45 protein-coding genes and 1 pseudogene (2 of these 46 cut by a window edge) are annotated in these 57,671 nt (G+C 31.0%); 7 read left to right on the top strand and 39 right to left on the bottom strand.

Translation table 11 applies throughout. The annotated features are described in order from the left end of the window. The 3 genes in view from CPAL_RS06915 to CPAL_RS06905 are tightly spaced (at most 50 nt apart) and all read right to left on the bottom strand, a layout consistent with a single transcriptional unit that may run on beyond the window. A protein-coding gene (locus tag CPAL_RS06915; RefSeq protein WP_061858281.1) for a GNAT family N-acetyltransferase crosses the window boundary here: on the bottom strand, nucleotides 1–281 show its 5' portion. It extends 163 nt beyond the left edge of the window; the window shows 281 of its 444 coding nt (coding positions 1–281); it begins with the start codon at nucleotides 279–281; its stop codon lies beyond the left edge, outside the window. A 46-nt stretch (nucleotides 282–327) separates the two neighbouring features. After that, nucleotides 328–1,125 carry an SDR family NAD(P)-dependent oxidoreductase gene (locus CPAL_RS06910; RefSeq protein WP_420535963.1) on the bottom strand — a complete coding sequence of 266 codons (798 nt, stop codon included), beginning with the start codon at nucleotides 1,123–1,125 and terminating at the stop codon, nucleotides 328–330. 50 nt (nucleotides 1,126–1,175) lie between these two features. Next, nucleotides 1,176–3,455 (bottom strand): ATP-dependent Clp protease ATP-binding subunit, encoded by a 2,280-nt coding sequence (locus CPAL_RS06905; RefSeq protein ID WP_106024314.1) that lies wholly within the window; start codon nucleotides 3,453–3,455, stop codon nucleotides 1,176–1,178. A gap of 202 nt (nucleotides 3,456–3,657) precedes the next feature. Between CPAL_RS06905 and CPAL_RS06900 the strand changes: the two genes are divergently transcribed. Beyond that, nucleotides 3,658–5,004 (top strand): aminotransferase class V-fold PLP-dependent enzyme, encoded by a 1,347-nt coding sequence (locus tag CPAL_RS06900; protein ID WP_061858278.1) that lies wholly within the window; start codon nucleotides 3,658–3,660, stop codon nucleotides 5,002–5,004. A gap of 143 nt (nucleotides 5,005–5,147) precedes the next feature. On the opposite strand, the gene CPAL_RS06895 is transcribed toward CPAL_RS06900, so the two are convergent. The 3 genes from CPAL_RS06895 to CPAL_RS06885 form a co-directional block, all read right to left on the bottom strand. Further along, nucleotides 5,148–5,618: a sporulation membrane protein YtrI gene (locus CPAL_RS06895; protein WP_207644350.1), complete on the bottom strand. Its 471-nt coding sequence runs from the start codon at nucleotides 5,616–5,618 to the stop codon at nucleotides 5,148–5,150. Beyond that, nucleotides 5,606–5,944, bottom strand: a complete 339-nt coding sequence (locus tag CPAL_RS06890; protein ID WP_061858277.1) for a YtrH family sporulation protein — start codon at nucleotides 5,942–5,944, stop codon at nucleotides 5,606–5,608. The genes CPAL_RS06895 and CPAL_RS06890 overlap by 13 nt, the downstream gene beginning before the upstream one ends. Nucleotides 5,945–6,006: 62 nt before the next feature. Further along, a complete protein-coding gene (locus CPAL_RS06885) occupies nucleotides 6,007–11,019 on the bottom strand; it encodes an ATP-binding protein (protein WP_106024313.1) in 5,013 nt (1,670 codons plus the stop codon). 232 nt (nucleotides 11,020–11,251) lie between these two features. Here CPAL_RS06885 and CPAL_RS06880 point away from each other — a divergent pair, with 232 nt between their 5' ends. Further along, nucleotides 11,252–12,106, top strand: a complete 855-nt coding sequence (locus CPAL_RS06880) for an SDR family oxidoreductase (RefSeq protein ID WP_106024312.1) — start codon at nucleotides 11,252–11,254, stop codon at nucleotides 12,104–12,106. A gap of 97 nt (nucleotides 12,107–12,203) precedes the next feature. Here CPAL_RS06880 and CPAL_RS06875 read toward each other — a convergent pair whose 3' ends face one another. Continuing rightward, the gene (locus tag CPAL_RS06875) at nucleotides 12,204–13,541 is read right to left on the bottom strand and encodes an FMN-binding glutamate synthase family protein (protein WP_106024311.1); all 1,338 of its coding nucleotides are present in this window, start codon (nucleotides 13,539–13,541) and stop codon (nucleotides 12,204–12,206) included. Between the two features lie 154 nt (nucleotides 13,542–13,695). Between CPAL_RS06875 and CPAL_RS06870 the strand changes: the two genes are divergently transcribed. Further along, entirely contained in the window at nucleotides 13,696–13,863 is a 168-nt protein-coding gene (locus tag CPAL_RS06870) for a CDIF630_02480 family spore surface protein (protein WP_082787859.1), read from the top strand. 31 nt (nucleotides 13,864–13,894) lie between these two features. Beyond that, nucleotides 13,895–14,062: a CDIF630_02480 family spore surface protein gene (locus tag CPAL_RS06865; RefSeq protein ID WP_082787858.1), complete on the top strand. Its 168-nt coding sequence runs from the start codon at nucleotides 13,895–13,897 to the stop codon at nucleotides 14,060–14,062. 117 nt (nucleotides 14,063–14,179) lie between these two features. Here CPAL_RS06865 and nifJ read toward each other — a convergent pair whose 3' ends face one another. The 6 genes and pseudogenes from nifJ to CPAL_RS06835 all read right to left on the bottom strand — a co-directional run bounded on the left by nifJ (nucleotide 14,180) and on the right by CPAL_RS06835 (nucleotide 22,575). Then, entirely contained in the window at nucleotides 14,180–17,719 is a 3,540-nt protein-coding gene (gene nifJ / locus CPAL_RS06860) for a pyruvate:ferredoxin (flavodoxin) oxidoreductase (protein ID WP_061858273.1), read from the bottom strand. A gap of 101 nt (nucleotides 17,720–17,820) precedes the next feature. Next, a complete protein-coding gene (locus tag CPAL_RS06855; protein WP_106024310.1) occupies nucleotides 17,821–18,954 on the bottom strand; it encodes a GerAB/ArcD/ProY family transporter in 1,134 nt (377 codons plus the stop codon). A gap of 274 nt (nucleotides 18,955–19,228) precedes the next feature. Then, nucleotides 19,229–20,083 carry a patatin-like phospholipase family protein gene (locus CPAL_RS06850; RefSeq protein ID WP_106024309.1) on the bottom strand — a complete coding sequence of 285 codons (855 nt, stop codon included), beginning with the start codon at nucleotides 20,081–20,083 and terminating at the stop codon, nucleotides 19,229–19,231. A gap of 160 nt (nucleotides 20,084–20,243) precedes the next feature. Then, nucleotides 20,244–20,642 (bottom strand): hypothetical protein, encoded by a 399-nt coding sequence (locus CPAL_RS06845; protein WP_061858270.1) that lies wholly within the window; start codon nucleotides 20,640–20,642, stop codon nucleotides 20,244–20,246. Nucleotides 20,643–21,074: 432 nt separating this feature from the next. Continuing rightward, a pseudogene (locus tag CPAL_RS06840) lies at nucleotides 21,075–21,749 on the bottom strand (manganese catalase family protein). A 154-nt stretch (nucleotides 21,750–21,903) separates the two neighbouring features. Continuing rightward, nucleotides 21,904–22,575, bottom strand: coding sequence for a hypothetical protein (locus CPAL_RS06835; RefSeq protein WP_061858268.1), 672 nt, complete (start codon nucleotides 22,573–22,575; stop codon nucleotides 21,904–21,906). Nucleotides 22,576–22,763: 188 nt separating this feature from the next. Between CPAL_RS06835 and CPAL_RS06830 the strand changes: the two genes are divergently transcribed. Then, nucleotides 22,764–24,158, top strand: a complete 1,395-nt coding sequence (locus tag CPAL_RS06830; RefSeq protein WP_061858267.1) for an MATE family efflux transporter — start codon at nucleotides 22,764–22,766, stop codon at nucleotides 24,156–24,158. Between the two features lie 218 nt (nucleotides 24,159–24,376). On the opposite strand, the gene CPAL_RS06825 is transcribed toward CPAL_RS06830, so the two are convergent. The 17 genes from CPAL_RS06825 to pxpB all read right to left on the bottom strand — a co-directional run bounded on the left by CPAL_RS06825 (nucleotide 24,377) and on the right by pxpB (nucleotide 43,045). Continuing rightward, on the bottom strand, nucleotides 24,377–25,015 hold the full coding sequence (locus CPAL_RS06825) for a phosphatase PAP2 family protein (RefSeq protein WP_061858266.1): 639 nt from the start codon (nucleotides 25,013–25,015) through the stop codon (nucleotides 24,377–24,379). 434 nt (nucleotides 25,016–25,449) lie between these two features. Beyond that, entirely contained in the window at nucleotides 25,450–26,823 is a 1,374-nt protein-coding gene (locus CPAL_RS06820; protein ID WP_061858265.1) for a GntP family permease, read from the bottom strand. Nucleotides 26,824–27,087: 264 nt separating this feature from the next. Beyond that, on the bottom strand, nucleotides 27,088–28,806 hold the full coding sequence (ilvD, locus tag CPAL_RS06815) for a dihydroxy-acid dehydratase (protein WP_061858264.1): 1,719 nt from the start codon (nucleotides 28,804–28,806) through the stop codon (nucleotides 27,088–27,090). Nucleotides 28,807–29,060: 254 nt separating this feature from the next. Further along, nucleotides 29,061–29,759: a FadR/GntR family transcriptional regulator gene (locus tag CPAL_RS06810; RefSeq protein WP_061858263.1), complete on the bottom strand. Its 699-nt coding sequence runs from the start codon at nucleotides 29,757–29,759 to the stop codon at nucleotides 29,061–29,063. Nucleotides 29,760–29,915: 156 nt separating this feature from the next. Further along, complete coding sequence (locus tag CPAL_RS06805; RefSeq protein WP_061858262.1) at nucleotides 29,916–30,938, bottom strand: sugar kinase; 1,023 nt, start codon at nucleotides 30,936–30,938, stop codon at nucleotides 29,916–29,918. Between the two features lie 12 nt (nucleotides 30,939–30,950). Next, entirely contained in the window at nucleotides 30,951–31,604 is a 654-nt protein-coding gene (locus CPAL_RS06800) for a bifunctional 2-keto-4-hydroxyglutarate aldolase/2-keto-3-deoxy-6-phosphogluconate aldolase (protein WP_061858261.1), read from the bottom strand. A 243-nt stretch (nucleotides 31,605–31,847) separates the two neighbouring features. Next, on the bottom strand, nucleotides 31,848–32,606 hold the full coding sequence (locus tag CPAL_RS06795) for an IclR family transcriptional regulator (RefSeq protein ID WP_061858260.1): 759 nt from the start codon (nucleotides 32,604–32,606) through the stop codon (nucleotides 31,848–31,850). Between the two features lie 155 nt (nucleotides 32,607–32,761). Beyond that, the gene (locus tag CPAL_RS06790; RefSeq protein WP_061858334.1) at nucleotides 32,762–32,974 is read right to left on the bottom strand and encodes a (2Fe-2S)-binding protein; all 213 of its coding nucleotides are present in this window, start codon (nucleotides 32,972–32,974) and stop codon (nucleotides 32,762–32,764) included. A gap of 152 nt (nucleotides 32,975–33,126) precedes the next feature. Then, nucleotides 33,127–34,506: a citrate/2-methylcitrate synthase gene (locus tag CPAL_RS06785; protein ID WP_082787857.1), complete on the bottom strand. Its 1,380-nt coding sequence runs from the start codon at nucleotides 34,504–34,506 to the stop codon at nucleotides 33,127–33,129. Between the two features lie 445 nt (nucleotides 34,507–34,951). After that, complete coding sequence (locus CPAL_RS06780; protein ID WP_106024308.1) at nucleotides 34,952–35,821, bottom strand: DMT family transporter; 870 nt, start codon at nucleotides 35,819–35,821, stop codon at nucleotides 34,952–34,954. Nucleotides 35,822–35,937: 116 nt separating this feature from the next. After that, nucleotides 35,938–37,122, bottom strand: a complete 1,185-nt coding sequence (locus CPAL_RS06775) for a nucleotidyl transferase AbiEii/AbiGii toxin family protein (RefSeq protein WP_061858258.1) — start codon at nucleotides 37,120–37,122, stop codon at nucleotides 35,938–35,940. Nucleotides 37,123–37,340: 218 nt separating this feature from the next. Next, complete coding sequence (locus CPAL_RS06770; protein ID WP_061858257.1) at nucleotides 37,341–38,684, bottom strand: acetyl-CoA carboxylase biotin carboxylase subunit; 1,344 nt, start codon at nucleotides 38,682–38,684, stop codon at nucleotides 37,341–37,343. 23 nt (nucleotides 38,685–38,707) lie between these two features. Continuing rightward, nucleotides 38,708–39,178 (bottom strand): acetyl-CoA carboxylase biotin carboxyl carrier protein, encoded by a 471-nt coding sequence (gene accB, locus CPAL_RS06765; protein ID WP_061858256.1) that lies wholly within the window; start codon nucleotides 39,176–39,178, stop codon nucleotides 38,708–38,710. Nucleotides 39,179–39,296: 118 nt separating this feature from the next. After that, a complete protein-coding gene (locus CPAL_RS06760; protein ID WP_061858255.1) occupies nucleotides 39,297–40,496 on the bottom strand; it encodes an NRAMP family divalent metal transporter in 1,200 nt (399 codons plus the stop codon). Nucleotides 40,497–40,516: 20 nt separating this feature from the next. After that, nucleotides 40,517–41,281 (bottom strand): 5-oxoprolinase subunit PxpA, encoded by a 765-nt coding sequence (gene pxpA / locus CPAL_RS06755; RefSeq protein ID WP_061858254.1) that lies wholly within the window; start codon nucleotides 41,279–41,281, stop codon nucleotides 40,517–40,519. Between the two features lie 4 nt (nucleotides 41,282–41,285). Continuing rightward, nucleotides 41,286–42,299 (bottom strand): 5-oxoprolinase subunit C family protein, encoded by a 1,014-nt coding sequence (locus tag CPAL_RS06750; RefSeq protein WP_061858253.1) that lies wholly within the window; start codon nucleotides 42,297–42,299, stop codon nucleotides 41,286–41,288. Then, entirely contained in the window at nucleotides 42,290–43,045 is a 756-nt protein-coding gene (gene pxpB / locus CPAL_RS06745; protein ID WP_106024307.1) for a 5-oxoprolinase subunit PxpB, read from the bottom strand. Before pxpB ends, CPAL_RS06750 begins: the two co-directional genes overlap by 10 nt. A gap of 604 nt (nucleotides 43,046–43,649) precedes the next feature. On the opposite strand from pxpB, the gene CPAL_RS06740 reads away from it, so the two are divergent. Beyond that, entirely contained in the window at nucleotides 43,650–43,874 is a 225-nt protein-coding gene (locus tag CPAL_RS06740; protein WP_061858251.1) for a hypothetical protein, read from the top strand. Between the two features lie 143 nt (nucleotides 43,875–44,017). On the opposite strand, the gene CPAL_RS14180 is transcribed toward CPAL_RS06740, so the two are convergent. The 8 genes from CPAL_RS14180 to CPAL_RS06705 form a co-directional block, all read right to left on the bottom strand. Next, nucleotides 44,018–44,140, bottom strand: coding sequence for a hypothetical protein (locus CPAL_RS14180; RefSeq protein WP_278320563.1), 123 nt, complete (start codon nucleotides 44,138–44,140; stop codon nucleotides 44,018–44,020). Between the two features lie 62 nt (nucleotides 44,141–44,202). After that, nucleotides 44,203–45,282, bottom strand: a complete 1,080-nt coding sequence (locus tag CPAL_RS06735; protein ID WP_106024306.1) for a methyl-accepting chemotaxis protein — start codon at nucleotides 45,280–45,282, stop codon at nucleotides 44,203–44,205. Nucleotides 45,283–45,334: 52 nt separating this feature from the next. Next, nucleotides 45,335–46,300 carry a 4-hydroxythreonine-4-phosphate dehydrogenase PdxA gene (gene pdxA, locus CPAL_RS06730; RefSeq protein ID WP_106024305.1) on the bottom strand — a complete coding sequence of 322 codons (966 nt, stop codon included), beginning with the start codon at nucleotides 46,298–46,300 and terminating at the stop codon, nucleotides 45,335–45,337. Continuing rightward, entirely contained in the window at nucleotides 46,301–47,515 is a 1,215-nt protein-coding gene (locus tag CPAL_RS06725) for a four-carbon acid sugar kinase family protein (protein ID WP_165815355.1), read from the bottom strand. A 109-nt stretch (nucleotides 47,516–47,624) separates the two neighbouring features. Then, nucleotides 47,625–48,590, bottom strand: coding sequence for a 2-keto-3-deoxygluconate permease (locus CPAL_RS06720; protein ID WP_415875705.1), 966 nt, complete (start codon nucleotides 48,588–48,590; stop codon nucleotides 47,625–47,627). Between the two features lie 136 nt (nucleotides 48,591–48,726). Beyond that, nucleotides 48,727–49,890, bottom strand: coding sequence for a UxaA family hydrolase (locus CPAL_RS06715; protein ID WP_106024302.1), 1,164 nt, complete (start codon nucleotides 49,888–49,890; stop codon nucleotides 48,727–48,729). Then, entirely contained in the window at nucleotides 49,890–50,195 is a 306-nt protein-coding gene (locus CPAL_RS06710) for a UxaA family hydrolase (protein WP_341458844.1), read from the bottom strand. The genes CPAL_RS06715 and CPAL_RS06710 overlap by 1 nt, the downstream gene beginning before the upstream one ends. Nucleotides 50,196–50,349: 154 nt before the next feature. Next, entirely contained in the window at nucleotides 50,350–52,251 is a 1,902-nt protein-coding gene (locus CPAL_RS06705; protein WP_106024301.1) for a sigma 54-interacting transcriptional regulator, read from the bottom strand. A gap of 704 nt (nucleotides 52,252–52,955) precedes the next feature. Here CPAL_RS06705 and CPAL_RS06700 point away from each other — a divergent pair. Then, entirely contained in the window at nucleotides 52,956–53,726 is a 771-nt protein-coding gene (locus tag CPAL_RS06700) for a TSUP family transporter (RefSeq protein ID WP_106024300.1), read from the top strand. A 59-nt stretch (nucleotides 53,727–53,785) separates the two neighbouring features. On the opposite strand, the gene CPAL_RS06695 is transcribed toward CPAL_RS06700, so the two are convergent. Then, on the bottom strand, nucleotides 53,786–57,671 hold the 3' portion of the coding sequence (locus tag CPAL_RS06695) for a diguanylate cyclase (protein ID WP_165815356.1). It continues 1,442 nt past the right edge of the window; the window shows 3,886 of its 5,328 coding nt (coding positions 1,443–5,328); the start codon falls outside the window, past its right edge — the gene reads right to left on this strand; the stop codon is at nucleotides 53,786–53,788.

Raw genomic sequence — 57,671 nt, 5'->3', positions numbered from 1 at the left:
CTAAGTAATTCCTTTCCAAGACCTAATCCTCTATACTCCTTTTTTACTATAACTCTTCCTAGAGCCATTTCCTGAAATGATACTCCAGGAGGCAAAATTCTAAGATATGCAGCTATCTCACCATTTTCTTCTGCAAACAAATGAAAACACTTAGTATCCTTACCATCAATCTCTGGATAAGGGCAATTCTGTTCTACTACAAATACATTTGTTCTTTCCTTTAATATGTTATATAACTCATTTAAAGTAAGTTCATCAAACTTTTTTATATGCCATTTCACCTTTGTTTTTCCCCCTGTTTATTTTATAACCTAATACCATTTTTATTTAATTTCCTTTAAAGCTTTCTGTAAGCCCCTGTTGAACTTTTCTAACCACCTTTGCAGAAATATTTCCAGGTAATAATTTAGATATAAATACAGCTGCTTTATTTTTAGCTCCAGGAATTATAAGTTTTTTATTCTTCTTTAATCCATCATAGGCAACTTGTGCTACGATTTTAGCATCCATAGCTATACCAAGATCAGCTTTCCCAGCTCTTCTGGAAAATTCAGTCTTCGTGGCACCAGGACACACCGTAGTTACATTTATACCATAATCCTTTAATTCATTTGTAATAGCCTCTGAAAAAGATAAAACATAAGCCTTTGTTGCATAATATACTGCAATATATGGTCCTGGTTGGTATGAGCCTGTAGAAGCTATATTTAGTATTTTACCTTCTTTTCTTTCTATCATCTTTCTTGAGAATAACTTAGTTAATACAGTTAAAGCAGCTATGTTTAAATTAATCATTTCTATATCTCTTTTTAAATCTATCTCATGAAATAATCCATTAGCCCCAGCTCCTGCATTATTCACCAAAATATCAATATCTATATTTGAACTTTCAACTTCCTCAAATATTTCTTCAGCAGCACCTATTAAAGCCAAATTCTTTTGAATAGTTTTTACTTTTACATTGAATCTTTCTATTATTTCTTTAGCTAAGTTATTTAATCTTTCTATATTTCTAGCTACAATCACAAGATTATATCCATTCTCTGCAAATATTTTACTTAGTTCATATCCTATACCACTAGAAGCACCAGTAATTAATACCGTTTTGCTTTTATGTGTATTCATCAATCTCATCCTTTAATAAAATGCTCTCTTAACATATGACCACAGTTCTATTATTCTAGTCTAATTTTTCCTTCTTCTATTAGCACTTTAATGTTATCTCCATCTTTAAATTTCTTTTGAAGGTATTGTTCTGCAATTTCATCTTCAATATATCTTTGAATAACTCTTCTTAATGGCCTAGCACCATACTTCTTATCATATCCTTCTTCTAATATGAAATCTTTAACCTCATCAGATATCTCTAATGTTATATTTTTCTCTTTAACTTCATCTTTTACTTCTTTAAGCATTAGATCAATTATCTTATAAAGTTCTTCCTTAGTTAAAGATTTAAATACTATTGTATCGTCTACTCTATTCAGGAATTCTGGCCTAAAGACTTCCTTTAAAGCTTCTTTTACCCTACTTTCTAAAGCAGTATATCCATCTTTACCAAATCCAATACCGTCAGATTTAAAGTGAGTTCCTGCATTTGATGTCATTATTATAACTGTATTTTCAAAAGATACAGTTCTTCCTTGACTGTCTGTTAATCTTCCATCTTCAAGAATTTGAAGAAGCATATTAAACACATCTGGATGAGCCTTTTCAATTTCATCTAACAGAATTACAGAGTAAGGTCTCCTTCTTACTCTTTCAGTTAACTGGCCTCCCTCATCATATCCTACGTATCCTGGAGGAGCTCCTATTAATTTAGAAACAGTATGTTTTTCCATATATTCAGACATATCTATTCTAATCAATGCCTCTTCACTTCCAAAAAGCTCACAAGCAAGAGCCTTGACAAGTTCTGTCTTTCCTACCCCAGTAGGTCCTACAAATATAAATGAAGATGGTTTTTTCTTCTTTCTAAAGCCAAGCCTATTTCTACGTATTGCCCTAGATAGGCTGACTATAGCTTCGTGTTGTCCTATAACTCTTTTATGAAGTCTCTCCTCTAAATTTAGAAGTTTTTCTCCCTCTTCTTCCGTTATCCTTTGAACAGGAATCTTGGTCCACGCTTCTATTACAAAAGCAATATCCTCAACTGTAAGTTTTACATTCTTACATGACTTTTCAATTTCATCTATTCTATTTTGAATTCTACATTCTTCAACTTTATATTCTGCTGCTTTTGCATAATCATCCTTGTCTGCAGCTTCCTGCTTTTTAGCCTGAACCTCCTTTAATTCTTCTTCCAAAGCTTTTAGTTCTACAAGCCCCTTATTCTTTAGATTAGCTCTAGAACTTGCCTCATCAATTACATCTATGGCTTTATCAGGAAGAAATCTATCATTTATATATTTCTCTGATAATTTTGCAGCAGCTTCAATAACTTCATCAGATATTTGAACTTCATGGTACTCCTCATAATAATTTTTGATACCTTTTAGTATTTCTATGGTTTCCTCTACTGTAGGCTCCTCAACTAAAACAGGTTGAAATCTTCTCTCTAGAGCAGAGTCTTTTTCTATATGCTTTCTATATTCTTCTAAGGTAGTTGCTCCTATTACCTGTATTTCTCCTCTTGCAAGAGCAGGTTTTAAGATATTAGCTGCATTCATAGCTCCCCCTTGAGCCTCTCCTGCTCCAATTATGTTGTGTACTTCATCTATTACTAGAATTATATTTCCATTCTTTTTAGCTTCATCTATTATAGACTTCATTCTTCCCTCAAATTGGCCTCTGAATTGAGTACCTGCCACAACTGCTGTTAAATCAAGAAGATATATTTCAGTATCCAATAATTTTGGAGGTACCTCTTTTTCTGCAATTCTTACAGCTAATCCTTCTGCAATAGCTGTTTTACCTACTCCTGGTTCTCCTATCAATATAGGATTATTTTTAGTTCTTCTATTAAGGATTTGTATAACCCTATCAATCTCTCTATTTCTTCCAATAACTCTATCTACCTTTTTATCTTTAGCTTTCTTAGTTAGATTTGTACCATACATATCTAAGTATTTTCTCTTTTTTCTAAATGGACTGTTTTTAGTTTTAACATTTGACTTTTCTTCCGTCTTAAAATTGTCTTCCTTTAGCGGATCCTCTTTTTCTTCTCTTTCTTCGTCATTACCTATTGGGAAAATTCCATTTAAAAAATTAGTAAAAAAATTACTGTCTCCTAATTCATCAATATTTGAATCTTGAAGCATATTATTAACTTGTTCAGCTAAATTTTCTACATCCTCTGGATTTACACCAACTTGCTTCATAAGTTGATCCATAATAGGAATACCCATCTTCTTTGCGCACTCCAGACATACTCCTACCATTTTAGATTTTCCATCTTCAATTTTGGCTGTAAATATAGTAGCTATATTTTTTTTACAAATTGAACACATCTGCATATAAATCATCTCCGTATTTCTTTATATTAGTCAGCGTTTTTTATAATTACAGTATATCATATCTTATACAATATGTATTATCAACTTATTTACAAAAAGAAATTACTAAAATTTATGTTGCTAGTATTTCATATATTTATAACACCTTTTTACTATTATATTAATAAACTATTACTAAGATTAATATTTGGGGTGTGATTATATGAATTCTACCTTGTATAGAAATTTAGTAGTAGGCACAAATACTAGAGTTCCATTGATTAACGGAAAATATGGTCAAGCCATAAATTTTGATAATGCGGCTACAACACCTGCCCTTATTACTGTAGTACAAGAAATCTTAAGATTTCTTCCTCTATACTCATCTGTTCATAGGGGTTTTGGATATAAATCTCAGTTATCTACTAAATTATATGAAGATAGTAGAAACATTGTTGCAAAGTTTGTGTCTGCTGATCCAAAATATAATACAGTAATATTTGTAAAAAATACCACTGAAGCAATAAATAAATTATCTAATATATTATATAAAAAATATAAAGATTATATAGTTTTATCTACGGATATGGAACATCACTCTAATGACTTGCCATGGCGAAAATATAATATAGACTATGTTACTGTTGATGAATGTGGAAGACTTTCTCTTAAAGATTTAAAAGAAAAATTAGAAATGTATAGCGGAAAAGTTGCATTGGTTACCCTTACTGGAGCCTCAAATATTACTGGATATAAAAATCCAATTCATGAAGTTGCAAAACTTGCTCATAGATATGGAGCCAAAGTTTTAGTGGATGGAGCTCAATTAGTTCCTCATTCTCCAGTTGATATGAAACCTATGAATTCTGAAGAACACATAGATTATTTAGCTTTTTCTGCCCATAAAATGTATGCTCCTTTTGGAATAGGAGTTTTAATAGGACCTAAAGAAGACTTTAAAGATGTTCCCCCTGATTATCCAGGTGGAGGAACTGTAGACATTGTAACTCATGATTATATAAAATGGTTTGATACTCCTCATAAAGATGAATCTGGCTCTCCTAACGTAGTTGGGGTAGTAGCTCTCGCATCTGCTATTGAGACTTTATCTTATCTTGGCATGGAGAATATAGAAAAGTATGAAAATACCTTAACCCGATATGCTCTCAAAGCTATGAGTAAAATCCCTCATATAAAAATTTACTGTGATGGTACAAATCTTAATGATCGTATAGGAACTATAGCTTTTAACATAGAAGGCATTAACCACGAAATAGTAGCAAAGATTCTATCTTATGAAGGAGGAATAGCTGTTAGAAATGGATGTTTTTGCGCGCAGCCATATGTTCAAAAGCTTTTAAAAATGTCTAAAAAGCAGATTGAAGAAAGAATTAGAACAGGAAGTCATGAACCTGGAATGGTAAGAATAAGCTTTGGAATGTACAACACTAAACGTGAAATCGATGTATTAATATCCCTTCTTAATAAAATAGTAACTAATAGAAAAAGATATATTGAAAAATATAAAAACATAACTTCTGAACTTTATTTTAAGCCGGAAAACTCGTAATAATAAACACTGTTAGATGTTAGAAGTTAGATTCAATTTAAAAAATCTCTGGCCTTCTAACATTTAACTTTTAAACAGCTATTTAATCCTTCCCCGCAGCCTTTTTAAAGACCTCTAACCTAAAAAATACCTTAGCGTTTTTATTATATTACTCTGACTTCTATCCAAAATTTTATTTCTTGAGATATTATAATTTTTTCTATCTTTAACTGATATTCCTTTCCATCTAGTTTCATAATTCTCTTATCAAGCATCTGGCATAATATATCCCCATCTATCTTATCAACATCCTTTCCTATAATTCCATCAAATTTTTCTTTTATATGTTTTTGAAGAGCTATCTTCACTATATCATCTTGTTCATTTTCTGGAAAACTTAGTTCAACATTTATTTCCTTTACTAATGGCTTCTTTTTATCTATAGCCTCCTCAAGCTTTTCAAGTCTTGCCTTCTCTTCATCTATTGTAGTTTTTAAATACTTAATTTCTTTTATATAGCTATCTATTCTATAGCTTACAAGAAGATTTATAAATACAACTCCTAAAATAACTCCTAAAAATAATCCTAATGAAAAAAAAGTAAAATATTTTGATTTATCTTCTACTTTAGCCATAGTTCACCGCACTTTTGAATTAATTTAATAAATCTTAATCCTAAATTGGCTCCTATTAAAGCTGCCAATATGTATACAATCTGCTTACATAATGAACCAAACTCTCTTTTGAAAATTCCTTCTTCAAATAATTCAAAGGATGAAAAGGTCCCCCCAAGTGCTGTAGCTACTGCCCATATTTTTATAGAATTTGCTAAGTCTATCATTGTCTTTAAAGGAGGGTGGTTATTTATTAGGGCTCCAAAACCTGCAAAGGAGCTTGCACCAAAAATCACTCCAAAAGCTATTAAAAAACTATATATAATATTTGATATAAAAAGAAACATCCTTGGCACCTTCTTAATATAGAAATACTATTCTATATAATTTATGCCATGGATGTCTTTAATTATGAATATATATCCGAAAACTCAATCATTATTCTCTCTATATTATTAGACTCTCCCTTCTCAAAATTGGATGTGTCTATATCCTTATCCGAAATTCTGCAAGGCAGTTCAATTATAAATTCACTTCCATTTCCCAAACTGCTGTTTAGGGATATAGTTCCATTATGCATTTCTACTAAAGCTTTCACTATCGATAATCCGATTCCACTTCCTTCTCTATTTCTAGAAAGGGACTTATCTACTTGATTAAACCTTTCAAAAATTGCTTCCTGCTTTTCTTCTGGAATTCCTATTCCATCATCTTTTACAGAAATTACTATATTATCTTCTTTCTCATACATAGTTACCTTTATATGTCCACCTTTATTGGTGAATTTTATAGCATTAGACAATAAATTTAAAATTATCCTTTCTATTTTATCTGGGTCACAAGCTATTATTTTTTCTTCTACAAATGTATCAAATATAAGCTCAATTCCTTTGCTCTCGATATACTCAGCTACAGATAAGGTAATAGATTCGACTACATTAACTATATCCGCATTAACTAGATCAACTTGAAAATACCCCGAATCAATCTTTGTAATGTCTATCAAGTTATTGATTAATCTAACGAGTCTATAGCAGTTCTGTTTTATGATACCCATATACTTTTCTATTTTGTCACCATTTTTTAAAGGTAAGTTTTCCTTTAAAAGCACATCCATCATTTGATGTCCTCCAAAAATTACATTTAGAGGGGTTCTAAGCTCATGAGATAGATTTGCAAAAAATTCTGTTCTCATCTCTTCGTATTTAATGCTCTCATTTAATGACTTTGTTCTTTCCTCTACTGTTTTCTCAAGTCCTTTATTTAACTCATTTATTTTTTCATACATATATGCATTTTGTATTGAGATTGCTCCTTGAAGAGCTAAAAGGTTTACTATAGTTAATTTTTCCTCACTGAAAACCCTAGATGCAAGTCTATTATCTAAATAGATTATTCCTATGAGTTCTCCTTTTTTTATTATAGGAGCACAAAGTAGTGATTTAACTTTGTTTCTAGAAATATAAGAATCTTGAGCGAACATTTCTTCATTATAAGCATTCTTTAAAACTACACTTTGTTTTGTAGAAGCCACATAATTGACAACATGTCTAGGAACCATATGATATTTATCCATACTAACAGGTTTTGAGAACAGTGAATTTATTTTATCTACACTTCCCTCTATGTGCACTAACAATTCTTCATTTTTATTTAAAATTAGACATCCCCATATTGCTCCTGTAGTTTCTATTAAAATTTTCATTAGTTTTTTCAGTAAATTTTCCAAAACAATTTCACTTGATATAGCCTGTGATGCTCTTATAGCCGCCATCATATCATAAGAATTTTTTATACCTGATTCATAAAATGTACTTTCTTTCTCATCATATTCTCTATTTTCATTATATACAAATGGCCATTTGTCATCTAACTTTTGAAAAAACTCTCCATACTTTTCTTCTAATTGCCTTAATTTCATTATTGCTCCCCACTTTTTATAAAAATCATAGGAAGAAATAATATAGCTTTTGTATAAATTTTTGCTTCCTTTTGACTTATAATGCTCTCCTGCCAACTCGTTAGCCAGAGCAGCATTATGAAACAACTGATTTTCTATAGACACTTTAATTGCCTTATCATAAAATGCTTCTGCTTTATCATACTTAGATTCAATCCTATATGTCTCTGCTTGGACAATTAAATAGTAACTAAGATAATTGGTTGGACAATTTTGGGCCCACTTTTTTATAATCCTATTATATTCTTTTAGTTTTTTAATATAATATTTTTTATTTTCAAAATTCTCTTTATCTATAACTGCGGATATAGTAAGTGCAGCATAAAAATAATAGAATACTTGTATTAATGTTCCTTTTAACACTTTTGCTTCTTTATCTCCTAAGTATATATACCTTGCTGCTTCGTAATAATTTCTATGAATATAATTTAATACTATAGCATAAGTATATCTTCCATTTAAAACTTCTTTATCATTTAGCAATGAATCATTATATGGTTTACAATTCATTACATGGCAGGTTTCTCCCATTAAATCTTCTATAATATTTTTAATAAGAAAAATTTGGCGGTTTATTTGATTTCTAGACTTATTTGTTGTCTTTATATATTTTTTAATAGTTTCGTATAAATGCCCTAATTCATCTCCTTTTATATAAGAAATGGCTACTATATTACTAGCAGTACATACACTTAATAAAATTTCTCCAGATTCTATACAAGTATTATAAGCTTTTTCCAAATATTCTAATACGGTTTCAAATTTCTCCGTCCAAGGTAAAATAAAACCACTAAAGCCCATAAGAGAATTGCTGAGAGCATGCTTATCATTCTTACAGGCTTCCAAGTCCATCAATCCAAATTTAAGACTTTTCTTATATCTTCCAATCAAACTCAAAAAAATGCCATATCCTATATTTGTAAAATATCTATTTTTTAAACTTCCATATTTTAATACAATATTAGTTTCCTTCAGTACAGTTAAGAAAAATAACTTTTTATTACTTAAAAAAGTAGCAATTCTTATATTAGATAACAATTTTTTTATTTCTACTTGATTTATACATCTTTTATCTATTAAATCTTTTTTAAATATACTGTATATATTTTTCCCTTTTAAATTCCAATAAACCTTAACTGCCTCAATAAATATTTTAAACCAGTGTATTCTTTTAGGGATCTTAACTCCAAATAATCTTAATCCTTCTATTCCTGTTTCTACCGCCTCTTTATATTTGCCAAAATAAATATCTACATGTATTTTCATGTTATAAACTCTAGCTATTTCCATATTTGTTTTAGCATGTTCTAAAATTACCTTTATTAATCTATCTGCTCTTTGAACGTTTCTATTCATATACTCACTTTCTGCAAGCTCTGAACTTATATCATATGCTAAGCTATAGTTAGTAATCCAACTATCTTCTTTAAGCAACTTATATCCTATTCTAAAATACTTCAACGCAACTTCATGAGCTGCAGATTTTTTAGCTTTTTTTCCTGCAATAAGATTAAGTTTTATTAAGTTGTGAATATCCTCCTTTTTTATTATTAATTTAAAAGCTCTATTAAGTTGACTTACAATCTGAAAAATTCTCTTCTCATCTCCACTATTTTGCAAAGTAGTACCTATCATATAATGATATTGCATTTTTATCTCTTTATTTATATGGTTATAAATCTGTCTATGTATTTGATTATGAGCAAATCTATAGATATAACTATTCTTATGCTCCAAATAGTAACTTTTTATATAGTTTATCTCTGAAACAATTATTCCTTCTTTTATGGCAGGCATAATGCAACTATAAATCTCATTTAAAGTTTTATTCATAATTTTACCTAAGATACCCAACTCAAATTCTATACCTATACAAGATGCTATTTGCAAAATCTCTTGAGTTTTATTTGGAAGCTTTTCTATTTTCTTTATAATTAAATCCAATACACTATTGTATATTCCTACACTCTTAACCGAATCAATATCCCAAGTCCATTGATTTATTTCATAATTAAATTTTAGTATTCCTTCTGAGTGTAAGGTATCTAACAACATTTTTATAAATAGAGGATTTCCACCTGTTCTTAAACTTATTAATTTTGTTAGCTCAGTGGTCCTCTCCTTGCTGCAATATAAAGTATCACATACTAAATCTTTTATACTTTTTTTATCTAATGGATTTAATCTAATGTTAGTTATATTTATTGAATTAGCATTTTCGTTTAAAATACTTTGCAAATGTATGTTTCTTCCATCTTCCTCTTCTCTAAAACTTCCTATTATAAGTAAATATTTATTTTCTTTATCAAATCCGTGCATAGATATAGCATTAATTGTAGCTGCATCAGCCCATTGTAAGTCATCCCAAAACATTACTACTGGATATTCCTTACACAAAAGCGACTTAAAAAATTTTCCAAAAACTCTATTAAATTTATTCTCCAATTCCGAATGAGATACAAACTCTATTGGTGGTTGTTTCCCTATAATATATTCTACCTCCGGAATTACATCAATTATAATTTGACCATTATCCCCCACAGCTTCTAATATCTTTTTCTTTATTTCTTTTAATCTTTCTTTGCTAGCCATTAATAGCTTTATAACTAACTCTCTCGTCGATTGGATTAGAGGTGCATAAGGTGAAGTACTATATTTATCGCATTTTCCAGATACAAATGTTCCTCCTTCTTTAATCACCCTACTTCGAATTTCTTTTATTATAGTTGTTTTTCCCATCCCTTCTGAACCAGTCAAATATACAACCTGTAACTCACCATTGCATGCCCTAAAATATTTATTCATTATTTCTTCTATTTCTTTATCTCTTCCATATATTTTGTTAGTAAACTTAAACTTATCAGATATATCATTTTCACAAATGTTAAATTCCTCTATGTATCCTTTATCTAGTAAAGATATACAACACTTTGATAAATCGCTTCTAATTCCATAGCTGCTTTTATATCTATCCTCTGGATCTTTTGATAAAAGCTTCATTATTATTTTAGAAACTACAACTGGTATGTTAGGATTCATCAAATGTGGTGGTATAGGATTTTTAGCAACAAGAGAATATGTAAGTTCCATTTCATTATTTCCTTTTATGGGAACAATACCTGTAATAGCTCTATAAAGAGTTACTCCGAAAGAATAAAAATCAGTTCTATAGTCTACCTCATTCCCTATTTTGCCTATTTGTTCTGGTGACATATACAGTATATTATAGCTAATATCATTATCTATATGCTCAAAATCTAGTAGCTTCACCTTATTCATATTCTTATAGATTATGATATTCTTGGGGTTAACATATCCATAAATCACATTTTTTTTATTATATTCTTCTATTTCATCAACTACTTCTAAAGCAATTTTTAAAAACTTTTCTAACTCTAAAGACTTTTCCATCAAAATTATATCTTCTAAACTTATATTATCCATATCATTATCGATTTCCATGTTACTCCCCCTGCCACTTTACGATTATATATCTTATTTTATATTAAATTAGATTAAAACACATTTATTTATATTATACTATATATTACATATAATTTAAATATTTGTAATATATATTCAAATGTTTTTAGTATTTATTTTATCTTCAGATATGATGTATAAAAAAAGTAGCTAAAAAAAACAATAAATAAAGTAAGCATAACTGCTAAATTTAATGTAGAGGTGAGAAGTTATGTATCCTGTTTATTTTCAACCACAGCATCAAGATAGTCAACCTGGTCTTGAAACTCTAATGAATCCAAGACCTATATCTCAAAACCCTTCTTATAAAAAAAGCGGAAAGTTATTAAACAAAGTTGCTATAATCACGGGAGGCGATAGCGGAATTGGAAAAGCTGTTGCTCTAGCCTTTGCAGATGAAGGAGCAGATATTACTATCGCATATCTTAATGAAGATGTAGACGCAGAGGAAACCAAATACCTAATAGAAAATAAAGGTAGAAAATGTCTTCTTGTAAAGGGCGATGTAAGCGATGAGTCTTTTTGTCGTACTATAGTTGACGAAACCCTAAAAGAATTTAAGCATATTGATATCTTAGTAAATAATGCCGGTGTTCAATATCCTCAAAATAGCATAACTGACATAACAACTGAACAACTTCATCATACATTTAGTACAAATATATTTTCTATATTCTATCTCATAAAAGCAGCTTTGCCTCATATGAAACAAGGAAACACTATAGTCAATACCAGTTCTGTAACAGCTTATGAAGGACATAAGACTCTCATCGATTACTCGGCAACAAAGGGAGCGATCTCGGCTCTAACTCGTTCCCTAGCTTTAAACCTGGCAGATAAAGGAATAAGGGTAAATGCTGTAGCCCCTGGACCTATATGGACTCCCTTAATTCCTTCTAGCTTTTCAAAAGATGAGGTGGCAAAATTTGGATTAGACACTCCTCTTGGTCGTGCTGGACAGCCTGCAGAACTTGCTCCAGCATATGTATATCTAGCTTCTGAAGATTCCTCTTATGTTACAGGACAGGTTATACATGTGAACGGTGGAAAAAGCACAAGCAGCTAGTACTTAGAAATTTTTTGCAACATAAAATATTTCTAAGTGGAGGTACCGCATGTGCCTCCACTTATCCACTTAAGAAAAATGATACGCATTTTTACAATTATTCCAAATATGAAAGTCCTGCATATGCAATTCCTAAGCTGTCTGAAATATCCTTATCTACTGTAACTAAATCATTTATGGACAATTCCGAAAAACTTGTCTTTCCCATGGCTATAAGGGCTAATTTCATTTCTTCTACGCATGAATTTAGAAAATTATTAAGATTATTAGCTCCCCTTTCTATGTCTAAGTCTTCAGTAAGTTTTCCGTCATAAACCACTAGTTGAGGAGTAGGTTCTGCCGGCGTTGCATTTACTGATTGATCTTGAAGCATTGCCACTAATGCAATAGATCCAATATATACTGCATTTGCACCTAGAGCTAAAGCTTTTAAGAACTGGCCTGGCGTTTTAAGTCCACCTGCTGCTATTAAATCATATTTGTCCTTTACTCCTTTCATTTCTAAATACTTTGCAGCTCTTGCAATAGCATATAGAGTTGGAAGTCCCATATCATCTTCAAGAGTTGGAGGTGCTACTGCTGTTCCTCCTTCAGCTCCATCAATCACTATATAATCTACATTGGTTTTCAATATTACATCTAGTTCTTTTTCTATATAATGAGTAGCTGCAATCTTAATTCCAACTGGAACATCATACTTTTCCTTTAATCCATTTAATAAGTTTATTATATCCTGCGTTGTGTTCACTCCAGTAAGTCTTGCCTTTAGCACAGCATCTTCTCCTTCATTAAGATGCCAAGTACTTCTTAGGTGCTCATCAATTTTTTCTCCACTGGTTACAGATGGAACTGCTCCTCCCCAAGCACCTTGACCTAGCTGAACTTCAATTGCATCAAGCTTTGATAACTGTTCTTCTGTATTCATCCATTCACCACGATGATATTGTCCTATTAAATATTTAGCAGCTTCCCTTTCTTCATTTGAAAGTGCTGATTCCCCTGTATTTGTACATGTACCTGCAAGAGTTGCTCCTTTAGCTAAAGCTATTTTTGCTTTTAAACTTAAAGAACCTCCATAGGACATACCTGTAATCATGATTGGCATAGAAAGTTCTAAAGGTGCTTTTGCATTTTTACCAATAGTAATTCCTGTATTTATTGGTGATTTATCATCTGTAGGTAATGAAAAAAGCTGAGTTGGACTTAAAAACAACTTTTCCCAAGGTGACTGCACATTAGGACTTCCATAAGCCCTTTTTAAAACTTGACCTGACTGTGCTCTCATCGACGCTTCAATAATGGCCCTTAGGGTAAGTTTTTGAGCCGCTGTAGCCATTACAAAAAGATTTTCATTGTACTGATCTTTAAGCATTCTTTCCATCATCTCATCTGATGCACTGTTTATCAAACTTCTTATTATTCCTTGAAACAACATTATTTACCTCCTCCGTTTAAAAAATACTGAGCATTTTTCTTATTATGTCACCATTTTTTGAACAATAGCAAAAAATTATTCATACATAATAAATATTTAATTTTATAAATTTAGATATAGTTTGAAATACTAAATATGAAGGAGGTATATAATTATGTCTGACAATAAATATAAAGAACGTTTCATGTCAATACCTATAGAACATCATGAAACTGCTTCTTGGGCTAACATAGAGGAGTTCAAGCCAATTTCTCAAGTTACTATTCCAAGCGAGTTTCAAATCTGGGAAGCTAAAGACTGGGTGGAAGAAAACGAAAAATAGCTGTTTTTATTTTAATAAAGGAGGTTTACTAATGTCAGATAACAAGTATAAAGAACAGTTTATGTCAATGCCTATTGAGCGTCATGAAACAGCTGCTTGGGCTAACATAAAGGATACAAAGCCTGTATCTCAAGTAACTAAGCCAAGCGAGTTTGAAGTATGGGAGGCTAAAGACTGGGTAGAAGAGAACGAAAAGTAGCTTCTTGTAAATACTAATTGCTAGTAATTAAATAAGAAAGCCATAAAAGTATGTTATTACTCTTATGGCTTTCTTATTTTTTTAATATAATTTTAAACTTAAATAATCTCTAACCTATTATAGGTATCCGCAATCCTCCAAAGTCTTATAAACTCTATATTTTTCTTTAGCTTGCTTTTCTGCTTCTGCATATAGATTTTCTGCAATATCTGGGAACACATTAGCTAAAGATGTATATCTGATTTCTCCATTTATAAAGTCTCTATAAGACTTAGTAGGTTCTTTAGATTCTAGCTTAAATGGATTCTTTCCACTTTCCTTTAGCATAGGATTATACCTATATAGATGCCAATATCCTGCTTCTACAGCTTTTTTCTCTTCCATTATGCTAGTTCCCATACCAGTTCTTATACCATGATTAATACATGGTGCATAAGCTATTATAAGTGAAGGTCCCTTATATCTTTCTGCTTCTATTATAGCTTTTATAGTTTGATTCATATTAGCACCCATGGCTATTTGAGCCACATATACATAACCATAAGTCATAGCCATAAGCCCAAGATCCTTTTTCTTTATTCTCTTTCCTCCAGCTGCAAATTTTGCAACAGCACCTATAGGTGTTGATTTTGAAGCTTGACCTCCAGTATTAGAATATACTTCTGTGTCCATTACAAATATATTTACATCCTCACCTAAAGCAAGAACTTCATCAAGACCTCCATATCCAATATCATAAGCCCATCCGTCTCCACCTATAATCCATTGAGATTTCTTAACCAAGTAATCCTTATATTCAAGAATTTGCCTAATTATTTCATTTTCTGCACCTTCATGATCTTTGTGTTTCTTTAATACCTCTAACAATCTTGCAGATGCAACTTTTGAAGCATCACCATCATCTTTAGATTGAAGCCATTCATGGCAAGCTTCTTTTATTTCTTCATGTATATTGCTATCTATAGCTGCTTTCATTAAATCTGCTAATTTATTTCTTATTTGCTTAACTGCTAAGAACATACCATATCCATATTCTGCATTATCTTCAAATAATGAGTTTCCCCAAGCTGGACCTTTTCCTTCAGCATTAGTAGTATAAGCCATAGATGGCGCACTAGCTCCCCAGATTGAAGAACATCCTGTAGCATTAGCTATCATCATTCTATCTCCAAATAATTGAGTTAGGAGTCTAATATATGGTGTTTCACCACATCCAGGGCAAGCACCATTGAACTCAAGAAGAGGTCTTCTAAATTGACTTCCCTTTAATGTTGTTGGATCCATAGCATCTTCTTTTGGAATTATAGTAGTTGCAAATTCCCAGTTTTCTGATTCCATCTCCATTTCATGTTCTGCAGGTTTCATTATTAAAGCTTTGCCTGGAGCTGGACAAACATCTGCACAGTTTCCACATCCAGTACAATCCATTGGAGCAACTTGAATACGATATTGATATTTCTCTAAACCTTTACCAGTTGCTTGCTTAGTTTTAAATGTATCTGGTTTTTTCTTTACTTCATCCTCATCAAGAAGGAATGGTCTTATAGTAGCATGTGGACAAATATAAGAGCATTGATTACATTGAATACATTTATCAATCTGCCATTCTGGTATCATTACAGCAATTCCACGTTTTTCATAAGCTGTAGTCCCATTAGGGAATAATCCGTCTTCCATTCCTTTGAAGGCACTTACAGGAAGCTCATCTCCTTCCATTCTAGCCATAGGTCTTTGAATGTTTTTAACAAAGTCTGGTTCATCTTTAATTGGGAATTTCTTTTCTTCTTCCTCAGCATTAGCCCAAGATTCTGGAACCTTAACCTCAACAAGTCCTTCTATACCTCTATCTATGGCAGCCTGGTTCATATCTACTATATTTTTACCCTTTTTACCATATACCTTTACTACAGATTCTTTAAGATATTTTACAGCGTCTTCTACTGGTATTATATTAGCTAACTTAAAGAAAGCTGCTTGCATTATCATATTTATTCTGTTTCCAAGTCCTATTTCTGATGCTATTTTTACTGCATCAATAATATAAAATCTTATATTTTTTTGTGCAATATATCTTCTTATAGATGCTGGTATTTTTTCCTCTAACTCATCTTCATTCCATGGACAATTAAGCACAAATACTCCATTTGGTTTTAATCCCTTTAGTATATCATAGTTATATATAAAAGCTCTGTTATGACATGCTATATAGTGTGCATCATAAACTAAATAAGGAGATTTTATAGGCTTCTTACCAAATCTTAGGTGTGAAACAGTAGTACCACCTGACTTTTTACTATCATAAGAGAAATAAGCTTGAACATGTAAATCCGTATGATCCCCAATTATTTTTACTGCTGTTTTATTTGCTCCAACAGTACCATCAGAACCTAATCCCCAGAACTTACAACTTATTGTTCCTTCTGGAGTAGTATCTATTATTTCTCCTTCTGGAAGTGATGTACCTGAAACATCATCTACTATTCCTATAGTAAATCCATCTTTAGGTTTATCTTGCTTTAAATTATCAAATACAGCTATAATTTGAGATGGTCTAGTATCCTTTTGACCAACTCCATATCTTCCACCAACTATTACAGGTCTGTTTTCCTTATTATTAAATAAATGAATAACATCTTGATATAGTGGCTCACCTAAAGAACCAGGTTCTTTTGTTCTATCTAAAACAGCTATTTTCTTTACACTGCTTGGGAATACATTAAAGAAGTATTTTTCACAGAATGGTCTATATAAATGTACCTTAACAACACCAACTTTTTCTCCTTTTTGCATCAAGTAATCTACTACTTCTTCTATTGTATCGCAAACAGAGCCCATAGCTACTATTACATATTCTGCATTTTTATCTCCGTAATAATCAAATGGATGATATTCACGGCCAGTAAGATTCTTTATCTCTTTCATGTAATAATCTACAATATCAGGAACAGCTTCATAGAATGGATTAACTGATTCTCTTAATTGGAAGTATATGTCTGGGTTTTGTGTTGTTCCTCTATGTGTTGGGTGCTCTGGGTTTGTTGCTCTTTGTCTAAACTTCTTTATAGCTTCATGATCTACAAGTCTAGCTAAATCTTCATAATCTATTGCTTCTATCTTCTTATATTCGTGCGATGTTCTAAATCCATCAAAGAAATGTAAAAATGGTATTCTTGACTTTATTGCGGCCAAATGAGCTACACAAGCTAAGTCCATAGCTTCTTGAACACTTGAAGATGCAAGCATTGCAACTCCCGTCTGACGAGTAGCCATTACATCTTGATGATCTCCAAAAATTGAAAGTGCTTCTGTTGCAATAGCACGTGCACTTACATGAAGCACTCCAGGTAATAATTCTCCTGCTATTTTATACAAATTAGGTATCATTAAAAGTAAACCTTGAGATGAAGTATATGTGGTTGTTAGTGCTCCCCCTGCAAGTGATCCATGTACAGCTCCTGCTGCTCCCGCTTCTGATTGCATTTGGGTTACATTAACTACCTGCCCAAATATATTTTTTCTTCCATGAGCAGCCCATTCATCTACCATTTCTGCCATGGGTGAAGATGGAGTTATTGGATATATAGCTGCAACTTCAGTAAAGGCATAAGATGCATAAGCAGCTGCTTGGTTTCCATCCATAGTCATAATCTTTCCCATAATTTAACCTCCTTATATAAAAAAATTACTCTGTACTTTATCTATTATTTGATTTTACAAAATTACCATACATAAAATTTGCTATAAAAATTTAAATTTTATTAACTATGAGTTTCTGTTTTAGACTTTTTTGAAGTTCTGCTATCTTTTAATAAATCTTTAATATATATAACACCTAAACTTATCATGGGAATAATAATTTGCATAGGCATATGTATGTATTTAGGCGTAAACTCCAATCCTATCTCTATATGCTGAAAATAATTTTTTGCTATAATTTTAGATAAAAACACAATTATTACGCCAAATGGAAGTACTAAACACCTTGTACTCTTTGTTTTAAGCATTTGTGATGTTCCAAGAACTGCACCATACATAAACATTGCAGTCTTATATACTCCTCCAATTACTAGCATTGCCATTACAAGTACCTCTATTCTGGTAATGAAGTTTCCTACTCTTACTAAAGCCGCAGCTGTAAGTAAAGGAAAGGCAGCTTTTTTTGTGATCTGCAATCCTAGGGTTATCAAATAGAAAAATTCATTCAAAGCTAAAGTTATTCCTAAAAATACAACTGCAGAAATAGATACTATTTTTATCTTTTTACTATTTTCATTAACAAAAGGATATATCATAGTAAATAAGACTGTTTCTCCATATGGAAAGGTTATTAGTTTCCATCCACTTTTTATTACAAACCAGACTCCTTCTTGAAAAATAGGCTCTATATCTATTTCTCTAACTCCTCCTCTGGTAAGAACCAGCATTATTAATATGACAGCAGGAGATAATATTAAAAGCAGGAATACAATTTCAACTACGCGTCCTATAACCTCAATTCCGCAATATACATCGTACATTGCAATTATAACAAAGGTCAATGCTACCACCATCATGGGTGTTCTAGTTAATCCAAAAAGCCTTGATAACTCTACATAATCTCTTATTATTCTTGAAGACATATACGCAAAATACACAATGTATAAGCATCCTATAAAATTACCCAAAATTTTCCCATATATCTTGGGCATATATGTTATTATGGTATCATTAGGGAACTTCTTATGAAAAGATATATAAACTATTTGCAAAAAAATAGCTCCTAAAATATAAAATAGCATAGCTACCCATGCACCCGCTTCCGTTTCAGGAGCTAAAAAGAAAAGAACGGCACTGCTGTATGGTAAAAGAACAATCATCATGAATAATTGAGGTATGCTTATACTTTCTCTCATATTACTTATTTTCACCCACCATCTTTAAAACACAATACAAAAAAATGCGCAGCATTTTTCTTAAGTGGATAATAAACGTGAATAATCTTTTTAATATTGAACTGAAGTATGAGATTTGCATTGTAAAAAGCATTAAGCTAGCATTAGAAGCTTTCATAAATGCAAATCTCATATATCATATATAATGTTCGATATTAAAGATTGTCACAATTTATTTCTATGTTATTTATTTTCTTCATTTCTTCCTTTTTCTATGCAAACAAAAAGAGCAGTTTTAATTCCGCTCTTCCATCCATTTTTTCATTTTTTCATAGATATTATGAACATCTTCATATCCAAGTTTATATAGTGCCTCTAACTTTTTAGGGTTCTTTTCTAATCTGTCAACTTTTAAATCTTTGCTTGGCCTTATTACAAATACCTTTTCTTCTTTCTCTAACCATTCTATATAATCTAAAGTTTCATTATAGACTTTATATCTGTTTAACATAGTATCAATTAGACGGGGATAATTTTTATACTTTATCTTTATAAGTCTTTGAAATTTCATAGGAGATTTTCTATATGATTTGTCTCGTGTTAATATTATTATATTATTTTTATATCCATCTTCTATTGCCTTTTTTATTGGAATAGAGTCAGATATTCCTCCATCTAAATATAAACCACCATCTATTTCAACCATTGGAGCCATTAATGGAAGGCTGCTAGACGCTCTTATAACCTTAAGTATATCTTTACAATCATTTTTTTCAAAATATACAGGTTTTCCTGTTATACAGTCAGTAGTTACGATGACAAATTTTTGTGATGAGCTATTAAATGTATTATAGTCAAAAGGATCTAATCTATTTGGTATTTCATCATAAAGAAATTTTATTCCAAAGACACTTTTCTCCTTTATAAGATTTCTAAAGCTTAAATATTTAGGATTTTTTATGTATTTTATATTTATTCTTTTACTTCTTTCCTTCTGCCTAGAAATATATGATGTTGCATTACAAGCTCCTGCAGAAACCCCTATAACATATGGAAAATATAATTCTTTTTCTATAAAGAAATCTAAAACTCCAGAGGTGTATGTTCCTCTCATTCCCCCACCTTCGAGGACTAAACCTATATTTTCCATATTATTACCTCCTTTTAAGTAAAAATATCACTAAATAAATATTATACAATAAAATGATACTCTTTTATATATAAAAAAATCACTAATCTCTAGCCTTATAATTTTAGATATTATATTCATACTATAAAAAGCTAGTGATTAGTGATTAGATCTCTATTAATTATTTAAATCTCAATTCATTTATTTTTTCTCTTCTGTTTTCCTGTTTTTTCTTTAAATTTTGAATATCTTCTTTAGGCATATGCTCCTTATTATGCTCTAAATATCCCTCTGCGTAGATATAATTCTTCTCTAAATTATGAAGTTCATTTGTAACAGGATCTCCTTGTTTACTATCTCCATAAGCTATGATATTTTTTAAAGTGTTTATCTCTTTCTCTCTCTCTTTCTGTATCTCTCTTGCATATTCTGTATTATCTGGATCTCCTATATGTGAGTATTGTTCTAGATGTCTTTGTGTTCTAGTATAATTATCCACTACATTAATAAGCTGATCTATCCTATGAGCATTCTCTATTTCAGATATATCCTTTTTATTTTTATTAACAGCATCACTCATAGCAATTCCTCCTATTTATCTTACTTCACTATTATTTTTTCTTTTAATATTATTCTTAATACTATTTAATAGTTGGGAGGACAAGCTATTTATCTAATCTTTGGTAACATAATGTATCTATTTTAATTTTATTAACTATATGGAAAGAGTCTTCATGCAATCTATACATGAAGACTCTTTCTAATTGAACTAATTTTAGAATTTCAATTCAACTTTTTCCAATACTAATTGTTTTTATTATTGTTTTTTTCATTTCTTAATTCGTTATTTCTGTTGTCATTTCTATTTTCGTTTCTGTCATTTCTTAAATCATTTTTTCTGTTATCGTTTTTGTTTGCCATATTTAATTCCTCCTAAGTGTTTATTAGAGTGATTTTCACTCTATAATTTTTACTCTATTAATTTAACCATATATCTTTTTTTTATACATTTTTAATTAACTCTTGGATTTTCAAAACTTGGTGGTGTAGGATTTGGTGATTCAAAAAATCTTCCAGGAGTAGATAAGTCAAAATATAATTTAGAATCCTCTGTTACTCCAAAACTTTTATTAGAACCACTATCTTGTATCTTATTTAGGGCTTCTCTAAATAGAGCATTATGAGCCTCTTCTCTATTTAATAAGAAATCAATAGTTTCTTTTACATATTTATCATTTATTTGTCTTTACAAATATTGGTATACTACTTTAGCCCTTTGCTCCGCTGCAATATCAGATAATAGATCAGCTACAAGATCTCCTGTAACATTTACATAATCTGCTGTCCATGGATGTCCAGATGAATTCATTAACATAGGATTTAACCCACCTAACACATGAGTTTCTATTTCCCCAGATATAACAGAACTTGCATTTACTTCATGACCATTTAAAAGGTTAATAGTTTGTGCAACCATCTCCATATGACTCATTTCTTCTGCAGCGATATCTAAAAATAAATCCTTTATTTCTGGATTCTTAATTCTAAAACTTTGAGACATATATTGCATAGCTGCTTTAAGTTCTCCTTGAGGTCCTCCCAACTGCTCCTGTAATAATACCGCATATTGAGGATTAGGAGCTTCTACCTTTACTTCTTTAAGCAAAGCTTTTTCATGCTTGAACATTAAATTACCTCCATTTTTAATCTTTAAAAATTTATTCAATTTAAAGTTATTTTCCTTAGTATTTTTTGTGAAAAGATCTTGCAATATACTCATTAAACTTTATAAAGTTTGTGGAATTATTACTAATGTAACAATAAAAGGTAGAAATTACTTTCTACCCCCTGCTTTGAATATATTTTTCTTTTATTTCTTTTTCCTTGCTCTTTTCAGAATAACTATGCATATCTAATTTTTTTAATATATGTCTATATCCTTTCTTCATAAATTCATTATTATATAATTCTTCATAGCATATTTTATCTATATCAAGTTCTATAATCTTTTTATAATTCTCTCCATAAAACTTTTTCAATAGAAGTTCACAATCCATTTTTATTAATTCGTATCCATTTTTATCATTAAACCCCAATTCACTTATATGCTTATTTAATGTTTCTATAATTCCATATACCTGATATATATAGCTTAATTCTTTTAAATCAAATTTTCCTGTTAATGATGCTACTACCCTTGAGTAGTCTCTATTTATGGATATTGGATATCTATTTCCAAAATTACCCTCATGAAAATCCTTTAAAGTTCTTATGCTCTGAAATAGTGAATTGCATATATCTAATCTTATAATATTTATATTTTCGCAAAACTTTAAAAGCTTTTCAAGTTCTTCATTTTTTCTATTTTCTTCTACAATTTTATTTTCTACCTCTATGGTTTTTATAGTAGAATGATTTGTTGTAATCCATGTGCAAGTGGCCCCAATAATAGAACCTATTATTACAGCTGTAGCTGAAATAATGGGAGTTATAAATTCCTGATTTATTCTCATCAAATCCCCCTAACTTTTACTAATTTATTGCAATTTTAAATTTATAATCCAACTTGTATTTTTATGTTATCCTTAAGATTTTATTTTTATTCTTATATATTTACTTTCAGGTATATGATATAATAAACTTTTAAATTGACTACATATTCTATAAAAGTATAAATTTTTATTTAGAAAGGTGGTATTTTATGGATAGATCAGAAGAACTGAGATCAGAAAGCGTAAAAAAGTTACTGCTAAAATTTTCTATACCTGCTATTATAGGAATGATAGTAAATGCGCTATATAATATAGTTGATAGAATGTTTATAGGTCATATAGGACAAGGCGTGGGAGAGAAGGCTCTCACTGGAGTTGGAATAACTATGCCAATATCTACAATTATAATGGCCTTTGGAATGCTTGTAGGTATTGGAGCTTCAACTCTTATTTCCATCAAATTAGGAGAAGGAAACAAAAAAGATGCTGAAAAAATTCTTAATATAGCATTTATTTTAAGTATAATAATATCTGTAATTATATCTATATTGGGAATTATATTTCTTGATACAATTTTAAAAGCCCTTGGAGCAGATGAAGAGAGTATATTTTATGCTAAACAATACATATCAATAATAATTTTAGGAGCTATACTTCAAAATATAGGTTTTGGTCTAAATAATATCATACGTTCTGAGGGAAATCCAAAGATTGCTATGAGAACTATGCTCGTTGGTGCAATTTCAAATACTATTTTAGATCCTATCTTTATTTTTGACTTTGGATTAGGACTTGGAATTCGTGGTGCTGCTATAGCCACAATAATTTCTCAAGCAGTTAATAGTACTCTGGTAATGCACTATTTTATAAGTAAAAATAGTGGAAGCATACTTAAAATAAAAAAATCTAATTTAAAACCAAATAAAGCTATAGTATTAGAAATACTTACCATAGGCCTTTCTCCTTTTTCAATGCAGATTGCAGCTAGTGCAGTTTCAGCTCTATATAATAAAGGATTAATAGTTTATGGTGGTAATATTGCTGTAGCTGCTATGAGTATAATTTCCAGTATTTCATTATTAATTTTTATGCCTATATTTGGAATAAACCAAGGTTCTCAGCCTATTCTTGGATATAACTATGGTGCTAAATCCTATGAAAGGGTTAAAAAAACTCTTAGATTTGCTATTATTTCTGGTGTTTGTATAGCTTCTTTAGGATTTATATTAGTTCAGTTTTTTCCTCATATTTTATTTAAAGCCTTTGCTAACGATGCTCCAGAGCTTACAAAACTAGGTTCTAGAGGAATGCGAATAGACTTAATATTCCTTCCTATAGTAGGTTACCAAATAGTAGCATCAAATTATTTTCAAGCTGTAGGTAAAGCTAAGATTTCTATATTTTTAAGTTTTTTAAGACAAGTTATTGTCCTAATACCTATAATTTTAATTCTGCCTAAGTTTTTTGGCTTAGATGGAATTTGGCTTTCTCAGCCTATAGCTGATATAGTCGCAGCGCTTCTTACAAGTTTTTTCTTATTTAAAGAAATGAAACAAATAAACCGCATTGAAAAGTTTGAAAAGAATAAAAAAGAAATTATATAAAAAATGCATAGCATTTTTCTATTTTTCTTAAACAGAGAAGTTGAGATACTAATGTGCGAGTGAAGAAATAATATAATCTTTTTAATATAGGATTGGAGTATGAGATCTGCATTGTAGAAAGCATTAAACAAATATTAGAGCTTCTTTGCGTAGTTAAACTTTCCTAAATGCAAATCTCATACGGAATGTTCAATTTTAAAGATTGCCACAATTTATTTCTAACTTTCCATCTTTTTTTTCATGTTTAAAGCCAAAATATCATAGTATATATTTATGACTGGGCCAAATATAAATTCACCTAGAATAATAGCTGCTATTAAGTCTAAGATCACATGCTGCTTTACAAACTGAGTAGATAATATTATTAGTATCCCAATTATGTTAAAAGAAAAAAGCATAATTTCTCTTCTCGCAACCATATTAACTCCTCTCATTACAATATAAGTAGTTATAACATGAACACTAGGGAAACAGTTATACGGTCTATCATGATTATATATTATACTTACCAACTTCGTAAAAATATCTACATCTTCAATTCTAGGTCTAACTACCGTAGTTTGGAAAAAGTAAAATATCAAATAGCAGATTATAAGACCTATGTTAAGACTTATAAGTGTTCTATAATAAACTTTTCTATCTTTAATGCATAAGTATATTAAAGCTATAAATATAAATGGATACCATATAATATAAGGAACAATAAATTCCTTTATAAAGGGTATTTTTTCATCTATATTCATTGCCAGCGTATATACACCTCTACTGGAATTATTAAGAATTCTATAAAAGATATTAGATATTGGAATAGATATCATCCACATAAGGGGTAATAATTTCCCCATAGCATTTTTCATCTGATTTCTCCTTTCACAACCTATATATTAAATACTTATATCACTAATTTTAAAAGAACCATAGAAGTTTCAATCTCATAGCATCCATTAATTTAATTATACCATTTACACATACATAAACAATTGAAATTCCTTTAAAACCTCTTAAAATTAGGAATGATATAAATTACATTTTTATACTAACATTTATTTTGGTGCTTAATATAATAATTTCATTTATCCTTCAAAATTTATAATATGTATTTTAAATAAGTATTGTTAATCTATACAACTTTATATTATCTTATTATTCAGTATGATAAAATCTTATAATTCTGTTTTTCCTTTTTTGTGCATATTGTTATTGATGTGATAAATACTATTTAATCTAATTTTCATAATAAAAAAAAGACTTCTAAAAAGTTAAACTCTAGAAGTCCTTTTTCTTTTTAATATTACATTAATCCTGGAAGTATTCCTTGGAATAGTGATAGGATTGATGCAACTATAAGTATTGTTAATCCTGAAATAAATCCTCCAATTGTCCATCCCCTGATAGTATCAGCAACAGAAATCTTAAAGAATCTGCTAATTGCCCAGAAACCGGAGTCATTTGGAAGTGATAAGCCAATTCCTCCTGCGCAAATTGAAATTGCACATAATATTGGCGAAATTCCTGATGCTGCAATAGTTGATCCAAGTATAGATGCAGTTGTTAAAAGAGCAACAGTTGTAGAACCTTGTGCACAGCGTATGATTTGAGCAATGATGAAGCACAATACTAGAATTGGAATTGCAAATCCTGATAAAGATATTGCAATATAATCCGCAATTCCTGTAGACTGTAGAACTTTACCGTAAGCACCGCCAGCACCTGTAATTAGAAGAACTAAACCAACTTGATCAGCAGCCTCGTTCATAATATCTGAAACACTTTTTTCTATATATCTTCTAGAAACAAGTGCTGCATAAATAACACCAATAAGCATAGCTACATTTTTATCACCTATAAACTTAATAAAAGGTGTTAATGAACTTTTATCACCAAGAGCCATTGATCCAAAGCTTCCTATTAATATAAGCAAAATAGGTACAAGAAGTATAGATAATGATTTTATGAAACCTGGTTTTTCTTTAACATTCTCTGATGTTGCTGCAAGCTCATCAGTTAATGTTATATCATCAAAAGAATATGTGTGATTATTTTTATGATCAACTTTATCAATAAATTTTGCATACATAATTCCACCAATAAGTGTTCCTATAAAAGCACAAATTAAAGCATATATAAAGAATATTCCTACATCGATTTTTAATGCTTCAGCTACCGCAAGTGGCGCTGGAGTTGGAATAACTAATGAATAAGTGCAAGTAGTAGCAACTGAAATAGCACAAGCATATGCTACCATAGAAACCCCTGTCTTTTTAGAAAGAACTCTAAGCATTGGAGCGAACATAATATAAACTACATCACCAAATACAGGAATACCTGTAAGAAAACCTGATAAAGCAATGGCTTGTGGTGTATTTTTATCACCAAACTTTTTGAGAATAGTATTGGACATTACCTCAATACCGCCTGATTCAAACATAAACTTACCAAGCATAACACCAAGACCTGTTACAATGCCTATACCAGCTAAAGTGCTTCCAAACCCTGAAGAAACAGTACTTGCAATATCTGCAACAGGCATTTTTACTAATACAGCTGTTGCTATAGATGTAATTAATAATGATACAAAGGCATTCAACTTGAACTTTATAATAGTTATTAATAGAACAGCTACTGATAATATAAATATTCCAATTAATAATGGTCCTGTTACCATAAAAAATCCCCCTCTAAAATTAAACGTTTTCTTTATTTTATAATTTGCTCTAAAAATTTTATTTCATTTTGACCTATTGTCGTCATTATGATAAGATGTTTATAGTAGATTTTATATTAAGTTATTATATTACTAGTTGTATATACTAGTGCTTTATTTAAGTCTATTTGTTTTTAAAAGATATTAACAAATAGGCTTTTTCTTTTATCCCAAAGTAAAAAATTTTTATTGCAATTTAGCTACTTTTAGAGAAGTATATGGAGACTACTCCATATACCCTCCCTTCATTGGTGACACCGCAAGTTTTGTGTAAATACCTAGGACACCTTTAGTATACTTTGGTGCTGGTTTTACCCATCTTGACTTTCTTTCTCTTAATATTTCTTCTATTTCTTTCTCTGTCCTTTCTTCTCCATTAACACCAACTATTGAAAGTATTCTTCCAGGTATATCTATCTTTATAAGGTCCCCATCTTCAACTAAGGCTATAGGCCCTCCTTCACAAGCTTCTGGAGATACGTGTCCAATTGCTGGTCCTCTTGTTGCTCCTGAGTATCTTCCATCTGTAATTAATGCTATTGATTCAACTAACTCTGGATCTGAGGCTATAGCTTCTGTAGTGTAGAACATTTCTGGCATTCCTGAACCCTTTGGCCCCTCATATCTTATAAATACTGCATCTCCTGGTTTAACTTCTTTTGTTAAAACAGCTTTTAAAGCATCCTCTTCACAATCATAAGTTTTAGCTTTTAATACTACATTCATTAGCTTTTTAGATACAGCTGAATGTTTTACTACTGCACCTTCTGGAGCTAAGTTTCCCTTTAATATGGCTATTGCTCCTTGGGTTTGAATTGGATTATCCTTTGATCTTACTATATCCTCTTTCTTAATTCCTAGAGCTTTAAGATGCTTATTGCAAGTTTCATAATATCCATTTTTCTTTAAGTCCTCTAAGTTTTCTCCTAAAGTTTTTCCTGTTACTGTCATAACATCTAAATGTAATAGGTCTTTAATTTCTTCCATTATAGCTGGAACTCCACCTGCATACCAGAAATAAGCTCCTGGATAGAATCCACTTGGCCTAATATTTAGTATATAAGGAACTCTCTTATGAATGTCATCAAATAAATCCGCCTCTATTTCTATTCCAAGCTCATGAGCAATTGCCGGTATATGAAGTAAGCTGTTGCTTGATCCTGCTATTGCAGCATGTACCATTATTGCATTTTCAAAAGCTTTCTTAGTCATTATCTCTGAAGGTTTAATTCCCATTTCTACTAATTTAAGAGCATGCTCCCCTGCATTTCTTGCTGCTATTTTAATATTTTCTGATGTAGCAGGCATTAATGCTGTTCCTGGAAGTGCAACCCCTAAAGCTTCTGCCATAACTTGCATTGTAGATGCTGTTCCCATGAAAGAACAAGCTCCACAACTTGGGCAAGCATTGTGTTTTAATTTAGTAAATTCTTCTTCTGTTATTTCTCCTCTTTCATATTGTGCACTATATGCTCCAATTTGTTCTAAAGTTAGCATATTAGGACCTGCATCCATTATTCCACCAGGGACTACTACGGCTGGCATATCAAGCCTTGCCACAGCCATAAGATGAGCTGGCATTGACTTATCACAGCTTGCTATAAATACTCCAGCATCATAAGGAGTAGCCTCTACATGAGTTTCAATCATACTAGCCATAAATTCTCTTGAAGCTAAAGAATAGTTCATTCCATCATGCCCTTGTGCTTGTCCATCACAAATATCAGTTACAAAAAACTTAGCTGGTCTTCCACCTTTAGCGTTTACACCTTTACAAGCTTCTTCTACTAATATATCTAAATGGGCACTTCCAGGGTGACTATGTCCATAACTGCTTTCAACTATTATTTGCGGTTTTGAGAGCTCTTCTACTTTCCAACCTGATCCTAATCTTAAAGAGTCCATTTCTGGTGCCTTATTTCTAATTTCTTGGCTTCTTAGCATCTTCTAATCATCCTCTCTTATACTTGTATGACATTTTTTCAATGCATTTAGTTGCTTTTAATAAGGTTTTCATACGTTTTTATAGAAAATCATGTATTTTTTACTAAACTTGTCTTACAACTATATTTTAATTTGAAAACGTTTCTTTGTCAACACATTTTATTCACTTTATGAAAATAAATCCCACAATACGGAAAAACCATCCATACATAATGTATAGATGGTTTTCATTTAAAGTTTAATATATGCTATTTTTAATTTTGTTTATTAGATTTTAAATCAAGCTTCATACCTTTTAAATCTTTTATGGTTCTTTCTAAATGTCTTCTTACAAATATCCCAGCAAGTTCCTCATCTCTATTTTTTATAGCATCTAGTATAAACTTATGCTCCTTAATTCCACCTTCAGGCCCTAAATTATGATACAATCCACGTTGGTGATAGGCAAGAATATCTCTTAACATTTCATTTATTTTTACAATTAAAGAGTTCTGTGTACCTTGTGCAATTTTCATATGAAATTCTAAATCTTTTTCAGTAAACTTTTCCATGTCGCCTTGATATTGTATCATTTCTCTATAGGCTTCTTCTAATTCTTCTATAGTTTTATCGCTGCATCTTCGAGCACACAACCTAGCACTTTCAACGTCCATAACTAACCTCAACTCTAAAATTTCCATATAATCATATTTATCTAAAGTAAGCATAGGTATTAGATTGTTTAAGTAAGTTGCAGTAGATAAATCACTTACAAAAGTTCCTTCTCCCTGCCTTTTTATTAATATATTAAGAGCTACCATTTTTTCTATAGCCTCTCTAACAGACATTCTGCTTACATTAAGCTCCTTTGCTAGCTGCGGCTCTGATGAGATCTTAGTTCCTGGCTTCCATTCACCACTAAATATCTTCTCTTCAATAGCTTTAAATACAATGTCGCTTGTTCTTACTTTCATTTTTTCTCTCCTAGTACAAATATATTATAAAGTATATAATAAATATATTATACTGGATATATTTTAAATTGTGTCAGAATTTATTACAAAATTTTTTCTTATTTTAATTAAATGAATAAGCCATCATGAGCAAATTATTAATTTGACGATGCTTGCTTACCTTTTTACACTTCCTGAAGTATTTCCATTTACAACATCCATAACTTCATCCACTGTTACTAAATTAGCGTCCCCGCCAATAGTATGTTTTAAAGCTGATGAAGCTACTCCAAACTCAAGTGCTTCCTTGTAGTTTTTTCCTGTAGCCAATCCATATATCAAACCTGCAGCAAAAGCATCTCCTCCACCCACTCTATCTTCTATTGTGAAATCATATCTCTTAGATTGATATATCTCTTTTCCATCATAGATTACAGCCGATAAAGCATTATGAGAAGCTGAAAAATTTTCTCTCATAGTTGTTACTACATACTTTATGTTGAATTTTTCTATCATCTTTCCAAATATATTTTTAAATCTATCCAAATCTACAGTTTCTTTTGAAAAATCAGCAACTTGGTATTCATCTTTCTTTTCTTCTACACTGCTAAGCCAACCAAAACATACATCTACATCTTGTAGCAAGCCTGGCATAACTCTTTCAAATTCATCTATTCCCCAAAGCTGTTTTCTGTAGTTTAAATCTAGACTTATCTTAACACCATGTCTTTTTGCAGCTTCTACTGCCTTTTGTGATATTTTTATTCCCTTCTCACCTAAAGCAGGAGTTATTCCAGAGAAGTGAAACCACTCTGCATCTTTAAATATTTCATCAAAATCAAAATCTTCCGGATCTGCTGTTGCCATTGAAGAATTTGCTCTATCATATACTACCTTAGAAGGTCTTATAGAAGTTCCCTTTTCAAAGAAATATATACCTAATCTTTCTCCACCTCTAGCTACATAGTCAGTTTTAACTCCAAATCTTCTTAAGGAATTTAATGCACTATCTCCTATTGGATTATTAGGAAATTTACTTACAAAATACGCATCTAATCCAAAGTTTGATAAAGCTATTGCTACATTTGCTTCAGCTCCTCCATAAACTGCATCAAAAGATTCAGCCTGAACAAATCTTTTATGCCCTGGAGTAGATAGTCTTAACATTAGTTCTCCCATAGTTACAACTTTTTTACTCACGATCTTTTCCTCCTAAGCTAGGCTTTCTCTTGCCTCTTTAACTTTATTAACAAATTCCTTTGCAAGACGAGTAATTTCTTTATAATTTCCTGTCTTAGCCCCTTCGATTAGCTTTCCACCAACGCCTACTGCAACACATCCATTTTTAATCCATTCTGCTACATTGTTTATATCGACACCACCTGTTGGCATTATAGGAACTTGTGGAAGAGGAGCTTTTATAGCCTTAACTATGCTTGGACCATAAGCACTTCCTGGGAATAATTTTATTACATCTGTTCCTGCTTCCATAGCTTTTATCATTTCAGTTATAGTCATACAACCTGCCATATAGGGAATCTGATATCTATTGCAAAGCTTTGCGGTTTCTAAATCAAAGCCTGGACTAACTATGTACTGAGCTCCAGCAAGTATAGCTATTCTAGCTGTTTCACTATCTAAAACAGTACCTGCTCCAACTATAAGTTCTTCTTTTGTAAACTTTTCCTTTAAAGATGAAATTACCTTATCTGCATTTGGAACTGTAAAAGTTACTTCTATAGCAGGTATTCCGCCTTCTATGCAAGCCTTTGATATATTCTCAGCCATTTGCGCATTATCTGCTCTAACAACTGCAACTACACCAACATCCATAATTCTTTTTAAAGTATTTAATTTTTCTATCATTTCATGCCCCTCCTGTTTATTTTTATGATTAATTTCATTATATAAAATATAGTTTCATATATCAAAACAACTTTTTTCTATATTTTATGTTTTATCTATCTTTATCACTTTATATATGTATTATTCTTCAAAATTCTTATCCTTATATGTCTAATTTACTTCATTATAAAAAAATAATTGTAATATATATCTTTATTTGCTAGAAAAAACTCTTTCTAAAGTATTAAAAAAACTAAGCTAAAATTACTTATAGCCTAGTTTTTTAGAAATCTTCTTTGCATATTCAATTATAAGCTTTGAAAATTCATCTAGCTTTTCATCAGTAAAACTTATTATGGAACCAGATATGCTTATAGCCCCACAGACTTCACCCTTATGGTTAAAAATAGAGGCCGCTACACATCTTACTCCAACTTCATTTTCCTGTTCATCCACTGCATATCCCTTTTCTCGAACTTCACATAAACACTCTTTTAATTTTTCAAAATCAGTTATAGTGTGCTCTGTAAGTTTTTCTATATGACTTTTATTCCATATATCATTAATTTCTTTATCACTCATATGAGATAATATAGATTTTCCTACAGCTGTGCAATAAAGAGGTCTTCTATGACCTATTCTAGAATGAGTCCTTATAGTATTTTGAGATTCTTCTTTTGCTACATAGATAATTTCTGTACCTTCACTTACAACTAAATGAGCTACTTCATTGGTCTTTTCAACTAGCTCCTTTAAGTAAGGTCTAGCTACTTCAACCAAATCCATATTCTCTACTCTTTTGTTACCAATTTCAAATAACTTTAAAGTTAACTTATATTTGTTATTTATATGATTCTGTTCTACATATCCCTTATATATTAATGTAGCTAGCAATCTATGTACAGTACTTTTATGTAAGCCTACTTTTTCACTTATTTCTGTAATACCAAGTCCATCTTCATAATCAGATAATACTTCTAATATAGAAAGCGCCCTATCTACAGATTGTACTATTTCCTGCATTTTATTTCCTCCCCAGCATGCTTCATTTCAGTTTATTATATCGCGGATTTGTTAACCTCACAAGATGCTAATACTTTAGAAAGGCTTATTTTTACTTTCAATAAACAATTAAAAAAGGTAACTGAGCTTACATTCTCAGCTCAATTACCTCTCTTTTACTTTGAATTTTCTTTTATTAACTCTTCTATCTTCTCTTTGCATCTTTTCCCATTGCATGACCCCGTTCCAGCCCCTGTAGCCTTTTGTACTTTTTCAAAAGTATCTGCTCCATTTTTTATTACCTGTTTTATTTTGGCTCTCTTTATACTTTTACAAACGCATACATTTGTTATCTTATCTAAAATTTCTGGACTTATGTTTTGTTCCATATTTTTTTCTCCTTTATAAAACATTTATAATATTTTCATTAGTAAGTATTATTACCTCCAACTACAACTTTTATTATGTTCTATAAAGTTATACTATTCATATAATGCTGCTAACGGGACCACTTGTTCTTCTTTTATTTTTAGTTAAAATCTTACCTTTTCTCTATAGGTATATAAGTTTCTTTATCTTTAACATTCTTATACGCTGGTCTTATAATTCTAGGCTCACTTGCTACCTGTTCTATTCTATGAGCACACCATCCTGCTATTCTTGATATTGCAAAAATAGGAGTATATAGCTCACAAGGAATATTAAGCATATCGTATACAAATCCTGAATAGAAGTCTACATTAGCTGATATATCAATGCCTTTTAATTCTTTAAAAATTTTAATTGATATATCTTCAACATTCTTATAGAAATTAAATTCCTCTATTCTTCCCTTTTCTTTAGCCAATTCTAACGCTTTCTTTTTAAGCAGTTTAGCCCTTGGATCAGATAAAGTATAAATAGCATGACCTATACCATATATTAGTCCTGCGCCATCAAAAGCCTCTTTATTCAAAATTTTTATTAGATAATTTCTTATTTCATTATGATTAGTCCAATCTTTTAGATTACGCTTTATATCATCCATCATCTCCATGACTTTTATATTTGCACCGCCATGCTTTGGCCCCTTTAAAGATCCTACAGCAGCAGCTATAGCAGAATATGTATCCGTACCTGTCGAAGATACTACATGAGTCGCAAAGGCAGAATTATTTCCGCCTCCATGCTCTGCGTGGATTACTAAAGCTAAATCTAATGTTTCCGCTTCTGTTCTTGTATAATAATTATCAGGTCTTATCATATAAAGTATATTTTCTGCGATTCCAAGGTCTGGTCTTGGAGAATGAATAAATAAACTTTGGTTATCATAGTAATGAGCTTTTGCCTGATATCCGTAGGCAACCATAGTAGGAATCCTTGCAATTAGCTCTATACTTTGTCTTACAATGTTTCTAATGCTTGTATCATCTGGATTATCGTCAAAAGAATATGCTGCAAGAATACTTCTTTGAAGTTTATTCATTATATTATTGCTTGGAAACTTTAATATCATGTCTTCTGTAAATCCATCTGGAAGATATCTATAATTTCCTAAAACTTTTTTAAACTTTTCAAGGCAAGACTTATTAGGAAGTTCTCCAAATAAAAGAAGATAACATGTTTCTTCAAATCCAAACCTATTTTCACTTTGAAACCCTTCTACAATCGCCTCTAAATCAATTCCTCTGTATGTTAACTTACCTTCATCCGGAAGTCTTTGTCCATCTTTTACCGTATACCCATGCACATTTCCTATTTTTGTGAGACCAACCAACACTCCTGTACCATTCTCATTTCTAAGTCCCCTTTTAACATCATATCTTTTGTAAAACTCAGGATTGATTATATTATTCTTTTCAGCTATTTTCGATAACTCATTTATCATATTATCAGTAAAAGCTTTATCTTCAAATATACCATGATTAAAGGTTTTAACCATAATGTCAGCCCCCCGTAATTTATTATTGACTTATAATATTTTATCATATATTTATTGTATTATATACAAAATGATGGAAAAAACAAATTTTTATACATATTCAATTTTATTACAATTAGTCCTATTTTATTGGCTAATCACTTATATTAATACGCCATCATTAATTAAAAACATTTATAATTTTGCAACAAAAATGGTTAAAATTTCACAATAGAAAATCACTGTGTATTTTAAGGAAACTTTGTTAACATCCTTCTAACATATAAAACGAGAGTTTGCTTAAAATAATTATTGTTAGGAATTTAAAATAAGGTTGTTGCCGGCTGCTATTGATAATAATATCGATAGGCTGACAGCAAATCTACTCTGGCCATGCTGGATTTAATTTTAAATTCCTAACACAAAAGTAGAGTTATAGAATATATACAATTACTTTACTTAAAAATCATATAGATACTTTCTTGCGCTTTGTGGTTTTTATAGTCATATATACAGCTCTTAAGGTTACAGCAGTTAAAACTACAGTTCCTCCTATTAATGACCATTTTCCTGGCTTTTCACCTACAAATAAAAATACCCACACTGGATTTAATATTGGCTCAATTACTGGAATAAGTACTCCTTCTAAAGCAGTTACATTCTTTATTGCCTTAGTATACAATACATAAGAAACTCCTATTTGTACCGTTCCTAGCAAAGCCAAGCCTGTCCATCCTTTAGCATCTGGCATAGAATTAAACATAAACGGAATGCTTATTATAAAGGTGAGAATGTTTCCCCAAAACACACCTTCAATAGGACTTTGATCCTTTTGTTTTCTTATAAAGATAACATTAAAAGCAAAGGCTATTCCACTTAAGATGCCAAGAATATTTCCTATTAAACTTCCTCCACCTATATCATCTTTAAAAAACAAAAACATTCCTACTACTATTATTGCTATAAAAAGCCAATCTTCATTTTCTGTTTTTTCATTTAATAATACCTTGCCAAATATAGCTATATATACTGGCGCTGTATATTGAAGTAATATAGCATTTGCAGCAGTAGTATATTTATTTGCAGACACAAATAAAATCAGCATGGAAGCATATGCAATTGCTCCACAAACCTTAGTAGTATTCCATTGCCATTTAGGCTTTTTTATTATAACCAGTAAAAACAGTGATGCAATACCACTTCTCATACCAGCAATAGCAATAGGATTCCAGTTCACTAATTTTATAAGTATACCTCCAAAACTCCATAAAATGGCAGTAATCAACAAAAGGCCTCCAGCCTTTATATGCTCTTTATTAATGTTATTTCCTTCCATATTAGTTTCCTCTTTTCAATTAAAATATTATCCCATATTGAATAATATCATCATAAAAGAAAAGTGTACAACATTTTTCTTCTATACTGATAATTGGTCACTAAATATAGAGGGAACTAAGTTATTATATTATGTAAATAAATAAGTCTTAATGGTTCTTCAACAAAATCATACCTAAGATCTTTTCTCACTCTTAATTTATTTATAATATTATTTAGATAATCTCTCTGTTCTTTTAAAGAAAGTGTATTATAATATTCATACTCTTTAAAAACATGGTTTATATCTTCTAGACTTGCACATTCATCATTCATTATATATTTTTTCAATGCATATACCCATATATAAATATAGCTAGCCATAATTCCCCATCTGTCATAAGTTAACTTATAACTTATTCTTTTTTGAATGTAGTTATCTTCAAATTTCTTAACTCTCTTTGAAATCCCTTCATATCCCTCTTTAATATCTTCTACAGATAAAATATATAATTCTTTTAATATATCTGTTAATACATTATCTAAACTTACTTTTTCTATTCCTTTAACATAAAACTCTATATCTATATTGTGTTTTATATAATCTCCAACTTTCTTTAAAGTATCTATATTATTATTATTTTCTATTAAATAATATACATCGTATATGTTTTTGTATAATTTATCCTTTTTAAATCCTTCTATTCCAATTGTATTCACTGCAAAAACCATGAGCTTTGCTCCTATTATAGAATAAAGAGATATGCAATTTGGAGCATAGTTTAACTTTAACCCTAAGACTTCTCCATTATTTATAAAATTTTTTTGAAGTCTTTTTATATCAACGTATAGAAAGTCTATTTTCAACTCGGAAGAGCCTCTTTTTCTATTCTCTTTAAATATAAATGGTAAATTTATTATTATGGTAGTAATTGGCATGGTCTTCCCATATAATCTAACACTCTTAGGTATATACTCACGAATTTTTACTGGAATCTTACTCATATTAAAGTCTTTAGCTAGAAACTGTAATTCCTTTTTTAGCTTACTTGGATCTAAACTTGTATAAATATCTAGATCTTCAGTACACCTTTGAACTTCTAGTGGAAGATATAATTGAGCACAAGCTCCTCCCTTTAGAACACAGCTATTTTTTAATCTCTTTTGTATTTGAGAATATACTTCATATATCCATATGTGTCTTTCTAAAATATTTTTATTTTCAATTCCAAAATATTTAGATACTATCCCTATGCGCTGTTCTGTAAAGCTATGAAAATCATGATTTAAAAACTCAGACTTCTTACCCCTCTTTTTCTTCATCTAACAAACCACATTCCTTCCAATTTGCGTAACTTCCATCTTATAATCATTACTATACCCTGAGTCAGTTTATTGCATACAAAAACTATCCAATATTACTAAAAGGTCTGAGTTAGTACATTTATAATTAAGATATTATATTTCCTAATATGAAAAAATAAAGGATGTATTTATTGCATTCGCATCCTATTCCTAAAGTAATCTATTTTTGTAATATCTTATACAGCAAATTCTTTGGAAATAAATGAGGTGTCAAAACTACCTTTATTAAAATTCTCGTTCTTCAATATCTGAAACTGAAAATCCATGTTTGTATCTACTCCATCTATTATAAATTCCGAGATAGCTCTCCTCATTTTACAAATAGCCTCTTCTCTGTCCTTACCATGAACTATAAGCTTTGCTAACATAGAATCATAATTTGGAGGAATAATACATCCATTATATATAAAAGTATCAACTCTCACCCCAGCACCTCCAGGAAAATGTATAAAATCTATCTTTCCAGGAGACGGTATAAATCCTTTTTCGGGGTTTTCTGCGTTAATACGACACTCTATAGCATGCCCATTTATTTCTATATCTTCCTGCGAAAAACTTAGAGCTTCTCCAGAAGAAATCTTAAGCTGTTCTTTCACAATATCTATTCCAGTTACAGCCTCTGTTACAGGATGTTCAACTTGAATTCGTGTGTTCATCTCCATAAAATAAAAATGTCCATATCTATCCACTAAAAATTCTATAGTTCCTGCATTTTTATAGTTTACAGCCTTTGCTGCTTTAACTGCAGCTCGCCCCATTTTTTCTCTAAGTTCCTCACTTATTATAGATGATGGTGCTTCTTCTATAATCTTCTGATGTCTCCTTTGAATAGAGCAATCTCTTTCTCCTAAATGCACTATATTACCATAGTTATCCCCTATAATTTGAAATTCAATATGATGAGGATTTTCTATAAACTTTTCTATATACATAGTATCGTCTCCAAAGGCATTTTTCGCCTCAGTTCTTGCTGTATTGAAGACGCTTATTAATTCTTCTTGTGATTTAACTACTCTTATTCCTCTTCCACCACCACCTGCTGAAGCTTTAATCATAACCGGATATCCAATTCTATCCGCTTCCTTTAAAGCCTCTTCTTCATTCTTAACAGCACCCTTAGAACCAGGAATCACTGGAACTCCAGCCTCTATCATTATTTCCCTTGCTCTAGACTTATTTCCTAGGCAATCAATGGTTTCAGCATCTGGCCCGATAAATTCTATATTATATTCTTTACATACCCTTGCGAACTCACTATTTTCCGATAAAAATCCATATCCAGGGTGAATCGCTTCTGCTTCACTTAATTTTGCAGCACTGATAATATTTTCTATATTGAGATAGCTATCTTTTGCTTGTGCTGGTCCTATACAAATAGATTCATCTGCAAGTTTTACATGTAAAGCTTCTCTATCAGCTTCGGAATATACTGCCACAGTTTTAATGCCAAGCTCTTTACAAGCGCGTATTATCCTAACTGCAATTTCTCCCCTATTAGCAATCAATACTTTCTTAAGCATAACCTTCCCTCTTTTCAGCACGTTTAATCAGCTTTTCTAATCTTGAATAAACTTTCACCATACTCCACCATTTCTCCATTCTGTGCCATGATTTCAACAATTTCTCCATCTACATTAGCTTCTATTTCATTCATAAGCTTCATGGCTTCTATAATACAAAGAACATCTCCTTTTTTTACATGAGAACCTATTTCTACATATGGATCACTTTCTGGACTCGGTGCTCTATAAAACGTTCCAACTAAAGGTGATGTAATAACTTCTATATTATCCTTATCTTTTTCTTCCTCAAATTCATGAGCAATTTCTACTTTATCTTCATCTACTATAAGAGATTCTTTATCCGAACTACATTCATTTGCTTCCCTAATTTTATCTTTAGTTGAAGAAGTTTTCTCCATCTTTATATATAAGTCTTCCGTCTTAATTTCAGCAAAGCTAAGACTAGAGTCGCTGACAGATTTTATTATTTCACATATTTCCTTATAGTTCATCTATACTTCCCCCATTTCCTTTTAGCTATTATAAAAATTTCGGCAAATTGTTGAGATATTTAAACATCACATAAGTGATGTTACATATAATAAAAATGCGCATCATTTTTTTATTATATTACGCGAACAATTGCGGAATCTGCTTTATAAGTGTATTTATTCCTAAGTATGCCATAATAACTACAACTATTACTCCAAAAATAGTCATCCAAAGTGGGTGCCTATATTCCCCTACAATATTCTTCTTATGCGCTCCAATAATCATAGTTCCTAAAGTAATTGGAAGAATAAGTCCATTTAAAGCTCCTACCAAGATTAATATTTTAACTGGTTGACCAATAGAAGCAAATACCACTGTAGATACAATTATAAATAATATTATTATAACTTTTTCATTTTTAGCTATTTTTTCACTAAAAGTTTTAATAAAAGATACTGAAGTATAAGCTGAACCGATAACAGAAGTTATTGCCGCAGACCACATTACGATACCAAATATCTTATATCCTACATTACCAGCCGCTAACTTAAATACTGATGCCGGTGGATTTGATGGGTCTAGAGTAAGTCCTTTAGATATCACACCTAGTGTTGCTAAGAAGAGTAAAATTCTCATTAATGATGCTACTCCTATTCCTGTAAAACAGCTTTTGTTCATTTTAGGAATATCCTTTTCTCCATGTAATCCAGCATCTAATAATCTGTGACCACCAGCAAAAGTTATATATCCTCCTACAGTGCCTCCTACTAAGGTTACAATGGCCATCATATCTATAGTATCAGGTACAAATGTTCTAGCTATTGCTGTGCCAACTGGAGGATTTGACGTTATAACTACATATATAGTAACAAGAATCATAATTCCTCCCATTATCTGAGCAAAACGATCCATTGCTTTTCCAGCTTCTTTTACCAAAAAGATTGCAATAGCTATAACAGCGCTTATTACAGCTCCTATTTTAGGATCTATACCAAATAAAACATTTAATCCAAGACCTGCCCCTCCTACATTACCTATATTAAACGCAAGTCCACCCATTACAACAAGAGCCGCTACAAAATATCCAAGCCCTGGAAACACCATATTTGCAATTTCCTGACCTCTTTTTCTAGCAACAAGTATAATTCTCCATATATTTAATTGAGCTCCTATATCTAAAATAATAGATATTAAAATTACAAAGCCAAAGCTTGCTCCCAATTGCCCTGTAAATGTTGTACTTTGAGTTAAAAATCCTGGTCCTATAGCGGATGTAGCCATCAAGAAAGCTGCCCCTAAAACCACACTCCAATTGGTCTTGTTCCTCTTATTTTCCATCCAAAATTCCCTCCTATTTTTTAACTATCACAAATACTTTTAACTTTCACGTTATTATTCTCCAAATCATCTCTTATTTTTTTTGCAAACTCTAAAGCATTCTTTCCATCTCCATGAATGCATATAGTATCTGCTTCTATACTTATTTCCTTTTCAGAAGTTGACACAACTGTGCCTTCTTTTACCATTTTAATCACTTGATTTATAGCCTTATCTTTATCTTCAATCAATGCATTTTTCTCTTTTCTTGGAGTTAATGATCCATCATCTGTATAAGTTCTATCTGCAAAAACTTCATTGGCTACTCTAAGTCCTATTTCTTTTCCAGCCTTTATTAGTTTGCTTCCTGAAAGGCCAAACAAGATAAGTTCAGGATCTATTTTATAAACAGCTTCTGCTATAGCTTCTGCTAATTTGCTATCCTTAGCAGCCATATTATACAAGGCACCGTGAGGCTTTACATGACTCATTTTTCCACCTTCTGCTTTTACAAATCCATATAATGCTCCAACTTGATAAATTGTTATATCATAGGCCTCTCTTGGAGATATATCCATATTTCTTCTTCCAAACCCAACTAAGTCCTGAAGTCCTACATGGGCTCCTATAGCCACATTTTTTTCTAATGCTAATTTTACAGTTTTATCCATAATAGAAGGATCTCCTGCATGAAATCCACAAGCTATATTGGCTGAAGTTATAAAATCAAGTATTGCTTCATCATTTCCTATACTATAAGCTCCAAAACTCTCTCCCATGTCGCAATTTAAATCTACATGAAACATAATACTACCTCTCTCCTTTCATCTTAATTTTTAATGCTGTCTTTAGTTCTTCTATGTTTTCTTCTCTTTGAATATATAGTTTTTGAGCATATTCTAAGGAAACTTCTTGAAATTTTATATTATCCCCAGGTTTTAACTGTGCTATAATAGGTATATCTACAGATATAATTTCAGCAAGCTTAGGATATCCTCCTGTGGTTTGTCTATCTGCAAGTAAAATTATAGGGTTCCCATCTGGAGGTACCTGCACAGTTCCTAAAGATACCGCTTCTGATATCATCTCTAAAGGTTCTTTAAGCGTTAACATCTTCCCTTTAAGTCTATATCCCATTCTATCTGATTGAGGAGTGATCACAAACTCTTCGCTAAAAAAGCTTTTTATGCTTTCCTCACTAAAATAATTTATTTCTCCTCCCTTAGTTACTTGTACTACTGGATTTTCACTATACTTACAATAAATAGATTTGTTTATAAACCATTTAGGATATGCAAATCCATTAGAATTAACTCTTTTTGATAGGATGTTAATAAAGTTCATTATTTCAGAGTGAGGCTTGTTTAATTTTATTACATCTCCCTTTTTTAGTTTTCTTCCCTCAAATCCGCCTATTTCTCCTCTTAAATATGTACTTTTGCTTTCCATTATTTTTTCAATATCAAAAGAACCAGCAAAGGCTATATACGCCCTTGCCCCATCTACGCACTTCCCAAACTTTAGTATACTTCCTTTCCTTACATAAACTGGTCTCCACATAGGAATCTTACATTCATTTATGCTTGGAGATAGGTTTCCTCCACATATAGCTATAAGAGTATCTTCTTTAATTAAAATTTCTAGCCCTAAAAGTGTTATTTCTAAAGCAGCTTCCTCTTCTCTATTTCCTACAAGCAAATTTGCTATTCTATGGGAAACTTCATCCATTGCTCCACTTACAATTACTCCATATTTTCTAAATCCATATCTTCCAAGATCTTGTACAGTAGTTAACAGCCCTGGATTTATTATCTCTATGCCCATTTTAATTTTCCTTCTTTTCTACACTGAGCTTCTTGAATTTCATAATACTCTGCTCTTGAAATGGCTTTAAATTTAACAATATCCCCAGCTCTTAAAAGACTTGGAATATCATCTTCTGGCCTAAATAATTGAAGAGGAGTTCTTCCTATAAGCTGCCATCCTCCTGGAGTGGAAATAGGGTAAACTCCAGTTTGATTTCCAGCTATACCAACGGAACCTGCTGGTATAGCAAGCCTTGGAGTTTTTCTTCTTGGCGAAGCTATTTTTTCTGACATGCCCGCAAGATATGGAAAGCCAGGTGCAAAACCTATCATATAAACTCTATTTTCACAGCTTGAATGTATATCAATAACCTCTTCTATAGTTAAATTATTGTATTCTGCTACGAACTTTAAGTCTGGTCCAAACTCTCCCCCATAGCACACAGGAATTTCAACTATTCTAGGTTTATCTTCTATATTACTTCCTAAATTACATAATATATCTTCTATCTTTTTCTTAACTACATCGAAAGGAATATCTTTATTGTCATGTGGATTTTTTCTCATTACCTCTAGCGGATTGTAAAAAATTGTAATTGTAGTGAATGCCGGAACATATTCTATCATTCCTGCAAAAGGTCTTTTATCTAAATATTCAGACAATACTTTTATTACTAAATGAGCTTTCAGATTTATACTTTCGCTAAACTTTATTATTACTGCAGAATCTCCCATAGCCTTTATAGTAGGTTTTACAGCATACATAAGTCCATCCCCCTTTTTATTTAGAATAGAAATAATTTTAAGCGTATATAATTTTTTCCGGATTTCCATTAAAATTTTTCTAATATATATTTTAACTTATCAGTATAACTTTTGCAAGTTTATTTTTTTATAATTCACATCTTCATATTATACTTGTTTTTAATCTCTCTAATCATTCTCCGCAATCCAAGGTATATACATAGAAAACACATATTTCAATGATATATGCTTATACATGTTTTCCCAAATGTTGAATTATGAATTTTAAATAATTCATCTTGCATCGCTTTAATGCTAGACTCCTTTTTCTAAGCAATCTTATATACTAAAAACATAAATATACCTTTTTATTGTCTAAAAAAGTCTCAAAAATATGATTTTAATTTACTTTTATATGCTTGCCTCTATATAAAAAATTTGATTTTTTATAGCAGATGTGGTTTTTTTTGTAACCCATTCATGAAACAAACTGCATTTTTTCATTTCCTAAGGGAAAAATATTTTTAGAAAGTGGACAAAATCTATAGTCATTAAAAACAACAGAAATAAAGAAAAATATGAGCTTGCTCAATAAATAAAATTGAGCATATAAGAAGGTGTTATAATGTTCAAAGGTAAGAAAGTAACACAAGAAGAAGTTGACAATATAAAAAGAGAAAGAAGTAAGGAACCCATACTTGAACAAAAGGAAAGAACTGTAATAGTTCCAACTATGGTGATTATGGATAAGAATAATGAAATTAAAGAGGTAGAGGTTGAATCTGCAGTAAAACCTTTAAATGATGTTGAGTATTTGGGTGGAAATAGAGTGGATAAAAAGGAGGTATAAGCTATGGCCAAAAAGGGTATGAAACGTCCTGATCCAGAAGATGCTCAAAAAAAGGGACAAAAAAGGAGAGCTCTTATAGAAAAATATGAAAATAACAATAGTAATGATAAAAAATAAATATGACTGCTGCAGCAGTCATATTTTTATTTTTTATTTTTAACCTGTTTTGTTTTAGGTTTATTATTTTCCTTATTAAAATCATGCTGAACATTCATTTTTTCTACCTTATTAAGCATTGCTAAATCTTTATTTTTAATTTGATCCACTTTTAAATCACTCCTCTCTCTGAATTATGTTTTTCCTTTGAGAGAGATTTTATTCTTATTTCCTATGATTTTCTTTCTGACATATCCATTAACTTACGACCAACATCTCTCAAATTATCAAGCATATAAGCAATATTTTGATTCGACTTTGCTTGCTCTTGAGAAATAGTATTACTCTGTTCAATATTTTGTAATACAGTTTCAACAGAACTGCGAAATTGATTCAACATATTATCTATTTTGCTAGCAGACATATTGCTTTCTTTAGCTAATTTGCGCACTTCTGTAGCAACTACAGAAAATCCTCGCCCATTTTCACCAGCCCGTGATGCTTCAATAGCAGCATTCAATCCTAATAAGTTTATCTGTTTTGCTACTCGTTGAATAATCTGTAATATTTCTGATGTATTATTTACATCTTCAAAGGCTTTAGTTGCCACATTAGCTGCTTCCTGACTTGCCGCAGCAAGTTCTTCAGAAGAAGAAGCCAATTCTTCAACAGCTGCAGCAGATTGTTCAATAGCAACATATAACTTAGCAGCATAATCACCAATCTCTTCAGCTTTTTCCCTCTCACGTAATCGCTCATCCTTCTGAGCTTTGCCTATTTTAACAGCTTCAAGCAAAGCCCGTTTAATTGAAGGTAATTTTGTATTTAATGGTTCAACTTTCAAATTATATTTTTCTGTTACTTTTAAGTCTATTGCTCCCGAAACAACCCAATGTATTCCTTTCTCTTGAAGATATGAAGCTAAATAATCTAATTCTTCTAGCTCATATGAACGCATATATATTTCAGTATTTCCTATTTTGTAATCATAGGATCCTTCACCTATCAAAAACGGTGATCCTATTACAGCAATTCTATCAATTCCAGAACTGGTTAATCTTTGCACTGGCTCAAGAATGTCCGTAGTAGAACATGTTATATATACTACAGGTTTGTTAGAAAATCGTTGTAATAATCTTGCTGTTTCACCTCGACTTATAAAAACTTCTATATCAGGACTCCTTCTTACTAAATCTTCAACCTCCTCCATTTCACTAACTATAATAGGGATATTTAAGCCCATTTCGCCACTTACTCGTCTAGCCATATCAGCCATATTTTCAGATATTGCCACAAACATTATATTTTCCATAGTCCTAATTCTCCCAACTTATCTATTTCTGGCTTATTATTTTCTTTTTCTCTTAAAACAGCTCTGCCACCTTAAGTGCCTCTATCATGCTATCTCCTTTTGCTATTCCTTTGCCAGCTATATCAAATGCTGTACCATGATCTACTGAAGTTCTGATTATTGGAAGTCCAACAGTCATATTTACTCCAGTGTCAAAGGCTAACATTTTCATAGGTATGTGTCCTTGATCGTGGTACATGGCTACAACTACGTCATACTTCCCTTTATGAGCCTTTAGGAACACTGTATCTGGTGCAATTGGTCCTTCTACAGTTAAACCTAATTTAAGTGCTTCATCAACTGCTGGTATGATTTCTTCTATTTCTTCATATCCAAACAATCCATTCTCTCCCGCATGAGGATTTAGTCCAGCTACTGCAATTCTTGGATTTTCTATCCCCATTTTCTTCAAAGTATCATTTGCTAAGTTTATAACATCTAAAATTCTTTCTTTTTTAGCTCTGTCACAAGCTTCCCTTAAGGATACATGAGTAGACACATGTATAACTCTGAAGTTATCATTTGTAAGCATCATTGCATACTTATTTGTATCTGTTAAGGTTGCAAATATCTCTGTATGGCCTGCAAAGTTATGACCACCTAAATGTAGTGCTTCTTTATTTAAAGGAGCAGTGGCTACTGCTTTTACTTCTCCTTTTTTAGCCGCTTCTATAGCCTTTTCTATATATCTATATGCAGCATCCCCACATAAAGCAGATACTTCTCCTATCTCAAAATCATCTATGTCTAAGTCAACTACATTTATTACGTTAATGACTTCTTTTTCGAATTCATTAAGATTTTGTATAACCTTTATATCTGTATTAATTTTTAATAACCCTTTATAGTAATTTAAAACTTTATAGCTTCCAAATATTACGCTCTTTTCTCTTAAGTCTTTTCTTTCATCTAAAGCTTTTAATATTATCTCAGGTCCTACTCCTGCAGGATCTCCCATGGTTATCCCTATAAGCTTCATCTAAATGTCCTCCTTTAACTTCTTTAAGCAGTATTCAACAGCGTTTACTTCTCCAAAAGCTCCTGCTTTAGTTATAACCTTTAGTCCATGACACTTTCCACCATTTAAAGTCATAAGAGGTATTCCTGTCATAACCTCTTGCTTTATATTTGACCCCTTAGCACATAATTCTTCAATAACTCCTATAGCTGTATCTCCTCCAGTTAGAAACATACCAGATATGCTTGTGTTTTCTACTATATTATCAACAATTTCTCCTAGAATCTTTTGAGTAAAAACACTAACTTCTTCTTTAGTACAGCCTAAAGTTTTTCCTACTTCTATAGTTCTTTCATAATCCTCTCTCTCATAAGAAGAAGCTATAATAACATCTGTTCCTTTATTAATCTTTTCTAAAGCTTCGTTTACTATATCTTGTATATCTCTATTTTTTAACAACTTTCCAATATCTACATTAATTAAATTAGTTCCTCTTGATACTGCATAATGAAGTTGATTTTTAGAAACTTCACTTATACTTCCAACTACTGCTATAGAAGGATCTACCCGCATATTAACCTTTAGTATACTATCTGCAAGTCCAGCAGAGCCTACCCATAATACCTTTTTATTTAAAGCTGTAATCTGATTTGATATTATCATTAGATCTTCATTCGTTTCTGCATCAAAGGTATATATTCTTCCCTTAGAAAAATCAGTTTTCACATTTCTTAGTTCTTCTAGGCATACATGAGTTACTCCTTCATCAAATCCATTTTTAAGTATAAGTTTTATGTTATCTACCTTTACTGGCTTTTTAGGATCTTTTGATATCTCCGTCTCACTAATAGGCATCCCATTAATTTTATGAATCTCATTAGTTGTAATTCTTTTATTATCCGGATAAGCAGGAGCAAATATTATAAGTTCTGCATTATAGTATTTGTCCACTGCCTTTATTTCAGAGACTATATTCCCTCTGAGAGTTGAATCTATCTTTTTATAAACATAGTCAAACCTTTGCTTAAATGCATTTTTCACTTTTCCTTCTACATCTAAGAATGCTTCTTCTTCACTAAGTCCTCTTGATTCAGTATCTATTACATATGATCTTTCATTATTATCTATTGATTTGGAATGAAAGATTACATCAGTATTTATTCCTCTTTTTTTTAGTTGAACTCCTGTATCGTTTGCTCCTGTAAAATCATCTGCTATAATTAAAAATCTGTTCAAGTCTTTCACCCCTTAGTTTATTTTGTTTCTATAATAACTTCCTCCTCTCACGAAAAGCAATTTATTAATCACCAACGTACAGAGGAGGAAATTCAAAACCGTTTTCAACTTATCTACTAAGCGCTTTTACCTCTTTTCTTGCATTTTCTATCTTATTTAGATAGTTTACAAGTAAAGGACACAATATTGCTGTAACAATAATTGTTGCAGCAATTTGAACGGTTGCTGTTGCAGCAATAGCTTGTAATGATGGATCAATTGCTGCCAGAGCTGCTGGTGTTGCTACTGCATTTCCTGCTGTTGTGCCAACCGCTGCACCAACTTCCGGATGCTTAGATTTTAAAAGTTTCATTATTAAGTATCCACCAAGACCTGTTGTCAATGTACATGCAATTCCTAGTACTATTCCTGGAAAACCAGCTTCTATAATTTGTCCAAAGTTCAAAGCTGAGCCTAATGGAAATGCAAAGAATGGTATTAAAACTACCGTTCCTGGTTCTAGAAACTTTCTTATATCTTCATCTAAATTACCTAATATAAATCCTATCACTATAGGAACAACAGTTGCAACTAATGCCATAATTGGAACTGTAGCTATTCCAGTTATTCCAAATGCCAGCATGGTAAAAAATGGTCCATCATTTATTGAAAGTATAGATATAGCTCCAACATCTGTTGAATCACCATACTCCCCTGCTAAAGCTGCATAAAGTCCTCCATTTGAGTTAGTAAATGCTGAAATTGCTGCAAGGGCTGAAATTCCTAGTACGCCCGCAGGTCCAAATGCTTTATTAATAAGCACACCTATTGCAGCCCCAATAAGGAATTTTGCAAGTGTTAAAGCTACTCCCTTTATTAACGGTGTTCCCGCCTGTTTAGCGTTTATTTGTGCTCCATTACAAAATAAAAATACTGCTAAAATTGGCATTGCACCATTCTTAAATAAATGCGATGTAAATCCGCCTATCTCTAATGCCTGCGGAAAAAAGGTATTAACTAATGCTCCTAATAAAAGCGGAACTACCATTAGTCCCCCCGGAATCTTCTTAACTGACTGCAAAATCTTCATTTTTATTCCTCCTACCATTATACAGATCCATTCATGTAATTCTGTTAATACTATGATTAAATATAATTTCAATATAAGTATAAAGGTTAAGAAGGCATGTTCTTAACCTTTATATTTACCTCTTAGCTATGTTGCTTTTTATTTAGAATGTTGATATCAGCTTATACATTCCAAATTCTCTATGATTTAAGGATTCAGCTTTTGTTTGCTTTCCATTAACTACTTCAAGCATTTCCTCAAAAACTTCTTCTCCAACTTCTTGCACAGTTTTAGTTCCATCAATTATGGTTCCAGCATTAATATCCATATTATCATTCATTTTTACAAATGTATCCGGATTTCCTGTTACTTTAATAACTGGAGCTAATGGATTACCTGTAGGGGTTCCTCTTCCTGTTGTAAATACAACTATTGTTGCTCCACCTGCTACCATACCAGTGATAGATTCAATATCTTGTCCTGGAGTATCCATTACATATAGACCTTTATTTGATGGTACTTCAGCATAATCTAATACTCCATCAATTGGTGCAGTACCACCTTTATAGATACAGCCTAAAGACTTTTCTTCTATAGTAGTTAAACCACCCTGAATGTTACCTGGCGTAGGTTGTCCGCCTCTCATGTCAACTCCCATTGTATTTGCCTTCTTTTCGCAGTTAGCAACTATTTCAAGGATCTTATCTCCAACTTCCTTAGTTATAGCTCTTCTAGCTAGTATGTGCTCAGCACCTATAAATTCTGTAGTTTCTGAGAATATTGATGTTCCTCCTAAAGAAACTAGCTTATCTGATGCATATCCAACAGCAGGATTTGATGCAAGTCCTGAAGTAGTATCAGAGCCACCGCATTCGATAGCAAGAGTAATTTCAGTAACATCGATTTCTTCTTTCTTAAGCTTTGCTGCTTCTCTAGCCATTTCTGATGCTATTCTAATACCTTCTGCTTCTGTTTTAATAGTTCCACCACATTCTTGGATTATTAAACACTCAGCTCTTTTCCCTGTATCTCTTCTAATTTCTTCCGCAATTTCTTTAGCTGGAGCTCCTTCACATCCAAGTCCTACAACTAAAACTGAAGCCACGTTAGGATTTTTACCTAAATTTTTTAATATTTGAATTGTAAGATCTAAATCTGCACCTACTTGACAGCATCCATGTTGGTTTGGCACTGATACTGCACCGTTTACATGAGCTGCAATTCTTGCTGATACTTCACTAGCACAAACTGATGCAGGAAGTATTAATACATGATTTCTTATACCTACTTTTCCATTTTCTCTTCTATATCCATATAACTTTTTCATTATTTAGACACCTCCAAGTCTCCACGTCCTCTTTCACTTACAACGTTGTGTACATGAACATAATCTCCAACCTTTATATCTTGTGTAGCTTGTCCTATAGATTCTTTGTATTTAATTATTTCTTCTCCATTTTGTATATCCTTTATAGCAAACTTGTGTCCAAAAGGAATATCCTCATTAAGCATTACCTCTATATCCTTACCAAACAAATCTATTAATACTTTTTCACCTTTTTTTAAATCTTTTACTGCTGTAGCTACATTGTCATTTGCATTAGCAACAACTGCAAGTTTTAGCATATCCATACCTCCTATGACTTTTTTTATTTTTTCACTTTTATATATAGCAAGTACCATGCCAAAATTAACTTTCACCATTTTAAAAGGTTTTCAGAAAACTTTTACTCATTTGTGTTGCTTTTCGCAATAAATACTATTTGCAAAAAGCAACAGTATTACATTATGCATCACTATTCTTTTTTCGCCATAGGGTTGTTCTATTTATATTTAGTATCTTAGAAGCTTTACTTAAATTCCCATTACAATAATCTATAACCCTATTTATATACTCATTTTCTACTTCTTTTAAAGTTTTACATGTTGCTTCTATGTTACCGATAATAGTATCTTCTCTATTAGTTAATGAATTTCTAGGTCCAATTTCTTCTACTTTAACATCTTTTAATTCTATTATGTTTGTATTGCATAAAACAATTGCTCTCTCAATTATTCCTTCAAGCTCTCTTACATTTCCCTTATAATTATAGCTATTTAAGTACTTTTGTGCTTTAGGAGAAATTTCATAAATTTTCTTGTTATATTTTTTTGAATATTTCTCTACGAAAAACTTAGAAAGTTCCATTATATCTTCCATCCTTTGATTTAAGGATGGAATTATAAGAGTTAAAATATTTATTCTATAGTACAAGTCTCCTCTAAACTTTCCTTCTTTTATCATATCTTTCAAATTCCTATGGGTTGCTGTAATAATTCTTACATCTATAGGTATAACCTTATCATCACCTATTCTCATTACTTCTTTTTCTTGAAGTACCCTCAAAAATCTACTTTGAACATCTAATGGAAGCTCTCCTATTTCATCTAAGAATATAGTTCCTCCATGAGCAAGCTCAAATAGTCCAGCCTTTCCCCCTTTTGCAGTACCTGTAAAAGCTCCCTCTACATATCCAAATAGCTCGCTTTCTATAAGATTAGGAGGAAGTGCTGCACAATTCACTGCTACAAAAGGAGCATTTTTTCTAGAACTGCTGCTATGAATACTTTGAGCAAACAGTTCTTTGCCGACTCCAGATTCCCCTAATATTAGCACAGGAGAATCATATTTACTATACACCTTACCTTTTTCTATGCACTCTTCCATATCTATGCTTTTATGAATTATGTCTTCAAAATTATACTTTGCAATAAATCCTTTTTTTTGTAATTTAACTCTTATCTGATGCTCTAAGTCTTGTATTTTAGTAACATCTTGGAAGGTTGCTACCACTCCAGTTATCTTATCATCTACAATAATAGGAATTCTATTTGTAGCAATTTTTAACCTACCTACATCCTGTATTTCACCCAATTCTATATCGCCAGACTGAAGTACCTTGTTTAATTTAGTATGTCTTATAACTTCTTCTACATTCTTACCAATAGCTCCCTTCTGATGAATTCCAAATATCTTTTCCGCCACAGAATTAAATATGTTTATCTTCCCTTTATTATCAATTGCTATTATTCCATTATCTATAAAATTTATTATGGTTTTAAGTCTTTCAGTTCGTTCTTTCTCTAGCCTTAATCCTTTTAATATTCTTCTCGCCTCTTGTAGAGCATAAAGCACAGATTCTATACCAGATTCTATAATGTAGCTTTTACATCCTAGATTTCTAGCTGTTTGACTTCCTATAGTATCTCCTACAAATATTTTGATTCCTTGGTCAACATACTTTTCTAATAATTCTTCCGCATTATCTTCCTTTTCAATTTCTATTTTGACTATATCTAAACCTAGAACCTCTCCTATTACTTCACATCCATAAATTACGTTTTCATAACCTGCAACACCAATTTTCCCTTTGGAATTTATTAAATGTCTAAAACCTCTTAAGATATCAAAAGATGTGGTTTTAAGTTCAACTACTGGAATGTCAACAACATTCTTGATCATTGTATAAGTTCCACCTCTAGAAATGATCACCCTAGCTCCAGCTTCAATAACTTTCTTTGCAACTTCTACTCCTTCGCTCAAACCTCCTTCTACTACTTCTATATTGCTATACCTCCTTGTTTTAACAACTTCTTCACCTAAGGTCTTCAATCCCTTAAAAGGAGCTATGAATACTATATCCTTCATATTTTACCTCCCCACAATCATATTTACTATAATAGTTTAAAGTTTAAAGAGTAGAGTGTAAAGACAGCCTTTAATAAAATTGCGATGCATTTTTATTATATCGAACAATCACGTATGAGATTTGCATTTAGGAAAGCTTCACTTTGCAAAGAAGCTAAAATGCAGTGGAGGAGCAGATAAAAAAAGTTTAGGGAGTTTAGGCGCCAAGGCGCTAAGTTTAGCCACTGCGCTAGCTTAGAAAAAACTAAGCTCTCTAAACCAAGTGTTCTTTAATTCATCTTTCGTTAGTTGAAAATGATTGCAAATCTGATCTTTGATATGTCTGGATGTGTATGGGATTTTTAGTTTTCTTCCACTAAAACGCTTTCCTTTAACATATGTCGATAATCTTTTTAATATTGAACCGGAGTATGAGATTTGCATTGTAGAAAGTATTGAACAAGCGTTAGAAGCTCTTTATTTATGACTTTAAAACACCGTAAGAACCTTCTATTGTCTGAGCGATAGCGAGTTTAGAAGATTTAGAGATTTTAAAGTCAGAAATATTAGAGTCTCTTGGAAAAGTGAAGCTTTCCTAAATGCAAATCTCATACGGTAGGTTCAATATTAAAGATTGTCACAATTTATTTCTAACACGCTCTTTTATTAATTAAATAAATAAAGTAAAATATTTATATTGATTAATTTACGTTAGGAGTGCTTTTATGTTTACGACATCTATAGCTTTAAAAATTATTTTTTTATGTGGAGCAGGATTTCTAGCAGCTTTCGTGGATTCTATTGCTGGAGGAGGAGGACTTATTAGTGTTCCTGCATTCTTATTTGCAGGTGTGTCTCCACATCTAGCTTTAGGAACCAATAAATTTTGTTCTTCTTCTGGAGCTTTCACCAGTGCATTTAAGTTTGTAAAATCTAAGAAAATAAATTCTAATTTACTTAAATTCTTAATTCCTTTTAACCTTATAGGAGCAGTAGTAGGAGTTAAAGCGGTTTTAAAATTAGATGAAAGTTTTCTATATCCAATTGTTCTAGCCATGATTTTATTTGTCGGTATTTATACTATATTTTCAAAATCTATTGGAAGCGAAAACAAATTTAAAGAAATTACAAAATTGAATTTAATTTTAGGTATATTATTAGCTTTTTCTTTAGGTTTTTATGATGGATTCTTCGGTCCTGGTACGGGCTCCTTCTTAATCTTTGGACTTATAAAGATTTTTGGATTTGATTTTGTACAAGCGGCAGGAAATGGAAAACTACTTAACTTCACAAGCAATATTACTTCATTAGTTCTCTTTGCAGTTAATAGACAAATAGATTATATGATAGGAATTCCAGTAGCTCTAGCTATGATTTTAGGTGCAAGACTTGGAACATCTCTTGCTATAAATAAGGGATCAAAACTAATTAAACCTATATTTATAACAATGTCTCTTGCTGTAGCTGGGAAACTAATCATACAAAGCTTTTTATAAAAATAAAGACTGTGTTTCCTTCAAAGCACAGTCTCAATATTTATAATTTATTTTAATCGTCATTGCATTAATCTTATTATTTTGCACAGAGTATCGAATAAATTTAAGTCATCATAATCAAATCTCTTTAATTTGAGAGGAACTGCTGCACAGACTATAGACTGAATGGTTCCCTTTCTTATTAATGGTACTGCCATTGCAGAGTACCACTCTGAAGATTCATTTATTAAATCATATCCTAATTCTTCTCCCCAATACATGGTGCATATACTTTGTTTTTTAGAAACTACTTCATCTATAATATTATTGCAAACCTGCTCCATGCACCAACCTTCCTCATTTATTTTGCGTTTAAAACTTTTCTTTACTTTGTCTTCATCCATATAGACTATGCTGGCATATTCAGCAGACAGTATGTTTATTATTTCTCCTAAGGAATCATAAATCTTTTTCTCTAAGTCTGTCTCTTGATTTACGATATTTATCAAATCTATGATGGAAGAAATGTTTTTAGAATCTTGAACTAAGTTACCAGAAAGTATACCAGAGAGTTTATTTCTATGTTTTATATGAGAAAATTCTCTTTTCCATATTTCACATCTATCTTTTCCTAATTCTTTTGACACATATAAAGCATGATCAGCTTTTTCAATAAGCTCGTATTTTAAATAGCCATGTTCTGGATACACAGAAACACCCATACTTATAGTAACCGGCACATTATCTCCTAAAATTACTCTCTTTTTAATTTTTTTCCTCAGCCTATCTGAAATCTTTTTTGCCTCATATTTATCTACATTAGGAAGAAGTATAATAAATTCTTCTCCACCATATCTTCCACATATATCTCGATTTCTTATATTCTCTAAAACTACGCTGCTGACCTTTTTTAAAACTTCATCTCCTATTTGATGTCCGTAACTATCATTTATACTTTTAAAATTATCTAAATCGAATATTATTAAGGAAAATATATTTTTATTTTCATCTGCTTCTTCTATAAATTCTTCTATTTTTTCTTCAAGACATTTTCTTGTAAATGTTCCTGTTAAAGGATCTAAGCATGAATTAATTTTTAACTGATACTTTTCTAATATATAGTCTATTAAATTTGTTAAGTTTATACACTGTCCTAAACTTTCTTCATTAAAATTATTTAAAATTTTATCTGAACTCAGATAAACGTATCCTTTTACAAAATCATATGTTTTTCTATTTTTCTTTCTTCCTTCCACAGGTGCGCCCTTAATATTCTTTATTATTATTGGTATGCAAATAACTGCTGTATCTCCTTTTAAGGTATACTGATGATTTAGCAGCATAGGAGTTTTTGTATTCTTTACCTTTTTCAGTATTTCCTCATTTTCTATATCATCACATTCTTCACAAAAAGATACCAAGGTCACATACTTTTCATTTTCTCCTTCTAATAAAATCTTTCCTTTTGAAGCCAAAGTTGTCCATACTAAATATTTTAATATCATTTCTAAATTTGCCATAGAATCAGAAGTTAAATTATTTATAATATCCAACTCATTCTTAGCCAAAATTGAATGAGATTTAGAATATATATCTTTAGCTTCATCAATAAAAGTCTTATCCTTTAACAGATCTATAGAGTATTTAAAATCTAATAGTTCCTCTACAGAATTAATTTCCTTATAATTTATCTCAGGTTCCACATATCTATTCCTTATGCATATCAATTTATAGAAAGGTTCTCTTAAATTATTAATTTTTATATATTGTTCTTTTATATTTTCAGGAAGCCTACTTAACAAACATCTTATTATTTTGCAAGCTTCAAAATAGTAATCTGCACCTTTAATATACTGATTTCTATCTAAATACCACTCTCCAATTTCTATACATAACTCATACTTAATGTTTTGCTCATCTAATTTGTCTGATAGCTTTAAAGCTGAATTCAGCAATTCAATCTTATTATCATCTTGTGATAATATGCCTTTAAGATGCATGTGTCTTAATTTTATTTTAGGATTAGAATTATCATTAAAATTATACAAATATTTATTATATAAACTTATTGCCAAATCTTTTTTCCCTTTTTTATATAGTATTATTGCTGTATCGTAAACTATATCAAATACTTTATATTTTTTAAAATTGCATAAAAGCTCCTCTATTTTATCTATATATTTGTACATATTTTGTGGAATTTCATCTTCAATTAAATTTATATATTGAAGATGAATTTCACTTATCCATTTTAATGTGCATTCCTTCATATTTAATATATCAACTGCTTTTTTAATATAGTCTTTTGCTTTTTCTATAAATCCTATATTAAAGAGAAATTCTCCCTGCAGTCTATAAAAATTGACTTCATCTATAACCTGTTTTCTATAACTTTTAAATTCTTGTTGAGATAAAGTATAATATCTATAAGCCATCTCATAATTGTTATTTCTAAAATAAACCATAGATAATTGATTTAAACTATAGAAAAACATTTTTTCAAAATTAATTTCTCTTGATTTATCTAATCCTTCTAAAAAGTACTTAAGAGACTTTTTATAGTCATACTTAGCCAAATAAACTCTGCCTAGGTTTACTAATGATATAACTTCATAATATATGAACTTATCGTTTTCACATATTTCCTTGGCTTTTAACAAGTACTCTTCCATTTTACTTTCTCTTTGATAATAATCACCATAAATCACGCCTAAATTATTGAGAGCTACTACAATTCCTTTCCTATAGTTTATACTTTCGCTGCATTTATAGCTTTCCTTATAACTTTTTATAGCATCTTTTGCTCTATTTAATTCCATATAAGCTTCACCTAAAATACTGAATAATATAGCTTTATATTTTATGTGATTTTCTCCACATAATTCTATAGCACTATTGCATATAGAAATAGCTTTCTCGTTTTCATCATTTTTAAGATATATTCTAGCCAATATGAACCTATTTTTTATATACGCTTTTTCATAATCCATATTCATTAATAGATTTTCTGATGCTCTTATATACTTTATAGCCTTATCTGGCTTACCAAACTTTAAGTAAGCACTTCCTAATACATTATATACATCTACTAGAAGTCTTTTTTCTCCAATCTTTATACAAATACTTTCAGCATTTTTTCCATAATCTATAGCTAATTTATAGTTAGCATTATCCTCATATAATTTAGAAACTTTTATCAAAAGCTCAATTTTTAAAATATATTCTTCTGAATTCAGTAAAGAAAGAGCTTTTTTTAAGCTTAATAATGCCCCTTCTCTATTCCTAAGCTTTAGCATTTTTTCAGAACTATCTACACAATAGCGGATTGCCTTATGATTTTGACCTGACTTCTCAAGATGATATATTATTTCGTCTTCATAGCATTTATCCTCTTCATTTTCTCTTTCAAATATATCAGCTATCCAACTATGAATCTTAGATTTTTTATCATCATTTACTTTTTTATATACTATATCTTTTAAAATCTTGCTGTAAATATCATAAACAAAACCCCTATCTTCTATTTTTTCACATATAATTCCTTTAGTGCATAAATCCTTTATTATAAAATCACACTGTAAATCCCATCCATTTAAAAAATCTTTTATTATATCTTTAGATACTCCATTATTGAAGAAAGAAATAAATTCTATTATTAAATAGGACTTCTTATTTAATTTACTAATTTGATTCATGCAAGCCTGCTCTAAGCTGCGGGGAATTGGAAGATTTTCATAATTTTTATCATAATCGCTGCACCATATTCCAGTATTTTCATCTATATAAATAACCTTATTTAAGAGAAAATTTTTTAAGGTCTCTTTAATAAATAAAGGATTTCCATAAGTGTGTTCATATATCTTTTTTGAAAAACTTACAGGATTTTTGTCCAAATGCAATATATCTTTAATAAATCTTATAGTTCCCTCTTCCGATAGCTCTTTTAAAGTAATACTTATGGAATTA

It is taken from the genome of Clostridium thermopalmarium DSM 5974 (genome assembly GCF_002995795.1).
In the GTDB taxonomy this organism is placed as follows: Bacteria; Bacillota; Clostridia; order Clostridiales; family Clostridiaceae; genus Clostridium_H; species Clostridium_H thermopalmarium.
Note: the sequence above shows the minus strand (reverse complement) of the source record. Positions and strands in the feature narration are given on the sequence as shown.

What these genes read in the sequence shown, in the direction of transcription:
- CPAL_RS06795 (WP_061858260.1), bottom strand. Translation starts at nt 32,606, where the DNA reads ATGCAGGAAATAGTACAATCTGTAGATAGGGCGCTTTCTATATTAGAA.
- CPAL_RS06880 (WP_106024312.1), top strand. Translation starts at nt 11,252, where the DNA reads ATGTATCCTGTTTATTTTCAACCACAGCATCAAGATAGTCAACCTGGT.
- CPAL_RS06740 (WP_061858251.1), top strand. Translation starts at nt 43,650, where the DNA reads ATGTTCAAAGGTAAGAAAGTAACACAAGAAGAAGTTGACAATATAAAA.
- pxpA (WP_061858254.1), bottom strand. Translation starts at nt 41,281, where the DNA reads ATGTTTCATGTAGATTTAAATTGCGACATGGGAGAGAGTTTTGGAGCT.
- CPAL_RS06830 (WP_061858267.1), top strand. Translation starts at nt 22,764, where the DNA reads ATGGATAGATCAGAAGAACTGAGATCAGAAAGCGTAAAAAAGTTACTG.
- CPAL_RS06760 (WP_061858255.1), bottom strand. Translation starts at nt 40,496, where the DNA reads ATGGAAAATAAGAGGAACAAGACCAATTGGAGTGTGGTTTTAGGGGCA.
- CPAL_RS06870 (WP_082787859.1), top strand. Translation starts at nt 13,696, where the DNA reads ATGTCTGACAATAAATATAAAGAACGTTTCATGTCAATACCTATAGAA.
- CPAL_RS06865 (WP_082787858.1), top strand. Translation starts at nt 13,895, where the DNA reads ATGTCAGATAACAAGTATAAAGAACAGTTTATGTCAATGCCTATTGAG.
- accB (WP_061858256.1), bottom strand. Translation starts at nt 39,178, where the DNA reads ATGAACTATAAGGAAATATGTGAAATAATAAAATCTGTCAGCGACTCT.
- CPAL_RS06790 (WP_061858334.1), bottom strand. Translation starts at nt 32,974, where the DNA reads ATGGAACAAAACATAAGTCCAGAAATTTTAGATAAGATAACAAATGTA.
- CPAL_RS06710 (WP_341458844.1), bottom strand. Translation starts at nt 50,195, where the DNA reads ATGGATATGCTAAAACTTGCAGTTGTTGCTAATGCAAATGACAATGTA.
- CPAL_RS06800 (WP_061858261.1), bottom strand. Translation starts at nt 31,604, where the DNA reads ATGATAGAAAAATTAAATACTTTAAAAAGAATTATGGATGTTGGTGTA.
- nifJ (WP_061858273.1), bottom strand. Translation starts at nt 17,719, where the DNA reads ATGGGAAAGATTATGACTATGGATGGAAACCAAGCAGCTGCTTATGCA.
- CPAL_RS06825 (WP_061858266.1), bottom strand. Translation starts at nt 25,015, where the DNA reads ATGAAAAATGCTATGGGGAAATTATTACCCCTTATGTGGATGATATCT.
- CPAL_RS06845 (WP_061858270.1), bottom strand. Translation starts at nt 20,642, where the DNA reads ATGAGTGATGCTGTTAATAAAAATAAAAAGGATATATCTGAAATAGAG.
- CPAL_RS06780 (WP_106024308.1), bottom strand. Translation starts at nt 35,821, where the DNA reads ATGGAAGGAAATAACATTAATAAAGAGCATATAAAGGCTGGAGGCCTT.
- pxpB (WP_106024307.1), bottom strand. Translation starts at nt 43,045, where the DNA reads ATGTATGCTGTAAAACCTACTATAAAGGCTATGGGAGATTCTGCAGTA.
- pdxA (WP_106024305.1), bottom strand. Translation starts at nt 46,300, where the DNA reads ATGAAGCTTATAGGGATAACCATGGGAGATCCTGCAGGAGTAGGACCT.
- CPAL_RS06855 (WP_106024310.1), bottom strand. Translation starts at nt 18,954, where the DNA reads ATGAGAGAAAGTATAAGCATACCTCAATTATTCATGATGATTGTTCTT.
- CPAL_RS06820 (WP_061858265.1), bottom strand. Translation starts at nt 26,823, where the DNA reads ATGGTAACAGGACCATTATTAATTGGAATATTTATATTATCAGTAGCT.
- CPAL_RS06850 (WP_106024309.1), bottom strand. Translation starts at nt 20,083, where the DNA reads ATGGAAAATATAGGTTTAGTCCTCGAAGGTGGGGGAATGAGAGGAACA.
- CPAL_RS06705 (WP_106024301.1), bottom strand. Translation starts at nt 52,251, where the DNA reads ATGAAGGATATAGTATTCATAGCTCCTTTTAAGGGATTGAAGACCTTA.
- CPAL_RS06875 (WP_106024311.1), bottom strand. Translation starts at nt 13,541, where the DNA reads ATGTTGTTTCAAGGAATAATAAGAAGTTTGATAAACAGTGCATCAGAT.
- CPAL_RS06910 (WP_420535963.1), bottom strand. Translation starts at nt 1,125, where the DNA reads ATGAATACACATAAAAGCAAAACGGTATTAATTACTGGTGCTTCTAGT.
- CPAL_RS06700 (WP_106024300.1), top strand. Translation starts at nt 52,956, where the DNA reads ATGTTTACGACATCTATAGCTTTAAAAATTATTTTTTTATGTGGAGCA.
- ilvD (WP_061858264.1), bottom strand. Translation starts at nt 28,806, where the DNA reads ATGCTAAGAAGCCAAGAAATTAGAAATAAGGCACCAGAAATGGACTCT.
- CPAL_RS06750 (WP_061858253.1), bottom strand. Translation starts at nt 42,299, where the DNA reads ATGGGCATAGAGATAATAAATCCAGGGCTGTTAACTACTGTACAAGAT.
- CPAL_RS06900 (WP_061858278.1), top strand. Translation starts at nt 3,658, where the DNA reads ATGAATTCTACCTTGTATAGAAATTTAGTAGTAGGCACAAATACTAGA.
- CPAL_RS06810 (WP_061858263.1), bottom strand. Translation starts at nt 29,759, where the DNA reads ATGAAAGTAAGAACAAGCGACATTGTATTTAAAGCTATTGAAGAGAAG.
- CPAL_RS06835 (WP_061858268.1), bottom strand. Translation starts at nt 22,575, where the DNA reads ATGAGAATAAATCAGGAATTTATAACTCCCATTATTTCAGCTACAGCT.
- CPAL_RS06770 (WP_061858257.1), bottom strand. Translation starts at nt 38,684, where the DNA reads ATGCTTAAGAAAGTATTGATTGCTAATAGGGGAGAAATTGCAGTTAGG.
- CPAL_RS06715 (WP_106024302.1), bottom strand. Translation starts at nt 49,890, where the DNA reads ATGAAAAAGTTATATGGATATAGAAGAGAAAATGGAAAAGTAGGTATA.
- CPAL_RS06775 (WP_061858258.1), bottom strand. Translation starts at nt 37,122, where the DNA reads ATGAAGAAAAAGAGGGGTAAGAAGTCTGAGTTTTTAAATCATGATTTT.
- CPAL_RS06785 (WP_082787857.1), bottom strand. Translation starts at nt 34,506, where the DNA reads ATGGTTAAAACCTTTAATCATGGTATATTTGAAGATAAAGCTTTTACT.
- CPAL_RS06905 (WP_106024314.1), bottom strand. Translation starts at nt 3,455, where the DNA reads ATGCAGATGTGTTCAATTTGTAAAAAAAATATAGCTACTATATTTACA.
- CPAL_RS06885 (WP_106024313.1), bottom strand. Translation starts at nt 11,019, where the DNA reads ATGGAAATCGATAATGATATGGATAATATAAGTTTAGAAGATATAATT.
- CPAL_RS06895 (WP_207644350.1), bottom strand. Translation starts at nt 5,618, where the DNA reads ATGGCTAAAGTAGAAGATAAATCAAAATATTTTACTTTTTTTTCATTA.
- CPAL_RS06890 (WP_061858277.1), bottom strand. Translation starts at nt 5,944, where the DNA reads ATGTTTCTTTTTATATCAAATATTATATATAGTTTTTTAATAGCTTTT.
- CPAL_RS06735 (WP_106024306.1), bottom strand. Translation starts at nt 45,282, where the DNA reads ATGGAAAATATAATGTTTGTGGCAATATCTGAAAATATGGCTGATATG.